48 protein-coding genes and 1 pseudogene (1 of these 49 cut by a window edge) are annotated in these 56716 nt (G+C 68.6%); 15 read left to right on the top strand and 34 right to left on the bottom strand.

Going from position 1 to position 56716, the window contains the following annotated elements; genetic code table 11:
* The first annotated feature begins 487 nt into the window (after positions 1-487).
* From CSC65_RS12885 to CSC65_RS12895, 3 genes are read left to right on the top strand one after another with little or no spacing between them, the layout of a single operon-like run.
* Entirely contained in the window at positions 488-1351 is an 864-nt protein-coding gene (locus tag CSC65_RS12885) for a CheR family methyltransferase (RefSeq protein WP_162410985.1), read from the top strand.
* Complete coding sequence (gene cheD, locus CSC65_RS12890) at positions 1348-1944, top strand: chemoreceptor glutamine deamidase CheD (RefSeq protein ID WP_162410986.1); 597 nt, start codon at positions 1348-1350, stop codon at positions 1942-1944. Before CSC65_RS12885 ends, cheD begins: the two co-directional genes overlap by 4 nt.
* Positions 1944-3023 carry a protein-glutamate methylesterase/protein-glutamine glutaminase gene (locus tag CSC65_RS12895; protein ID WP_162410987.1) on the top strand — a complete coding sequence of 360 codons (1080 nt, stop codon included), beginning with the start codon at positions 1944-1946 and terminating at the stop codon, positions 3021-3023. The genes cheD and CSC65_RS12895 overlap by 1 nt, the downstream gene beginning before the upstream one ends.
* Before the next feature lie 150 nt (positions 3024-3173).
* On the opposite strand, the gene CSC65_RS12900 is transcribed toward CSC65_RS12895, so the two are convergent.
* From CSC65_RS12900 to CSC65_RS12915, 4 genes are all read right to left on the bottom strand, one after another.
* The gene (locus tag CSC65_RS12900; RefSeq protein WP_162410988.1) at positions 3174-4091 is read right to left on the bottom strand and encodes a 5'-nucleotidase; all 918 of its coding nucleotides are present in this window, start codon (positions 4089-4091) and stop codon (positions 3174-3176) included.
* A gap of 48 nt (positions 4092-4139) precedes the next feature.
* Entirely contained in the window at positions 4140-4622 is a 483-nt protein-coding gene (locus CSC65_RS12905) for a hypothetical protein (protein ID WP_162410989.1), read from the bottom strand.
* A 91-nt stretch (positions 4623-4713) separates the two neighbouring features.
* On the bottom strand, positions 4714-5484 hold the full coding sequence (locus tag CSC65_RS12910; RefSeq protein WP_162410990.1) for an NAD kinase: 771 nt from the start codon (positions 5482-5484) through the stop codon (positions 4714-4716).
* Positions 5485-5577: 93 nt separating this feature from the next.
* Positions 5578-10581, bottom strand: a complete 5004-nt coding sequence (locus CSC65_RS12915; RefSeq protein ID WP_162410991.1) for an NAD-glutamate dehydrogenase — start codon at positions 10579-10581, stop codon at positions 5578-5580.
* Between the two features lie 127 nt (positions 10582-10708).
* Here CSC65_RS12915 and CSC65_RS12920 point away from each other — a divergent pair, with 127 nt between their 5' ends.
* The 3 genes from CSC65_RS12920 to CSC65_RS12930 are packed head-to-tail and all read left to right on the top strand — an operon-like array spanning position 10709 to position 15736.
* Entirely contained in the window at positions 10709-11341 is a 633-nt protein-coding gene (locus CSC65_RS12920; protein ID WP_162410992.1) for a TetR/AcrR family transcriptional regulator, read from the top strand.
* 36 nt (positions 11342-11377) lie between these two features.
* Entirely contained in the window at positions 11378-12583 is a 1206-nt protein-coding gene (locus CSC65_RS12925; RefSeq protein ID WP_162410993.1) for an efflux RND transporter periplasmic adaptor subunit, read from the top strand.
* A gap of 12 nt (positions 12584-12595) precedes the next feature.
* The gene (locus CSC65_RS12930) at positions 12596-15736 is read left to right on the top strand and encodes a multidrug efflux RND transporter permease subunit (RefSeq protein ID WP_162410994.1); all 3141 of its coding nucleotides are present in this window, start codon (positions 12596-12598) and stop codon (positions 15734-15736) included.
* A 152-nt stretch (positions 15737-15888) separates the two neighbouring features.
* On the opposite strand, the gene CSC65_RS12935 is transcribed toward CSC65_RS12930, so the two are convergent.
* On the bottom strand, positions 15889-16500 hold the full coding sequence (locus CSC65_RS12935; RefSeq protein ID WP_162410995.1) for a superoxide dismutase: 612 nt from the start codon (positions 16498-16500) through the stop codon (positions 15889-15891).
* A gap of 264 nt (positions 16501-16764) precedes the next feature.
* On the opposite strand from CSC65_RS12935, the gene CSC65_RS12940 reads away from it, so the two are divergent.
* Together CSC65_RS12940 and CSC65_RS12945 are read left to right on the top strand one after the other, a co-directional pair.
* Positions 16765-17205 (top strand): guanyl-specific ribonuclease, encoded by a 441-nt coding sequence (locus CSC65_RS12940; RefSeq protein ID WP_162410996.1) that lies wholly within the window; start codon positions 16765-16767, stop codon positions 17203-17205.
* The gene (locus CSC65_RS12945; RefSeq protein WP_162410997.1) at positions 17202-17636 is read left to right on the top strand and encodes a barstar family protein; all 435 of its coding nucleotides are present in this window, start codon (positions 17202-17204) and stop codon (positions 17634-17636) included. Before CSC65_RS12940 ends, CSC65_RS12945 begins: the two co-directional genes overlap by 4 nt.
* Positions 17637-17652: 16 nt before the next feature.
* Here the strand turns inward: CSC65_RS12945 and CSC65_RS12950 are convergent, their stop codons facing one another.
* On the bottom strand, positions 17653-19563 hold the full coding sequence (locus tag CSC65_RS12950; RefSeq protein ID WP_162410998.1) for an ATP-binding cassette domain-containing protein: 1911 nt from the start codon (positions 19561-19563) through the stop codon (positions 17653-17655).
* A 90-nt stretch (positions 19564-19653) separates the two neighbouring features.
* On the opposite strand from CSC65_RS12950, the gene dbpA reads away from it, so the two are divergent.
* Positions 19654-21030: an ATP-dependent RNA helicase DbpA gene (dbpA, locus tag CSC65_RS12955; RefSeq protein WP_162410999.1), complete on the top strand. Its 1377-nt coding sequence runs from the start codon at positions 19654-19656 to the stop codon at positions 21028-21030.
* Positions 21031-21206: 176 nt separating this feature from the next.
* On the opposite strand, the gene CSC65_RS12960 is transcribed toward dbpA, so the two are convergent.
* The 3 genes from CSC65_RS12960 to CSC65_RS12970 all read right to left on the bottom strand — a co-directional run bounded on the left by CSC65_RS12960 (position 21207) and on the right by CSC65_RS12970 (position 26177).
* The gene (locus tag CSC65_RS12960; RefSeq protein WP_162411000.1) at positions 21207-23636 is read right to left on the bottom strand and encodes a TonB-dependent receptor; all 2430 of its coding nucleotides are present in this window, start codon (positions 23634-23636) and stop codon (positions 21207-21209) included.
* Between the two features lie 68 nt (positions 23637-23704).
* Entirely contained in the window at positions 23705-24910 is a 1206-nt protein-coding gene (locus CSC65_RS12965) for an SO2930 family diheme c-type cytochrome (RefSeq protein ID WP_238390394.1), read from the bottom strand.
* Positions 24903-26177 (bottom strand): parallel beta-helix domain-containing protein, encoded by a 1275-nt coding sequence (locus CSC65_RS12970; RefSeq protein WP_162411002.1) that lies wholly within the window; start codon positions 26175-26177, stop codon positions 24903-24905. The genes CSC65_RS12965 and CSC65_RS12970 overlap by 8 nt, the downstream gene beginning before the upstream one ends.
* Before the next feature lie 119 nt (positions 26178-26296).
* On the opposite strand from CSC65_RS12970, the gene CSC65_RS12975 reads away from it, so the two are divergent.
* Positions 26297-27358 carry an AraC family transcriptional regulator gene (locus CSC65_RS12975; protein ID WP_162411003.1) on the top strand — a complete coding sequence of 354 codons (1062 nt, stop codon included), beginning with the start codon at positions 26297-26299 and terminating at the stop codon, positions 27356-27358.
* Positions 27359-27403: 45 nt separating this feature from the next.
* Here CSC65_RS12975 and CSC65_RS12980 read toward each other — a convergent pair whose 3' ends face one another.
* The 7 genes from CSC65_RS12980 to ppsR form a co-directional block, all read right to left on the bottom strand.
* Complete coding sequence (locus tag CSC65_RS12980) at positions 27404-27937, bottom strand: adenine phosphoribosyltransferase (RefSeq protein ID WP_162411004.1); 534 nt, start codon at positions 27935-27937, stop codon at positions 27404-27406.
* Positions 27938-28003: 66 nt separating this feature from the next.
* Positions 28004-29560 carry a protein adenylyltransferase SelO gene (locus tag CSC65_RS12985; RefSeq protein ID WP_162411005.1) on the bottom strand — a complete coding sequence of 519 codons (1557 nt, stop codon included), beginning with the start codon at positions 29558-29560 and terminating at the stop codon, positions 28004-28006.
* A gap of 50 nt (positions 29561-29610) precedes the next feature.
* Positions 29611-30297: a glutathione S-transferase family protein gene (locus CSC65_RS12990; RefSeq protein WP_162411006.1), complete on the bottom strand. Its 687-nt coding sequence runs from the start codon at positions 30295-30297 to the stop codon at positions 29611-29613.
* A gap of 119 nt (positions 30298-30416) precedes the next feature.
* The gene (locus CSC65_RS12995) at positions 30417-30626 is read right to left on the bottom strand and encodes a cold-shock protein (RefSeq protein WP_162411007.1); all 210 of its coding nucleotides are present in this window, start codon (positions 30624-30626) and stop codon (positions 30417-30419) included.
* Between the two features lie 205 nt (positions 30627-30831).
* Complete coding sequence (locus tag CSC65_RS13000) at positions 30832-31854, bottom strand: LLM class flavin-dependent oxidoreductase (RefSeq protein ID WP_238390395.1); 1023 nt, start codon at positions 31852-31854, stop codon at positions 30832-30834.
* A gap of 27 nt (positions 31855-31881) precedes the next feature.
* Positions 31882-32394 carry a DUF1249 domain-containing protein gene (locus CSC65_RS13005; RefSeq protein WP_162411008.1) on the bottom strand — a complete coding sequence of 171 codons (513 nt, stop codon included), beginning with the start codon at positions 32392-32394 and terminating at the stop codon, positions 31882-31884.
* A gap of 102 nt (positions 32395-32496) precedes the next feature.
* Positions 32497-33318: a posphoenolpyruvate synthetase regulatory kinase/phosphorylase PpsR gene (ppsR, locus tag CSC65_RS13010; RefSeq protein ID WP_162411009.1), complete on the bottom strand. Its 822-nt coding sequence runs from the start codon at positions 33316-33318 to the stop codon at positions 32497-32499.
* Between the two features lie 144 nt (positions 33319-33462).
* Between ppsR and ppsA the strand changes: the two genes are divergently transcribed.
* Positions 33463-35835 (top strand): phosphoenolpyruvate synthase, encoded by a 2373-nt coding sequence (ppsA, locus tag CSC65_RS13015; protein ID WP_162411010.1) that lies wholly within the window; start codon positions 33463-33465, stop codon positions 35833-35835.
* A 100-nt stretch (positions 35836-35935) separates the two neighbouring features.
* Here the strand turns inward: ppsA and orn are convergent, their stop codons facing one another.
* The gene (gene orn / locus CSC65_RS13020) at positions 35936-36496 is read right to left on the bottom strand and encodes an oligoribonuclease (protein WP_162411011.1); all 561 of its coding nucleotides are present in this window, start codon (positions 36494-36496) and stop codon (positions 35936-35938) included.
* An 86-nt stretch (positions 36497-36582) separates the two neighbouring features.
* Between orn and CSC65_RS13025 the strand changes: the two genes are divergently transcribed.
* Entirely contained in the window at positions 36583-37044 is a 462-nt protein-coding gene (locus CSC65_RS13025; protein ID WP_162411012.1) for a DUF2721 domain-containing protein, read from the top strand.
* 89 nt (positions 37045-37133) lie between these two features.
* On the opposite strand, the gene tadA is transcribed toward CSC65_RS13025, so the two are convergent.
* The 6 genes and pseudogenes from tadA to folD all read right to left on the bottom strand — a co-directional run bounded on the left by tadA (position 37134) and on the right by folD (position 43438).
* Positions 37134-37643 (bottom strand): tRNA adenosine(34) deaminase TadA, encoded by a 510-nt coding sequence (gene tadA, locus CSC65_RS16250; RefSeq protein WP_274379415.1) that lies wholly within the window; start codon positions 37641-37643, stop codon positions 37134-37136.
* Positions 37644-37718: 75 nt separating this feature from the next.
* Positions 37719-38159: pseudogene (locus tag CSC65_RS16255) on the bottom strand (GNAT family N-acetyltransferase); the annotation flags it as partial.
* Positions 38159-39145: an aldo/keto reductase gene (locus CSC65_RS13035; protein WP_162411014.1), complete on the bottom strand. Its 987-nt coding sequence runs from the start codon at positions 39143-39145 to the stop codon at positions 38159-38161. The gene CSC65_RS13035 and the pseudogene CSC65_RS16255, both read right to left, overlap by 1 nt.
* Positions 39146-39222: 77 nt before the next feature.
* Positions 39223-40791: a glutamine-hydrolyzing GMP synthase gene (gene guaA, locus CSC65_RS13040; RefSeq protein WP_162411015.1), complete on the bottom strand. Its 1569-nt coding sequence runs from the start codon at positions 40789-40791 to the stop codon at positions 39223-39225.
* 139 nt (positions 40792-40930) lie between these two features.
* Positions 40931-42391 (bottom strand): IMP dehydrogenase, encoded by a 1461-nt coding sequence (guaB, locus tag CSC65_RS13045; protein ID WP_162411016.1) that lies wholly within the window; start codon positions 42389-42391, stop codon positions 40931-40933.
* A 165-nt stretch (positions 42392-42556) separates the two neighbouring features.
* A complete protein-coding gene (gene folD / locus CSC65_RS13050) occupies positions 42557-43438 on the bottom strand; it encodes a bifunctional methylenetetrahydrofolate dehydrogenase/methenyltetrahydrofolate cyclohydrolase FolD (protein WP_162411017.1) in 882 nt (293 codons plus the stop codon).
* 78 nt (positions 43439-43516) lie between these two features.
* Here folD and CSC65_RS13055 point away from each other — a divergent pair, with 78 nt between their 5' ends.
* Together CSC65_RS13055 and CSC65_RS13060 are read left to right on the top strand one after the other, a co-directional pair.
* Positions 43517-43813, top strand: a complete 297-nt coding sequence (locus CSC65_RS13055) for a DUF1244 domain-containing protein (protein ID WP_162411018.1) — start codon at positions 43517-43519, stop codon at positions 43811-43813.
* A complete protein-coding gene (locus tag CSC65_RS13060; protein ID WP_162411019.1) occupies positions 43806-44594 on the top strand; it encodes an alpha/beta hydrolase in 789 nt (262 codons plus the stop codon). Before CSC65_RS13055 ends, CSC65_RS13060 begins: the two co-directional genes overlap by 8 nt.
* Before the next feature lie 27 nt (positions 44595-44621).
* Here the strand turns inward: CSC65_RS13060 and CSC65_RS13065 are convergent, their stop codons facing one another.
* The 11 genes from CSC65_RS13065 to ndk form a co-directional block, all read right to left on the bottom strand.
* A complete protein-coding gene (locus tag CSC65_RS13065; protein WP_162411020.1) occupies positions 44622-46460 on the bottom strand; it encodes a monovalent cation:proton antiporter-2 (CPA2) family protein in 1839 nt (612 codons plus the stop codon).
* Positions 46461-46529: 69 nt separating this feature from the next.
* Positions 46530-47669, bottom strand: a complete 1140-nt coding sequence (gene moeB / locus CSC65_RS13070) for a molybdopterin-synthase adenylyltransferase MoeB (RefSeq protein WP_162411021.1) — start codon at positions 47667-47669, stop codon at positions 46530-46532.
* 138 nt (positions 47670-47807) lie between these two features.
* Entirely contained in the window at positions 47808-49028 is a 1221-nt protein-coding gene (locus CSC65_RS13075) for a molybdopterin molybdotransferase MoeA (RefSeq protein ID WP_162411022.1), read from the bottom strand.
* Positions 49025-49660 (bottom strand): molybdenum cofactor guanylyltransferase, encoded by a 636-nt coding sequence (gene mobA, locus CSC65_RS13080; protein ID WP_162411023.1) that lies wholly within the window; start codon positions 49658-49660, stop codon positions 49025-49027. The genes CSC65_RS13075 and mobA overlap by 4 nt, the downstream gene beginning before the upstream one ends.
* Before the next feature lies 1 nt (position 49661).
* Positions 49662-51065 (bottom strand): ribosome biogenesis GTPase Der, encoded by a 1404-nt coding sequence (gene der / locus CSC65_RS13085; protein ID WP_162411024.1) that lies wholly within the window; start codon positions 51063-51065, stop codon positions 49662-49664.
* Between the two features lie 28 nt (positions 51066-51093).
* The gene (gene bamB, locus CSC65_RS13090; RefSeq protein ID WP_162411025.1) at positions 51094-52290 is read right to left on the bottom strand and encodes an outer membrane protein assembly factor BamB; all 1197 of its coding nucleotides are present in this window, start codon (positions 52288-52290) and stop codon (positions 51094-51096) included.
* A 1-nt stretch (position 52291) separates the two neighbouring features.
* Positions 52292-52918: a YfgM family protein gene (locus CSC65_RS13095; protein ID WP_162411026.1), complete on the bottom strand. Its 627-nt coding sequence runs from the start codon at positions 52916-52918 to the stop codon at positions 52292-52294.
* Between the two features lie 69 nt (positions 52919-52987).
* Positions 52988-53839, bottom strand: a complete 852-nt coding sequence (locus CSC65_RS13100; protein ID WP_162411027.1) for a helix-turn-helix domain-containing protein — start codon at positions 53837-53839, stop codon at positions 52988-52990.
* Complete coding sequence (gene pilW / locus CSC65_RS13105; RefSeq protein WP_162411028.1) at positions 53836-54645, bottom strand: type IV pilus biogenesis/stability protein PilW; 810 nt, start codon at positions 54643-54645, stop codon at positions 53836-53838. The genes CSC65_RS13100 and pilW overlap by 4 nt, the downstream gene beginning before the upstream one ends.
* The gene (rlmN, locus tag CSC65_RS13110; RefSeq protein WP_425501367.1) at positions 54635-55858 is read right to left on the bottom strand and encodes a dual-specificity RNA methyltransferase RlmN; all 1224 of its coding nucleotides are present in this window, start codon (positions 55856-55858) and stop codon (positions 54635-54637) included. Before rlmN ends, pilW begins: the two co-directional genes overlap by 11 nt.
* Before the next feature lie 15 nt (positions 55859-55873).
* Positions 55874-56299: a nucleoside-diphosphate kinase gene (ndk, locus tag CSC65_RS13115; protein ID WP_162411029.1), complete on the bottom strand. Its 426-nt coding sequence runs from the start codon at positions 56297-56299 to the stop codon at positions 55874-55876.
* A gap of 234 nt (positions 56300-56533) precedes the next feature.
* Between ndk and CSC65_RS13120 the strand changes: the two genes are divergently transcribed.
* Positions 56534-56716, top strand: partial view of a TetR/AcrR family transcriptional regulator gene (locus tag CSC65_RS13120; RefSeq protein ID WP_162411030.1) — the 5' portion only. 447 nt of this gene lie beyond the right edge of the window; only the first 183 of its 630 coding nucleotides appear in the window; the start codon lies at positions 56534-56536; its stop codon lies beyond the right edge, outside the window.

The raw sequence follows: 56716 nt of genomic DNA on the forward strand, positions 1-56716 counted from the left end.
CATCGTACTCCATAGGAGCTCTACCCCATCTCTTGATGCAGCCGTGTCAGCTTGGATAAAGCAGACCTGCGTGTGCGCGTGTTCCGCACGCGGGGCGCGGGCGAGGCGCACCCACTCCCCCGCGCCCCCCCCGCTCCCCGCCCCCCCCCCCCCCCCGCCCCGCCGGCAACACCGCACTCAACGAGGCCGACTGGGCCGAGTTCTGAGGCCGGATCGTGCGACACAGGCGAAGCCCCGGTCCAAACCGGGGCTTTGCTCTTTGTAGGAGCGGGCATGACCGCGACACCGACGCCGCTGGCACAGGCGACGACGACGCGGCTCCGATGCCCTCGGTGTCGCGGTCATGCCCGCTCCTACAAAAAGGCAGCGCACTAGTAGCCGTGCTGCAGCCACACCGCACGCCCATCAACTTCGGCGGCCTCGCGCCGATATTCAAGGTGACGGGAATCTTCCCGCCCGGCCGTACCGTCCCCCTACCGGACCTCCCATGAGCGCCACGCATCTGCCGCACCCCCCAACGGACCAGCGCGAGTTTCCGTTCTCCGATCGCGACTTCCGCCGGGTCTGCCAGATGATCCATGCCCGTGCCGGCATCGCCCTGGCACCGGGCAAGCGCGACATGGTCTACGGGCGCCTTTCAAGACGCCTGCGCGCGCTCGGCATGTCCGACTTCGGCCACTACCTGGACCAGCTCGACGCGCATCCGGATGGCGAGGAATGGCAGGCGTTCACCAACGCGCTGACGACCAACCTGACCGCCTTCTTCCGCGAGCCGCACCACTTCGAGCGCCTGCACGCGCAACTGGCCGAATCGGGCGGCGGCCCGCTCAAGCTCTGGTCCTGCGCCGCCTCCACCGGCGAGGAGCCCTACTCGATCGCGATCACCGCCTGCGAGGCGTTCGGCACCCTCACCCCGCCGGTGCGAATCCTGGCCACGGACATCGATACCCAGGTGCTGGCCACCGCTCAGCGCGGCGTGTATCCGCTCGAGCGCATCTCCGGGCTGGACGAAGAAACGCGCAGGCGCTACTTCAAGCGCGGCACCGGCCCCAACGAAGGCCGCTGCCGGGTCCATCCTGCGCTGCAGGCCCTGGTCGACTTCCGCCCGTTGAACCTGCTCGACGCGCGCTACGACGTGGGCGGCCCATTCGCGGCGATCTTCTGCCGCAACGTGATGATCTACTTCGACAAGCCGACCCAGCGCGACATCCTTTCGCGGCTGGTGACGCAGATGGACACCACGAGCCTGCTCTACACCGGGCACTCGGAGAACTACCTGCACGCGGCCGACCTGATCCAGCCTTGCGGTCGCACCCTGTACCGGCGCAATCCGTCCGCGGCGCGCGCATGAGCGGCATCGCGCTTCAGGCCGACACGGTCATGCGCTACAGCGACCCGCAGTTCAAGGTCCCGGCGGCCAAACTGCTGCCGACGCAGTACCTGGTGGTGGACGACGGCACCGCCCTGGTCACCATCCTGGGTTCGTGCGTGGCCGCGTGCATCCGCGACCCGGCGTTGCAACTTGGAGGCATGAACCACTTCCTGCTCCCGGACGGAAATACCGGCGACGGCGCACCGGCGCGCTACGGCAGCTATGCGATGGAAATCCTGATCAACGAACTGCTCAAGCGCGGCGCCAGCCGCAAGCGCCTGGAAGCCAAGGTGTTCGGTGGCGCCAACGTACTCAAGGGCTTCACCAGCAATCCGGTCGGCACCCGCAACGCCGAGTTCGTGCTCGCCTACCTGGACGCCGAGCGCATTCCGGTCGTCGCCGAGGACCTGCGCGGCATCCATCCGCGCAAGGTCTTCTTCTTCCCGCAGACCGGAAAGGTCATGGTCAACCGCCTGCCGCACGCGCACGGCGTCGAAGTCGCGGCCACCGAAACGGCGGTGCGCACGCGCCTTTCGCGCACCCCGGTCAGCGGCGGCGTGGAGCTGTTCTGATGGAGAAGATCAAGGTTCTGGTGGTCGACGATTCGGCGGTCGTCCGGCAGATCCTGACCGAACTGCTCGGCAGCGACCCGGGCATCGAGGTGGTCGGAACCGCCGCCGATCCGCTGCTGGCACGCGAGAAGATCAAGCGCCTCAACCCGGACGTGCTGACCCTGGACGTGGAGATGCCGCGCATGGATGGCCTGGCGTTCCTCGAGAACATCATGCGCCTGCGGCCGATGCCGGTACTGATGGTGTCTTCGCTGACCGAGCGCGGCGCCGAGATCACGCTGCAGGCGCTGGCCCTGGGTGCGGTCGACTTCGTCACCAAGCCGAAACTCGACGTGGCGCGCGGCCTGGGCGAATACGCCAACGAGATGATCGCCAAGGTCAAGGCCGCCGCGCGTGCGCGCGTGCAGGGACTGGCACGGCCCGCGATGCGGCTGGAGCCCGCTGCCACTGCGCGTCCGGCCATTCCGACCGCGGCGCGTTTCCGCACCACCGATCGGTTGATCGCGATCGGCGCCTCCGCCGGCGGCACCGAGGCCATCCGCGTCGTGCTCGAACAGATGCCACCGGATGCGCCGGCGATCGTGCTGACCCAGCACATCCCCGGCGGCTTCAGCCGCGCGTTCGTCGAACGGCTCGACCGCCACTCGCAGATGCTGGTGCGCGAAGCCAGTGATGGCGAAGCGGTCCTGCCCGGCCACGCCTACCTGCCGCCCGGAGACCGCCACCTGCGGGTGATCCGCGACGGTGCCCGCTGGCGCTGCCGGATCGACGATGGTCCACCGGTCAACCGGCACCGGCCAGCGGTCGACGTGCTGTTCCGCTCGGTCGCGCAGAGCGCCGGCGCCAATGCCGTGGGCGCGATCCTCACCGGAATGGGAGACGACGGAGCGCGAGGCCTGCTGGAACTGCGCCAGGCCGGCGCGCCAACCCTGGTCCAGGACGAAGCATCCAGCGTGGTCTGGGGCATGCCCGGCGCGGCCTTCAAGCTCGGTGCGGCGCAGGAAGTGGTGCCGCTCGATCGCATCGCCGGCCGCCTGCTGGAACTGGCCGGTTCGCACGCGCTGGCCGCGACCGGCTGACCGGAACGCACTGCGTTCGGTGCGGCCCGGTTCGGTTCGGTCCGGAATGAACGCGCGGTACGGAACGCGAGCGGCGGTCCCGTGCTGGCCGGCAATGCTGATGTCATACATGGACCCGGCGTCGAACTGCCTGCGCCGGAGGTCGGCGGCTCAGTCCGGGTTGGCCACGCCGTGCGGGACGTGTCCGGCCGCCACGTGCTGGCGGGCGCTGTCGATGTTGTGCGCCGAATCGTCGAAGAAGATGTCCGCACCGAACGCCGCCAGGAACGGGCCCTTGGCCCGTCCGCCGAGGAACAGCGCCTCGTCCAGGCGCACGCCCCACTCGCGCAGCGTGCGGATCACGCGCTCATGCGCCGGTGCCGAACGCGCGGTGACCAGCGCGGTACGGATTGGCGCGTCCTCGCTGGGCGGGAACGCCGCCTGCAGATCGTGCAGGGCCGACAGGAAGCCGCGGAACGGCCCGCCCGGGAGCGCCTCGCGCGCGCGTTCGTGCTCGTGAAGCCCGAATGCCTCCACGCCCTGTTCGCGCGAGATGCGCTCGCTCTCGTCACCGAAGATCACCGCGTCGCCATCGAATGCGATCCGCAACTGGTCGCGCGCCGCATTGGCGGCGCGAGCCGGCAGGATCGTCGCCGCGGCGACCCCGTGCTGCAGCGAGCGCCGCACCGATTCGGGATTGGCCGACAGGAACAGGTCGGTGCCGAACGGCGCCACGTAGGGCCAGGTCGGCTCGCCGGCGGTGAACACCGCGCGCACGATGCCCAGGCCGTGGTGCTGGATCGAGTTGAAGATGCGCAGGCCGGTATCGGCCGAATTGCGCGACAGCAGGATCACCTCGACCTGCGGCGTCCCCGGGGGCAAACGCCGGTTCAGCGCCAGCAACTTGCGCACCACCGGGAATGCCACGCCCGGCTCGAGCACTTCGTCCTCCAGCTCGCGCTGGTAGCCGGCATAGGCATCCACGCCCTCGCGCTCGTACAGCGCGTGGCTTTCCTCCAGGTCGAACAACGCACGCGAGGTCACCGCGATCGTGAGCAGGCGGGGGGCGTTGTCGTCGGGTCTGGCCATGCCGGCATTATCGACCATGCCGACGCCACGTGCATGGCGCGCAGTGCCTCAACCGCCGGGCGAATCGATCCTCACGCGGGCCGGCGCACCGCGCTGGCGATCGCGGGTGACCGCACGCACTTCCAGCTCCAGGTGCACGGGCATCTGCTGGCTGGTAGGCACGTCCTGCCAGGTGAACTGGTGCTCGGCCTTCCGTCCGGAGACAGGAGAGGCCACGGCCACGGCAGGGAGGAGGCCCTCCGGTGCCTGGCCACTGACCAGCCGGTACTCGAACCCGATCTCGTCCAGCGAATAGTCGCTGCCCCGCGGCCACTTCAACTGGACCGACAGGAAGCCCAGTGCGTCGCAGGTCGCGCCGCCGCCGATGCCACGCGTCAGGCTTGCGATCTCGATCTCTGGCGCCGGGATCTGCGCGTTGTCGACCAGCGCCGGAGCATCGGCCTGGAAAGGCGTCACGTTGCTGGTGAACATGCACGCAGCGGCCGCTGGCGCCGGCATGGCGCACAGCAGCATCAGATACAACAACTTCACGGGACCCCTCCCCTGCCGTTGAAGCTCGATGACTTCGAGTGGATTCTGGTTGTGACCGGGAAGGCTTACCCACTTCACCCGGCGCGCTACGTCATACCACGAATTGTTCGCTGAGGATACGTTCCTCGAGGTTGTGCTCGGGATCGAACAGCAGGGTGACCATGCGGTCGGCCGACTCGCGGATCACCACCTCCACCACGTCGCGCGTCTCGTGCGAGTCGGCGGTCACGCTGACCGGCCGCTTGTACGGATCGAGCACCTCGAAGCGGATCTCGGTATCGGCCTTGAGGATGGCGCCGCGCCAGCGTCGTGGCCGGAACGCGGCAATCGGGGTCAGCGCGATGGTGTGCGACCCCAGCGGCAGGATCGGTCCGTGCGCGGAAAAATTGTAGGCCGTGCTGCCGGCCGGCGTGGCGACCATCACGCCGTCGCAGATCAGCTCGTCCAGGCGGGTCTGGCCGTTGAGACCGATGCGGATGTGCGCGGCCTGCCGCGTCTGCCGCAGCAGCGAGACTTCGTTGTAGGCCAGCGAACCGATGCTGGTGCCCGACTCGGTCTGCGCCACCATCTCAAGCGGACGCAGCTTGGCGGGCTCGGCCGCGGCGATCCGCTCGAGCAGGTCGTCGGCGTTGAAATGGTTCATCAGGAAACCAACGGTGCCCAGCTTCATTCCATAGACCGGCTTGCCCAGCCCGCCGTGCCGGTGGAGCGTCTGCAGCATGAAGCCATCGCCGCCGAGCGCGCAGATCACGTCCGCCTCCTCGGGCGGATGCTGCCCATGCCGGGCCACCATCGCCTGCAGCGTCTCCTGCGCGTTGGGCGCCGTACTGGCGAGGAAGGCGATGCGGGGACTGGCACTCATCACGATCTCCGTCGGGAGCCGGCAGGATAACCGCTCGCGACAGATCGATGTCCAGCAGGGGCGCCGGCGTCATGCCGGCGCCCCGATCGCGGCTCAGCCGCGCGAAGCGAGCTGGCCCAGCTTCTGCACGGCCACCGACAGGGTCGGATAGTCCAGCGTCTTCTGCGCCGACAGCTCCGACAGCATGCCCAGGGTGAAGCGCAGTGCGGCATCGTCGCGCGACAGCCAGTGACGGACCTTCGCGTCGGCATCGGCACCGGGCTGGGACATCGCCTGGCCCGCCAGCACGCGGTGGTGGGCGGCCAGCTCGTCGCGCATCACGCCCCGGGCGACCGCATGCCAGCGACCGTCCACGGCGAGTGCGTCGACCTGCTCGAACAGCCACGGCAGCTGCAGGGCGTCGCCCAGGCGGAAGTGCACGCGCGAGACATCGACCGGCTTGAGCTTGCGCGCGCGCGCCAGCTCGATGATGTCGAAGGCAGGCTCCAGGTACGGAAGTTCGGACAGCTGCTGGGCGAGCTTGGGCGGCATGCCCTTGTCACGCCATTCGCGCAGCGCCGCTTCGTACGCAGGCCGCTGGGAATCGGGCAGCACGCCCGACGCTTCGCGGATGTCGTTGAACGGATCGCGGTAGCGATCCACCGCCTCGGTGATGCTCGGCATCGGCCCGGGGCGGTTGAGCAGCCAGCGTACGAACGAGCGCTGCAGGCTCCAGATCACCTGCAGGGCATCGATCTGCGCGGCCTCGGGCAGCTTGCCGTCGAGCGCGTCGATCTGGGTCCAGAGCATCCGCGCATCCAGCGTCTCGCGGCTGATGGTGTAGGCCTTGGCCACCTCGGCCGGGCTGCGGCCGGTGTCTTCCTGCATGCGCAGCAGGAAGGTCGCGCCCATCCGGTTGATGGTCGTGTTGGTGACGGCGGTGGCGATGATCTCGCGCTTGAGGCGGTGCCGCTCCATCTCGTCGGTGTACTTCTTCTGCAAGGGCAGCGGGAAGTAGCGCTGCAGCTCCTTGGACAGGTACGGATCCTCGGGGATGTCCGAATCCAGCAGCTGCTGGAAGGCGACCAGCTTGGAGTAGGACAGCAGGACCGCCAGTTCCGGCCGGGTCATGCCCTGCCCGCGCGCCTTGCGTGCGGAAAGCTCCGCATCCGACGGCAGGAACTCGATCTGCCGGTCGAGCAGGCCCTGCGACTCCAGCGTACGGATGAAGTGCTGCTTGGAACCCAGCCGCTTGACGCTCATCCGCTCCATCAGGCTGATCGCCTGGTTCTGCCGGTAGTTGTCGAACAGCACCAGCCGCGCGACCTCGTCGGTCATGGATGCCAGCAGCTTGTTGCGGGCCGGCATGGTCAGCTTCTTCGCACGGACCACGTCGTTGAGCAGGATCTTGATGTTCACCTCGTGGTCGGAGGTGTCCACGCCGGCGGAGTTGTCGATGAAGTCGGTGTTGAGCAGGACGCCGGCGTGCGCGGCCTCGATCCGGCCCAGCTGGGTCATGCCGAGGTTGCCGCCCTCGCCCACGATCCGGCAGCGCAGCTGTCCGCCGTTGACGCGCAGTGCATTGTTGGCGCGGTCGCCCACGTCCGAATGCTGCTCGGTGGACGCCTTGACGTAGGTGCCGATGCCGCCGTTCCAGAGCAGGTCGACCGGCGCCTGCAGGATCGCCGACATCAGTTCGTTGGGCGACATCGACCTGACGCCTTCGTCCAGGCCCAGCACGGCACGCACCTGCGGGGTGATCTCGATCGACTTGGCACTGCGCGGGTGCACGCCGCCACCCTTGCTGATCAGCTTGGTGTCGTAATCGGCCCAGCTGGAGCGCGGCAGCGCGAACAGGCGTTCGCGTTCGGCGAACGTGCGCGCGGCATCCGGTTCCGGGTCCAGGAAGATGTGGCGGTGGTCGAACGCGGCGACCAGGCGGATGTGCCTGGACAGCAGCATGCCGTTGCCGAACACGTCGCCCGACATGTCGCCGATGCCCACGCAGCTGAAGTCCTCGACCTGGCAGTCGCGGCCCAGGGCGCGGAAATGGCGCTTGACCGACTCCCACGCGCCGCGGGCGGTAATACCCATGCCCTTGTGGTCGTAGCCGACCGAGCCGCCGGAGGCGAAGGCATCGCCCATCCAGAAGCCGTGGGCGATGGCCAGGCCATTGGCGATGTCGGAGAACGTCGCCGTGCCCTTGTCCGCGGCGACCACCAGGTACGGATCGTCCTGGTCGTGGCGGACCACGTCGCGCGGCGGCACGATCCTGCCTTCGACGATGTTGTCGGTGATGTCGAGCAGGCCCTGGATGAACAGCTTGTAGCAGGCGATGCCTTCCGCCATCACCGCATCGCGCTCGCCGGACGCCGGCGGCTGCTTGACGAAGAAGCCACCCTTGGCCCCGACCGGCACGATCACCGTGTTCTTGACCATCTGTGCCTTGACCAGGCCGAGCACTTCGGTACGGAAGTCCTCGCGACGGTCCGACCAGCGCAGGCCGCCACGCGCCACCGGGCCGAAGCGCAGGTGCACGCCTTCCACGCGCGGACCGTAGACGAAGATCTCGCGGTACGGGCGCGGCTTGGGCAGGTCGGGCACCAGCGCCGAGTCGAACTTGAAGCTGATGCAGTGGCCCGGCTTGCCGTCGGCGCCGGTCTGGAAATAGCTGGTGCGCAAGGTCGCGTCGATCGCGCCGATGAAGCCGCGCAGTATGCGGTCGTCGTCCAGGCTGGAGACGCGGTCGAGCAGCTTGAGCAGTGCGGCGCGCGTGACGCGCTCCTGGGTGGTGCGATCGGCGCTGCGCGCGTCGACCACTTCCTGCAGCGCCTTGATCGCCGGTTCGTCGCCGGCGGCAAGGACGCGCAACTGGTCGACCAGGCGCTGCTGGCCGTCGAGGATCTGCGCGGCCGTTTCATTCCCGGTGGCCGGATGGAACCGCGCCTCGAACAGCTCGACCAGCAGGCGGGCCAGCAGCGGGTAGCGGCCGAGCGTCTCTTCGACGTAGTTCTGCGAGAACGGCACGCCGGTCTGCAGCAGGTACTTCCAGTAGCCGCGCAGCAGCGCGACCTGGCGCCAGTCCAGGCCGGCGGCCAGCACCAGGCGGTTGAGTCCGTCGTTCTCGGCGCGGCCGGACCAGATCGCGGCGAAAGCCTGTTCGAAGACCGGTGCAAGTGCAGTGGGGTCACCACCGCCGATGGCGCGCTCGACCTCGAAGTCCTGGATGTAGATCGGCTGGCTGCCGCCATCGTCCAGGCTGGCCTGCAGCCGGTACGGGTGCTCGGAGATGACCTTCAGCCCCATGTTCTCCATCAGCGGCAGCACATCCGACAGCGGGATGTCGTCATGCTGGCGGTACAGCTTCAGGCGAAGCCCGGCGGTGCCCTCGCGCGCGACCGCGTGCAGGCTCAGGCGCAGGTCTTCCGGCCCGGTCAGCGCGGCCAGCTGTTCGACGTCGTTGGCGGCCAGCTCGGGCGTGATGTCCTCGATGTAGCCGGCCGGCAAAGCCCGCCCGTACCCGCTCGCCATGCGCAGGCCGTCGGCCTCGCCGTGGCGTGCGATCAGCAGTTCGCGCAGGTCGTCCTGCCAGTTGCGCAGCAGGTGGGCCAGGCGACGCTCCAGCTCGCTGGTGTTCATGTCGGTAGACGCGCCGGCCCGCGGACGCACGATCAGGTGCAGCTGGGCCAGCGGAGACTCGCCCAGGACCACGCTCGAATCGACCTGTTCGCCCTGCAACGCGTCCTTCAGCAGCGTTTCGATGCGCAGGCGCACGTCGGTGTTGAAGCGCTCGCGCGGGATGTAGACCAGGGCGGAGAAGAAGCGGCCATAGCGGTCGCGGCGCAGGAACAGCCGGCTGCGCACGCGCTCCTGCAGCCCCAGCACGCCGGTCGCGGTGCGGTACAGCTCTTCCTCGCTGGACTGGAACAGCTCCTCGCGCGGCAGCGTCTCCAGGATGTGGCGCAACGCCTTGCCGCTGTGGCTGCTCGGCGACAGCCCGCTGCGGCGCATGACGTGCTCGTAGCGCTCGCGCACCAGCGGGATTTCCCACGGGCGGCGGTTGTAGGCGCTGGAGGTATACAGGCCCAGGAAGCGCTGCTCGCCGGTGATCACGCCGTTGGCGTCGAACTCCAGCACGCCGATGTAATCCATGTAGCCCTTGCGGTGGATCCGCGAGCGCGCATTGGTCTTGGTGAGGATCAGCGCCTCGCTGGTGCCCGAGCGGTTCAGGCCGTGCGCCGCCAGGCCCTTGACCGGCCGCGGCGGAGAGCTGTCCTTGCCGCGCATCAGGCCCAGGCCCGAGCCCTCGACCGGCGCCAGCACCGACTCACCGCCCTGCTTGACCACCTTGTACTCGCGGTAGCCGTACAGGATGAAATGATCGTTGGCCGCCCAGCGCAGGAACTCCTGCGCTTCGCGCCGGCCGGTGTCGTCCACCGGCATGCGCCGCGTCGCCAGGTCGTCGCCCAGTACCTGCATGCGTTCGCGCATCAGGCCCCAGTCGGCGACCACGCCGCGGACTTCGTCCAGCACTGCGGCGATGCGCTGCTCGATCTGGCGCATCGCCGACGGCGCCTGGCGGTCGATCTCCAGCAGCATCAGCGATTCCGGACGACCATCGCCGACCGACTGCAGCTTGCCGTTTCCATCGCGCGCGAAGCGCACCAGCGGATGGCCGAGCACGTGCACGCCCACGCCCATCTCGGCCAGGGCCATGCTGACCGAATCCACGAGGAACGGCATGTCGTCGTTGACGATCTGCAGCACCGTGTAGGCGGACTCCCAGCCGTTGGCGGCCAGGGTCGGGTTGAACACGCGCACGTTGGCCGTTCCTGCCCGGCGCCGACGCGCGAACTCGAGCATGTCCATGCCGATCGCCGCCCAGGTCTTGGGCGGGTGCTGCGGATATTCGTCTTCTTCCAGTCGGCGGTAGAACTCGCCCAGGAACTCCTGCAACTCGGCCTGGCGCGTCGCCGGCGCCTGGCGCCGCGCCGCTGCGTACACAGGCTCCAAGGAGAAGCGCGCCTGTGCGGCAACCGGCGCTGCGGCCTTCTTCGCCGGGCTCGCGGCCTTCGTCGGCTTCGTCGTCCGTTTTTCACCGGAAGAAGTGGATTTCATCGCCTGTAACTCCGCAGCAAAAGTGTGTGCGGACAATTGTAGCCGCGCCCATCGCAACAACCTTGCTGCAGGACGGAAGAAATCACCGCTTCCAAATTAATGAACTGGACGGTATAGTCCAGTCCGCATGCAGACTCCCAGCCCCGCCGCCCCGCGACAGGTCGACGACGCCCGCCACCAGCGGGTGCACGATGCAGTGCGCGCCCTGGTCCGCGAGCAGGGCGTGCAGATCAGCATGGACGCGGTGGCCGCGCGCGCCGGATGCTCGAAGCAGACGCTGTATGCGCGCTACGGCTCCAAGCAGTCGCTGCTGCTGCGGGTCCTGAGCGAGGACAGCCGCAAGGCCGCGGTCCTCACCGGCGTTCCCGATTCCGCGACCTTGCGCCCGCGCCTGGTCGCCTTCGCCCGCGACCACCTGGCCCGCCTGTCCGGACCGGGCACGATCGGGACCGCGCGACTGATCACCGGCCAGGCCTGCCAGTTCCCCGACGAAGTGCGGGCACTCTACGGGATCTGGATCGAGGGCCTGCAGGAGCGCCTCGCCACCTGGTTGCAACAGGCGATGCGCCGGGGCCTGCTCCGGCATGACGATCCGCACTCGGCGGCCGAGCTGTTGCTGGGCATGATCGTCGGCCTGGATTTCGACCGGCAACGCTTCCTGGTTCCTCACCGCGACACAACCAGCCTGCGGACACAGTGGGCGGAATTCGCGGTCGACAGTTTCCTGCGCGCATTCGCCCCGCCCGTTCCACGCACCTGATTCCCAGTCCTGTTCCTACATTTCCCCGGAGTTCCCATGCGCCTCCCCCTCCTCCTGTCCTGCGGCCTGCTTGCCCTGACCGCCTGCGGCGGCGGCAAGGACGAAGCTGCCGCCCCACCGCCCCCTGAAGTGGGCGTGATCGAGGCCCAGCCACAGACCGTGCCGCTGAACCGCGACCTCGTCGGCCGCCTGTCGCCCTACCGCAGCGCCGACGTGCGCGCCCGCGTACCGGGCGTGCTGCTGCGGCGGGTCTACGAAGAAGGCAGCGATGTGCGCGAAGGCCAGGTGCTGTTCGAGATCGACCCCGCGCCACTGCAGGCTTCGCTCGGCGTCGCCCAGGCCCAGCTGGCACAGGCCGAGGCCACCTACGCCAATGCACGCACCGCGGCCGACCGTGCCCGCCAGCTGGCGCCGCAGAAGTTCGTCTCGCAGAGCGACCTGGACAACGCCGTCGCCACCGAACGCAGCGCCTCGGCCGCGGTCGCGGCGGCGCGGGCCAACGTGCGCAACGCGGATATCAACCTGGGCTACGCCAAGGTCACCGCGCCCATCGCCGGCCGCGCCGGCAAGCAGCGCGTGACCGAGGGTGCCCTGGTCGGCCAGGGTGAAGCGACCCTGCTGACTACGGTCGACCAGCTCGACCCGCTGTTCGCCAACTTCTCGATCGGCTCTACCGAACTGGCGCAGCTGCGCGCAGCGACCAACGTTTCGCTGGTCGGCACCGGCAAGGCCACCGTGCAGGTGGTGCTGCCCGGCGACCGCGTGCACGAGCAGCCGGGCACCCTGGACTTTTCCGACACGACGGTCGACCCGGCCACCGGCGCGGTCACGATGCGCGCCCTGGTCCCCAATCCGGGCCAGACGCTGTTCCCGGGCAGCTTCGTCACCCTGAAGGTGAACATGGGCGAGCTGCACGAAGTATTCCTGGTGCCGCAGGAAGCGGTGCTGCGCGATGCCAATGGCGCCTTCACCCGCGTGGTCGGCGCCGACGGCAACGTCGAGCGCAAGAACGTGACCACCAGCGCCGCCCATGAAGGGCGCTGGATCGTCACCTCCGGACTGGCGGCGGGCGACAAGATCATCGTCAGCGGCGTGCAGAAGGCCAAGGAGGGGGCACCGGTGCAGGCGACGCCGTGGCAGCCGGCGGCGGCAGGCCAACCCGGCCAGCCAGGCAAGCCCGCACAGGCACCGAAGGCACCGGTCGAACCGGCCGCCGACAAATCGTCCGAGCCGGCCGCGTAAGGACCGATCCCAATGCCCAAGTTCTTCATCAACCACCCGGTCTTCGCCTGGGTCGTGGCGATCCTGATCTCGCTTTCCGGCGTGATCGCGATCCTTGGCCTCGGCGTGGAATCCTATCCGAACATCGCACCGCCGCAGGTCACCGTCGGCGCCACCTATCCCGGCGCCAGTGCTGACACGGTCGAGAAAGCGGTCACCCAGGTCATCGAGCAGCAGCTCACCGGCATCGACCACCTGCTCTATTTCAGCTCGTCGTCCAGCGCCAGCGGACGCGCCAGCATCACCCTGACCTTCGAGACCGGCACCGACCCGGACATCGCCCAGGTGCAGGTGCAGAACAAGGTCGCCCTGGCGACACCGCGATTGCCGACCGAAGTGATCCAGCAGGGCGTGGTGGTGGCCAAGGCCAACGCGGGCTTCCTGATGGTCGTGGGCCTGGTCTCCGACAACCCGGCGGTCGACCGCAACGCGCTCAATGACCTCAACGGTTCGCGCGTGATCGACCAGATCTCGCGCATCCCCGGCGTGGGCAGCATCCAGCAGTTCGGCGCCGAGTACGCGATGAACATCTGGCTGAACCCGGAAAAGCTGCAGGGCTTCGGCCTGTCGGCCACCCAGGTGCTGGCGGCCATCCGGGGCCAGAACGTGCAGTTCGCCGCCGGTTCGGTCGGCGCGGACCCGGCACCGGAAGGCCAGGCGTTCACCGCCACGGTCTCGGCCGAGGGCCGCTTCAGTTCGCCCGAACAGTTCGAGAACATCATCCTGCGCGCCGACAGCGACGGCACCACCGTGCGCCTGGCCGATGTGGCCCGGGTCAGCTTCGGCCCCGGCTCGTACGGCTTCGACACCAAGTTCAACGGCAAGCCGATGGGCGCCTTCGCGGTGCAGCTGCTGCCCGGCGCCAACGCACTTAACGTGGCCGGCGCCGTGCGCGCCAAGATGGACGAGCTGCAGTCCACGTTCCCGCAGGGCGTGACCTGGATGTCGCCCTACGACAGCACCACGTTTGTCAAGATCTCGATCGAGGAGGTCGTCAAGACCCTGGTCGAGGCGATCGTGCTGGTGTTCCTGGTGATGCTGATCTTCCTGCAGAACATCCGCGCGACGATCATCCCCACGCTCGTGATCCCGGTAGCGCTGCTCGGCACCTTCCTGGGCATGACGCTGATCGGCTTCACGATCAACCAGCTGACCCTGTTCGCGATGGTGCTGTCGATCGGCATCGTGGTCGACGACGCGATCGTGGTGATCGAGAACGTCGAACGCATCATGACCGAGGAAGGCCTGCCGCCGCGCGAGGCCACGCTCAAGGCGATGGAGCAGATCACCGGCGCGGTGGTCGCCATCACCGTCGTGCTGGCGGCCGTGTTCATCCCCAGCGCGCTGCAGGGCGGCGCGGCCGGTGAGATCTACAAGCAGTTCGCGCTGACGATCGCCATCGCGATGGCGTTCTCCGCGTTCCTCGCGCTGGGCTTCACCCCGGCGCTGTGCGCGACCTTCCTCAAGCCCAGCCACCACGCCAATTCCAACTGGGTATTCCGTACCTTCAACAAGTACTACGACAAGGTCAGCCATACCTATGTCGGCCACATCGGCAGCGCCGTCAGGCACGCGCCGCGCTGGATGATCCTGTTCGCGGCGCTGGCGGTCCTGTGCGGCTTCCTGTTCTCGCGCATGCCCGGCAGCTTCCTCCCCGAGGAGGACCAGGGCTACGCCATGGCGATCGTGCAACTGCCGCCGGGCGCCACGCTGCAGCGGACCCAGGGCGTGTTCGACCAGATGCGCGGTTCGCTCGAGCAGCTGGACGGGTTCGAGAGCATGTTGCAGGTAGCCGGCTTCAGTTTCGTCGGCTCGGGCGAAAACGTCGGCATGGCCTTCATCAAGCTCAAGCCGTGGGACGAACGCGACCTCACCGCACCTGAGTTCATCCAGCAGGCCAATGGCGCGCTGTTCGGGATCAAGGAAGCCACGATCTTCGTGGTCAACCTGCCGACCGTGCAGGGCCTGGGCCAGTTCGGCGGCTTCGACATGTGGCTGCAGGACCGTACCGGCCAGGGCCAGGCCGCCTTGACCCAGGCCCGCAACATGCTGCTCGGCCAGGCCGCGCAGAACCCGGGACTGGTCGGTGTGCGCCCGAACGGACTGGAAGACTCCCCGCAGCTGCAGTTGCACGTGGACCGGGTGCAGGCGCAGTCGATGGGACTGGAGGTCAGCGACATCTACAACGCCATCAGCCTGATGCTGGCGCCGGTGTACGCAAACGACTTCTTCTACCAGGGGCGCATCAAGCGCGTGAACCTGCGCGCCGACGCACCGTTCCGCACTGGCGCCGAATCGCTGTCGAGCTTCTACACGCCCAGCCAGGCTGGCGGCATGATCCCGTTGTCCACGGTGGTCGGTTCCGAATGGAACACCAGTGCGCCAGCCCTCAGTCGCTACCAGGGCTATGCCGCGGTCAATATCGTCGGCTCGCCTGCACCGGGACACAGCTCGGGCGAAGCGATGAAGGCGATGGAGGAGATCGTCCAGAACGACCTGCCGGGCGGCTTCGGCTACGACTGGAGCGGCATGTCCTACCAGGAGATCCTGGCCGGAAACGCCGCCACCTTGCTGCTGGTGCTTTCGATCGTGGTCGTGTTCCTGTGCCTGGCCGCGCTCTACGAGAGCTGGTCCATCCCGGTGGCGGTGCTGCTGGTGGTCCCGTTGGGGCTGCTCGGCGCGGTGCTGTTCAGCCTCATGCGCGGCCTGCCGAACGACATCTTCTTCAAGATCGGCCTGATCACGATCATTGGCCTGGCCGCCAAGAACGCGATCCTGATCATCGAGTTCGCGGTGGAGCAGCGCCTGGCGGGCAAGACCCTCCGCGAGGCAACGATCGAAGCCTCACGCCTGCGCTTCCGGCCGATCCTGATGACCTCGTTCGCGTTCATCATGGGCGTGGTCCCGATGGCGATCTCCACCGGCGCCGGCGCCAATGCGCGCCATGCGATCGGTACCGGCGTGATCGGCGGCATGGTCTTCGCCACCTTCCTCGGCCTGCTGCTGATCCCGGTGTTCTTCATCGTGGTCCGGCGCATGCTGGGCGACAAGCTGGACGAGCCGTCGAAGGAATGGCTGGAGAAGCAGCGCGGTAGCGACGCGACGACGGACTGATCCCCGCCACCGCGTGCGACATGCAAGGCCCCGGCAGCGATGCCGGGGCTTTTTTTACGCCTGTGCGGACAGTGCGAAGCGGAGGGCGACGGCGCAAACGAAGACGCCCCGGGATTACCGGGGCGTCGGTGGCGCGTCGCGTGCGGTCCGGCTTACTTCACGGCCGCCTGGTAGCGGCGCTCGACCTCGTCCCAGTCGACCACGTTGAAGAACGCGCCGATGTATTCCGGGCGACGGTTCTGGTACTTGAGGTAGTAGGCATGCTCCCAGACGTCCAGGCCCAGGATCGGGGTATTGCCGTCGCTGAGCGGGGTGTCCTGGTTGGCACTGCTCTCGACCACGACCTTCTTGTCCGGGGTCACGCTCAGCCAGGCCCAGCCGCTGCCGAAGCGGGTCAGCGCGGCCTTGGTGAAGGCTTCCTTGAACTTCTCGAAACCGCCCAGGTCCTTGTCGATCGCCTTGGCCGTGTCGCCCTTGGGCTCGCCGCCACCCTTGGGCGACATCACCGTCCAGAACAGGGTGTGGTTGGCATGGCCGCCACCGTTGTTGCGCACCGGGCCCTGCAGGTTCTCCGGCAGCGTCTTCAGCTTGGCCACCAGCTCTTCGACCGGCAGGTTGGCGTACTCGGTACCTTCGAGCGCGGCGTTGACGTTGTTGATGTAGGTCTGGTGGTGCTTGGTGTGGTGGATCTTCATCGTCTCCGTATCGATGTGCGGTTCCAGCGCATCGTAGGCATACGGCAACTCGGGAAGGGTATAGGCCATGGTGCTCTCCTTGGAATTCGTGGGAATCCGTGTCCGGTCGAACCGGACGCTGCGGGCAACAGTGTAGGGATGCGGGCGCGCGCAACCAAGGTGTCTGCGTTGCCTGGCGGGGAATGCAGCGTCCCGGCGACGTCGGCCCAACCGGGCATCAGCATGCGCGCGGGCGGGTTCCCACGACGTGAAGCGGCGGCGCTGTGCCTGCGTTCAAGCAGCGCCGCAGGCGCGCGCGCATACTCCGGCCACACCCTTTAGCACGTCCCGCGCATGCGCCCCACCCGTTCTGCCAGCCTGCTGCTGGTCGTCGTCGCCCTGGCAGCGCTGGCCTGGCTGTCGCGACCCGTCGCGGACCGATCGGCCACTCCGGGCGCATCGACGCAGGTTGTCGATACCGCTCCGGCCGCCCACGCCGAGGCCCTGCCCGCCTTCCTGCCCGGCGAAGCCGCGGCGGTGATCCGGCGCATCCAGGATGGCGGGTCGTTCCAGCACCGCCAGGACGGCAGCGTGTTCGGCAACCGCGAAGGCCGCCTGCCCCGCCATGCCCACGGCTACTACCGCGAGTACACGGTGCCCACGCCCGGACTGTCCCATCGCGGTGCACGCCGGATCGTCACTGGCGGAGATCCGCCGCGCGACTGGTATTACACCGGCGACCACTACGAAAGCTTCCGCCGCTTCCAGCCACCCGCACGGGAAGGGTTCCCATGAGCGAATCCGGATTCGACCTCGGTTTCGACGATGCCTCGCAGGCGGGCGTGTACCAGGTCGACGCGGCCGACGTGCCTGCGCTGGCCGCCGCCGCGCGCGATGCCGGGCTGCTGGTGCGCCGCATCGACCTGGCCGGCTGCCGCGACAAGCAGACCCTGCTGCTGCGGATCGCCACCATGCTGGACGTGCCCGGCGGGCGCGGCGGCAACTGGGATGCGCTGATGGACGCGCTGCGCGACCTCGAATGGCTGCCCGCTCCCGGGTACATGCTGCTGTTCGAGGCCGCCGGGCAGCTGCAGTCCGCGCGCGCCGACGAACTGCAGACCCTGCTGGGCCTGCTCCAGGAAGCCTCGCACTGGTGGGCCGAGGCGGAGGTGCCGTTCTGGGCGTTCGTGGCGCTGGAAAGCCCTGTCTCCGCGCACGACAGCTGACGCCGTCGCACCGGGATCAGGCATCCAGGTCGGCCCAGCGTGCGTAGGCCGAATCCAGCTCCGACTGGGCCGTGGCCATTCGCTGGGTATGGGCCGCGACCGCACCCGGGTCCTGCTGGTAGAAGCCGGCATCGGACATCGCCGCGGCCAGGGCCGCCAGCTCCGTCTCGAGGGTCTCGATCCGGGCCGGCAACTGCTCCAGCTCACGCGCGTCCTTGTAGCTGAGCTTGCGCTTGGGCGTGGCATCGGCAACGGATGCCGACGCCTGGATCGCTGCCGGTACGGCCGCCGAGGTGGCGTTCGCCGTCGCCGAGGCACGGGCAACCTGCGCGGCGCTGGCCGGCGCCGCGGGACGCTGGCGTACCCAGTCGCTGTAGCCACCGACGTACTCGCCGATCCTGCCCTCGCCTTCCATCACCATGGTCGAGGTGACCACGTTGTCCAGGAAGTCGCGGTCGTGGCTGACCAGAAGCAGCGTGCCGCTGTAATCGCCGAGCAGTTCTTCCAGCAGTTCCAGCGTTTCCACGTCCAGGTCGTTGGTCGGTTCGTCCATCACCAGCAGGTTCGAGGGCTGGGCGAACAGGCGCGCCAGCAAAAGGCGGTTGCGCTCGCCGCCGGACAGTCGCGTGATCGGCGCGCGGGCGCGTTCCGGGGTGAACAGGAAATCCTGCAGGTAGGCATGCACGTGCTTGCGCTTGCCGTTGATGTCGATGAAGTCCGCGCCTTCGGCGACGTTCTCGATCGCGCTCCAGTCCTCGCGCAAGGTCGCGCGGTACTGGTCGAAATAGGCGATCTTCAGGTTCGTGCCCTGGCGCACCTCGCCCGCCTGCGGCTGCAGCTCGCCCAGCAGCAGCTTCAGCAGCGTGGTCTTGCCGCTGCCATTGGGGCCGACCAGGCCGATGCGGTCGCCGCGCAGGATCACGCTGGAGAAATCACGCACCATGGTCCTGGCGCCGAAGGCGAACGAGACGTCCTTGGCCTCGATGACCTTCTTGCCGGAATTCTCGCCCTGCGCGGCCTCCATGCGCACGTTGCCGCCGAGGTCGCGGCGCTGGGTGCGTTCGGTGCGCATCGCCTTCAAGCGACGCACGCGGCCTTCGTCGCGGGTGCGACGGGCCTTGATGCCCTGCCGGATCCACACCTCTTCCTGCGCCAGCAGCTTGTCGAAGCGCTGGTTTTCCTGCGCCTCGGAGTTCAGCCGTTCCTCGCGCCGGCGCTCGTAGTTGGCCCAGTCGCCGGGCCAGCTGGTGACCCGGCCACGGTCGATCTCGACGATGCGGGTGGCCAGCGCTCGCAGGAAGCGGCGGTCGTGGGTGACGAACAGGACGCTGCCCGCCCACGCCTTGAGGAATCCCTCCAGCCAGTCGATGGCCTCGATGTCCAGATGGTTGGTCGGCTCGTCCAGCAGCAGCAGGTCCGGCGAGGACACCAGCGCACGCGCCAGCAGCACGCGTCGCTTCATGCCGCCGGACAGGCGCGCGAACTCGGCATCGCCGTCCAATTCCAGCTTGGTCAGCGTCTCGACCACGCGCTGGTCCAGCGCCCAGCCATCGGCGGCATCGATCTTGGCCTGTACCTTGCCCATCGCATCGGCGTCGAACTCGTCGGCATGGCTCAGGTGGTGGAACTGGGCCAGCCACTTGCCCAGGTCGCCCAGGCCATCGGCGACGACGTCGAACACGCTGCCGGCCGCGCCCAGCGGCACCTCCTGCTCGAGCCGGGCGATGCGAACGCCCTGCTGGACGCGCACTTCGCCGTCGTCGGGCTTCAGTTCGCCGGCGATCAGCTTCATCAGGGTGGACTTGCCGGCGCCGTTGCGGCCGATCAGGGCGATGCGTTCGCCCGGTTCGATCGACAGGTCGGTCTTTTCCAGCAACAAGGGGCCGCCGACGCTGTAGTCGAGGTTCTGCAGGGTGATCAAAGGCATCCGCACATTGTACCGGGCGCCGCGAGGCGTCAGACCCCGTGACATGTGTGATCGGCGCCCTTTCGCGGCCGCGACCTGCGAAAATGGCGCATGAACGACTTCGCTTCCATGCCCCTGTCCCCGGCCCTGCGTCCCGGCCTGGACGCGCTGGGCTACACCACCCCCACCCCGATCCAGGCCCTGGCGCTGCCGCCGATCCTGGACGGCCTGGACCTCATCGCCCAGGCGCCGACCGGTAGCGGCAAGACCGCCGCGTTCGGCCTGGGCCTTCTGCAGCGGCTCGATCCGGGCGTGTCCCGCGCGCAGGCGCTGGTGCTGTGCCCGACCCGCGAACTGGCCGACCAGGTCGGCAAGCAGCTGCGCAGGCTGGCCACCGGCATCCCCAATCTCAAGCTGAGCATCCTTACCGGCGGCATGGCGCTGGAACCCCAGATCGCATCGTTGCAGGCGCACGACCCGCAGGTGGTGGTCGGCACCCCGGGCCGGATCCAGGAGCTCGCCCGCAAGCGCGTGCTCCACCTGGGCGGGGTGCGCACGCTGGTGCTCGACGAGGGCGACCGCATGCTGGACATGGGCTTCGAGGAAGCCGTCCGCGAGATCGCCAGCCGCTGCGACAAGCACCGGCAGACGCTGCTGTTCTCGGCGACCTTTCCCGACGAGATCCGCGAACTGGCCCGGCAGCTGCTGCGCGAGCCGGTGGAAGTGTCGGCCGAAGGCAGCGACAGCGCGCCGGCGATCGAGCAGCGCTTCTTCGACGTCGATGCCGCCTACCGGCAGAAGGCCGTGGCCGGGCTGCTTTTGCGCTACCGGCCCGAGTCGGCGGTGGTGTTCTGCAATACCCGCAAGGACGTGGACGAAGTGGCCGGCTCGCTGCGCCAGTTCGGGTTCTCCGCGCTGGCCCTGCATGGCGACATGGAGCAGCGCGACCGCGACGAAGTACTGCTGCAGCTCGCCAACCGCAGCTGCAATGTGCTGGTCGCCAGCGACGTGGCCGCGCGCGGCCTCGACGTGGAGGACCTGGCGGCGGTGCTGAACTACGAGCTGCCGACCGACGTGGATGCCTATCGCCACCGGATCGGCCGCACCGGGCGTGCCGGCCGCAAGGGCCTGGCGTTGAGCCTGGTCGCCCCGCGCGAGAACGCGCGCGCGGAGATGATCGCCGCCGCGCAGGACACGCCGCCCCCGCGCGAATCCTCGCCGCTGGCCACCGGCCGTCCCGCGCAGCCGGCGCAGGCCCCGATGACCACGCTGCGCATCGACGGCGGCAAGACCGACAAGCTGCGCGCCGGCGACATCCTCGGTGCGCTCACCGGCGAAGCGGGCGTGCCGGCGAAGGCGATCGGCAAGATCGCCATCCATGCCACCCGCTCCTACGTGGCCATCGCCCACGAACAGGCCGCACGCGCGCTCAGGCAGCTCGAAGCGGGCAAGATCAAGGGGCGGCGCTTCCGGGTTCGGCCTCTCTGAAGCAAGAAGGCCGCGCCCGGCAGGGCGCCGCAACGCCGGTTCAAGGCCAAGACAATCCCTGTTGCCTCCGCGCGCGTGGAGCATCTGCTTGCCTGCCGCACGACGCGCAAAAAAAAGAGCTGACGGACCGCTCCCCGCGGCCCGCCAGCCCCCTCCCCGCCAGCACGGGAATCCGATCAGAAGCCTGCGGTGAACTCCACGCCCCAGACGCGCGGCGGCGTCACGCGTGCGCCGACCGTCCCCAGCACGGTCTTGCCGTAGGTGGCCAGGCCGTTCACGTACTGGTTGTCGAGCAGGTTCTCGCCGTACACGGCCACGCCGTACCGGCCGCTACCCGAAGTCCAGCCCACGCGGAGGTTGGCCAGTTCCTGCGACTCGCCCAGGCGCAATGCCGGGCTCACGCCACAGGTGCCCTGGCTCTGCGATTCGTCGCTGCAGCGCGTCTTGCCCCGATAGCCGTAGCGCACCGACGCACGCACGCTGCCGTTCTCGTCCAGGTCCCAGAGGTAGGCCGCACCGGCGGCGAACGACCACTTCGGGATGCCGGTCGCCTGGCCGCTGACGTCGATGCCCTCCGGCGTCACGTAGTTCCTGTAGGTCGAATCGATGTAGGCCGCGTTGAAGTCCAGCGAGAGCGCGCGGGTCGCCTGCCAGATCGCGTTGAAGTCCACGCCCCACGCTTCCAGGTCCGAGGTGTCGACCACGTAGCGCGGGATCGCCGGCGTCGTGTCCAGGCGGATCGCCTGGCGGTTGTCGTAGGTGTAGTAGTACGCGGATGCGTCGTAGCGGAAGCCGTATTCGGGCAGGACCTGCTTGATGCCCGTCTCGAAGTTCCACACGTCTTCGTTCTCGAACTGGCTGTCGATCTGCAGCGCGTTGAAGCCGCCGGCCTTGTAGCCCTTGGCCACCGACGCGAAGCCCATGAGGTCGTCGGTGAAGTGGTAGTCGGCCACGAAGCGCGGGCTGATGTCGTCCCAGCTGTTCGAATCGCGGGTCTTGACGCCCTTGTTCATCATCGCCGGCGGATCGATGAAGGCGATGTCGAAGATGTAGGCCTCCTTCGGGATCCCCAGCATGGCGAAGATGCCCAGCGCCTCCATCTGGTCCAGCGTCGCATCCAGGCCCGGCGCATGGCGCTGGTCGTTGAACCAGCTGAAATCCTTCTCGTCGCGCGTGTAGCGCAGGCCGAAGGTCAGGTTGAGGCGGTCGTTGGCGCGCCAGATCACGTCGCCGTAGAGCGCATAGGCGGTGGTCTCGAGCGTGTTGACGAACTGCTCGTTCCAGGGCTCGCCCATCAGCGTCAACGGGATGCCGTACATCTGCATGACCTGGCTGGTGAAGCCGTACAGCGTCCCGTCCGGGGTCGGCGCCAGGCCCATGTTGCGCACGATCGTATCGACCGAGTCGGTATAGGCGTTGACCTGGCTGGTCTGGTCGGCCTTCTCGCGGAAGTAGCTCGCGCCGGCCACCCAGTCGAAGCGCTCGCCGCTGCCGGCGAACTTGAATTCCTGGTAGAAATTCGTGTTGCTCTCGGTGTTGACCGAATCCACGTACAGGTCGCGGCGGTCGGTACCGTCCTCCTCGACCCGGTTCAGCGAATCGTAGTCATGCCACGCCGTGGTCGAGGTCAGGCTGCCCCACGACAGGGCGTGGTCCACGATCAGGGTCACGCCGTCGAAGCGCCGCGACTCCTCGTTGCCGTCCACGTCGACCGCGGCCGGCGTCCTGCGCGGATCCAGGTAGGCGGTTTCGTCGACCGGCAACGATGGCGTGGCGGGCGCTGCGGGCAGCGGCACGATGCCGATCGTGGCCTGGCCCAGCTGGTCCAGGTTTTCGTGGTCCCAGGTGATCCAGGCGGTGGTGTTGTCGCCGAAGCGGGTGCTGAAGGCCGCACGGGTCGCCCAGTTGTCCTCCGGCGCCAGGTCCTCGCCGGTATTGGCGTCCTGGATCCAGCCGTCGGCCTGGTTGAACACGCCGTTGAGGCGGAACGCGGAGTCCTCGCCGACCGGGATGTTGGCCATCGCATCGACGTACTGCTTGCCATGTTCGGCCAGGCGCAGGCGCGAGCGACCCTCGGCATCCGGCCCGGGCCGGTGGGTGACGATCGAGATGGCGCCGGCCGCGGTATTGCGCCCGAACAGGGTGCCCTGCGGCCCCTTCAGCACTTCGATCCGCTCCACGTCGGTGAACGGCAGCAGCACGCCGCCGCCGCGCCCGGCGTAGACGCCGTCGACATACACGCCGACGGCCGGATCGGTACCGATCCCGAAGTCGTCGGTGCTGATGCCGCGCAGCTGGAAACTGGGCTGGGTCGGCTGCTGGCCATTGACGACCAGGCCGGGGACGAACATGTCGATGCCGCTCAGGTCCTCGGCGACGACGTCGTCGAGCATCTGCGCATTGACGACCTGCAACGCGATCGGAACGTCCTGCAGTTCCTGCTCGCGGCTCTGCGCGGTGACCGTGATCTTGTCGAGCGTGACCGCGTCGGGCGCGACCTGGCTCTCCTGCGGTGCGGCGAAGGCCAGCGATGCGGCGCCCGCCGCGATGCTGCCGAACAATGCCTGGCGCACGCGCAGGCTCAAAGGATTCTTGCGAACCATCATGGAGTACTCCCCTACTCGCTATGTCGCTGGTTGATTTTGTTTTGGTTGTTGCTGGAAACGCGGTCGACTTACCCTGTATTGCCGCACTCGCCGTGCTGGGCCGCGATCCACTCGCGGATCAGCTCGACCCCCTCCGCGTGCGTCACGCTGCGGCCCAGTTCCGGCATCATCACCCCTGGATCGGTGCTGATCATCCGGTAGGTCAGGATCGACTCGTCCGGCTTGCCGGGAACGATGTCGAAACGCCGGTCGCCCGTGCCATGGCCCGCGGCGATCGGCAGCTTGCAGCGCCCCAGGCGCAGTGGCTCGCTGACATCGCTGGCCAGCCACAACCCCGAGGTGTTGCCTGGCCCGGCTGCGCTGTGGCAGTGCGAACAGTTGATGTCCAGGTAGGCCCGGGCCCGCGCATCGACGCTCTCCGCCGCATCCTGCCAGTTGGCGACGCGAGGCACCGCCGAGGCTTCGGGAAGGCCGTCCAGGTAGCCCATGCGCTGCCATTGCGCCAGCTGGTTGGCGACCACCGCCTCGCCATCGACGCCGGGATAGGCGAGATCGCGGTTGAGGTGGCGGGCCTTGGGGCCGATCGGCTGGAACTCACGGGTACTCAGGTCGCTGACGTGGCACCCGGCGCACTGGTTCTGGTCGGGCACCTGGTAGGCGGCTTCCTCACGCGAGCCGCTGGCGTCCACCAGGGTCAGCGGCACCAGGTCGCCGGCGCGCATGAGCCTGGCCTCGGTCTGCTCGGCGTTCCAGACGTAGGGCAAGGCGACCCAGCCCGACTCGCGCCGCACCAGCAACCGCGTCTCGAGCAGCCGCACCTTGTCCAGTTCCAGCTGCCCGCCGGGCAGCTGGCCCTCGTGCCCCTGGCTGCGCAGCACGGCCTGGCTGTCGCGCGGCTCGCCTTCGATGCGCGGGTAATAGAAGGTCTTGCTGATGATCGTGCCGACCGGGAAATCGAACGCTTCGTTCGCGTCGTAGTGCGCGGACGTTCCCTCGGGCATCCAGACCGTGCGCAGCTTGTGCGCGTAGTCGGTGAACAGGGCGGAATTGAGGTCGTAGGGCAGGACCCGTTCGTTCAATTCCAGCCGCCCATCGGCCATGTCGAAGAGATGCCATTCGGAAAGCGATTCCGGCTGGCCTTCGGCATGGAACGCGACCGGCGGCGGGTGCGCAGGACGACAGCCGGAAACCAGCCCCGCGGCAAGCGCCACCGCGCCTGCCAGGGCCACCAGTCTGGACAGCGGGCCACGCCCGCGGGACGGCCGATCAACCACGCTTGAGGTCCACCTGCGGCAGCGGCGGCAGCGTGCAGCCGAACGGCGTCGCGTCGCTGGTCGGGTTCTTGTAGCCATTCGGGCCATCGGCATTGACCACGCCGGACACGTCATGCAGGCAGATCTGCGGCCCTTCGACCAGCTCCGCGTTCGCGTAACCGTCCCAGAGCACGTCGGGCAGGCGCCCGTTGAGCCCGAACAGCGCGACCTTCAGCGCCTTCAGGTCGAAGCCGTCGGGCGCGTCGCCGCCGCCCGAGAGCCGGTTGCCGTGGACCGAAATCCGCTCCGGGTACGGATCGAAGCTCTCCGAACGGCTGTCGGCGCTGTAGCCCGTCGAGTAGACGCTGGAGACGATGATGTTGGCGGTCTTGTTGTCCTTGATGTCGTTGTCGAAGATCTCGACATCGTCATTGGAATTGATCACCACGCCGGTACCCGCCGGAACGCTCGCCACCGGCGTGCCCTTGGCGCCGAAGTTGCCGGTGTTGTTGGCGAACACCTGGTTCTTGAACACGCGCACGTTGCCGCCAGGCTGCTTGAGCGCCGGCATGTTGAACACCAGGATGCCGCCGGTATTGTTGGTGGCCACGTTGCCGTAGACGTCGGCGTTGATCGTGTTCTCGATCTCGATGCCGGCGACGTTGTACTCGGCGCGGCTGTTGCGCACGATCACGTCCCGCGACTGGCCCACGTAGATGCCCGCATCCGAAGCGCCGATCGCGATCGAATCCTCGATCAGCACGTTGCGGGTGCGGACCGGATAAAGGCCGTAGCCGCCGTTGGAGGTCTTCGGCCCACCGGTCCACTCCACGCGCACGCCGCGGATGGTGATGTGTTCGGCCTCGTTGATCTTCAGGCCATCGCCCTTGGCGTCCTCGATCGCGATGTTCTCGATCGTGAAATGGTCGGCGTTGACCAGCAGGCCCTCGGCGCCGGCCTTCTGCCCCTTGAAGCTGAGCACCGACTTGTCCTGGCCCGCGCCGCGCAGGGTCACGTTGTCCACGCGCAGGCTCAGGCTGCGGTCGAACGTGAAGCGACCGGCCGGCACTTCGATGACATCGCCGGGCTTGGCGTCGAGCAGCTTCTGGCGCAGGACGTCGGCGAAGGCGGCATCGCCCTCGGCCACGGTCGCGCTCGGGACGTGCCCGGGACCGCCGTCGCCGCAGCCGGCCAGCACCGCGGCCAACGCGGCCACCAGCAGCGCCGGAGCGCCCTGCTTCCATCCCCGCGCGCCTGCTGCGCCCCTGCCCTTGCCCCGCTTCGCCATGGTCCCTCCCCGTCGATGCCACGATCATGTGGCCGTCCCCCAGTCTCCGCTGCATCCGGGGGCGTACGCGAGGGCAAAGCCGGCATAATGAGGGGGGTAAAGCGGACAGGTTGTGATCGATGACGCCAAAAGCCCCCCTGGACGCCCTGCCCCTCCACGGCGCCAACATCAAGTGCGGGATCGTCGCCGGCCTGGTCGCCATGGCCGACCGGATGGACGTGCCCTGTGATGGCTGGTTCGAGGGCCTGCGGCTCGAGCGCGCGCAGTTCGTTACCGAAACCCCCGTCTACCTCTCCTACCGCCAGGCCTGCGAGATCGTCGGGCGCGCCCTGCGCACGCTCCCGGGGGATGGACACGGCCTCGCGCTGGGCACGGCCCAGGACGTGGGCCATTTCGGCCTGCTCGGGCTTGCGATGATGACCGCCGGGAGTTTCGGCGAGGCGCTGCGCCTGGGCGTGCAGTTCGCGCCCATCACCGGGGCGATGATGGAGCTGCAGCTGCAGCTGGAAGCGCAGGTGCCGGAGGGCGGGGGCCCGGGCGTGGCGATGACCGCGCGCATGGGCACGCCCGAACCCGATATCGAACCGTTCCTGTGCGAGGAGCTGTTCGCCAGCAGCCTGATGCTCTGCCGCGGCCTGCTCGGACCGCGCTTTGTCCCGGCCCTGGTCGAACTGGCCTACCCGGCCCCGGCGTATGCCGGCGAGTACGAACGCCTGTTTGGTTGCGAGGTGCGCTTCGAGGCGGCCAGCAACCGGGTCGTCATCGACGCAAGCTGGCTCGGCGCGCCGATGCCGGCCAACAACCCGTCCACGGCCCGCCAGGTGCTGGAACTGTGCCAGCAGCAGATGCCGGCCGTGCGGCCCTCCAGCGAAATCGTGGCCGCGGTCGAGCAGCTGGTGCGACTGCAGCTGGCCGACGCACCGCGACTGCTCGACATCGCCGCCGAGCTGCACGTGAACGAACGCACCCTGCGTCGTTACCTGCACGATGCCGGGACCAGCTACAAGGAAATCCATGACCGGTTGCGACGCGATACCGCGCAAAGCCTGCTGACCGGTCCCGGCTCCAATGTCGCCGCGGTCGGCGCGGCCATCGGATTCCACGATCCGCGCGAGTTCCGGCGTGCGTTCAAGCGCTGGACCGGCCTGGCGCCGCGCGCGATGCGCAGCCGCACTTCCTGACGCGCCCCGGCGGATAACGCAGCGCCTGGCCGCAGGCGTTCGGGTTCAGGCCCGCAGCAGCGCACGCAGGGGCGCCGCTGCGGTCCAGCGTTCGCGACCGCGCAGTTCCATGAGCTCGACGAGCACTGCCGCGCCCACCAGCTGTGCACCCTGGCGCTGCAGCAGCCGCGCGGCCGCGGCCAGCGTGCCGCCGGTGGCCAGCACGTCGTCGACCAGCAGCACCCGCGTACCGCTCGCGAGCGCATCGGCCTGGATCTGCAGGCGATCGCTGCCGTACTCCAGTGCGTAGGCTTCTTCCAGCAGCGCGCCCGGCAGCTTGCCCGGTTTGCGCAGCGGCACGAAACCGGCCTCCAGTTCCCGTGCCAGCGCCGCGCCGAGGATGAAGCCGCGCGACTCCGCCCCCGCCACGGCCTGGATTCCGGCATCGCGCCACGGCGCACCCAGCGCCGACACCATCGCAGCCAGCCCATGCGCATCGGCCAGCAGCGGCACGATGTCCTTGAACATGATTCCCGGCGAAGGGAAATCCGGCACGTCCCGGATCAGCGCCGCCCATTCCGGCGTCTTCGGATCATCCATCGCAAAGTCTCCTCGTCCTGTCGGCCGATTCCGGTCCATTCCCCTGGATGCTGACGCAACCGTGGGTCATGAACTGCATGAAAGCATCGAACAGCCCGCGCGGTGCCGCGCCCACTCCGGTCGTGCGCCGGCGTAGTGCCCGCGACCAGGCTGTTCCTCGTATGGCCGCCGCATCACGTCCAGTAATTCGGTGATCCCGGCGGAGTCACCCTGCTCGGCACGGTCGATCGCCTCCTGCGCCAGCCAGTTGCGCAGGACGTAGCGCGGATTGGCCAGGCGCATCGTTTCGCGCCGCTGCTCCGCATCGAGCGGGTCGTCCAGCTGCCTGGCCCGGTGGCGTTTCAGCCATCCGAGCAGTGACGCCTCGATCCCGGCGCGCGCGTCCGCGTCATAGAAAGCCTCCGCGAACGGCGCCCGGTCCGCGCCGGCCGCTTCGTGCTCGCCGAGCGCGCGGAAGAACAGCGTCATGTCGACCTGCCCCTCCTGCAACAACTGCTGCAGCTCTGCGAACAGGCGCAGGTCCTCGTCGCGACAATGGGCCAGCCCCAGCTTGCGCGCGACCAGGTCGCGGTGGGCCAGGTCCCAGGCCCGCCCGAAGCGCGCCAGGCCGGCCTCCAGTGGTGCGACCTCCTTGAACAGCGGGGCCAGCGACTGCGCCAGCCGGGTCAGGTTCCAGTACGCGACCTGCGGCTGGGTGCCGAAGCGGTAGCGCCGACCCTGTGCGTCGGTGGTGTTGGGGGTCCAGTCCGGATCGTAGTCCTCGACCCAGCCGTAGGGACCGTAGTCGATGGTGAGGCCGAGGATGGACATGTTGTCGGTGTTCATCACGCCGTGGACGAAGCCGACCCGCATCCAGCCGGCGACCATCCATGCGGTGCGCTCGCACACCTGCGCGAACCATTCCGCATCGCCTGCTTCGCCCTGGCCGGCCAGCTCCGGGAAGTGATACCGCTGCGTGTAGTCGGTCAGGCGCCGCAGCAGCGCGACGTCGCCGCGCGCAGCCGGCAACTGCCAGCTGCCGAAGCGCAGGAAGGTCGGCGCCATGCGGCACACGATCGCGCCCGGCTCCGGTCGCGGATGGCCGTCGTAGAACATGTCGCGGACTACGCCTTCGCCGGTGCCCACCAGCGACAGCGCACGCGTGGTCGGCACGCCCAGGTGGTGCATCGCCTCGCTGCACAGGAACTCGCGCACCGACGAGCGCAGCACGGCCCGGCCATCGGCGAAACGCGAGTAAGGCGTCCGGCCAGCGCCCTTGAGCTGGAGTTCCCAGCGCGCCCCCTGCGCACCGAGGGCTTCGCCCAGCGAGATCGCGCGGCCGTCGCCCAGCTGCCCGGCCCAGCTGCCGAACTGGTGGCCGCCGTAGTTGCCTGCCCACGGCTGCATGCCCGGCAGCTGGGCATTGCCGCCGAACACGCGGGCGAAGTCCGGCGCGGCGACATCGGCCGCATCCAGGCCGACCAGCGCCGCGGCCTCCGGCGACCAGGCCAGCAGGTGCGGAGCGGAAACCGGCGCCGGATCCACCCGCGACCAGGCCGCCGCCTCTACTTCGCGTATGCGCGGCCCCGATTCCGGATCGCCGGGCAGCTCGCGCAGGAAGGCGTTGTCGAATTGGATCTGCATGCTGACCAGATGGGGGCGTCGCGCGGTTTCCGTAGGCCACGCCCGCCGCTTCAGCCCGCCGAAAGCGCGAACGGCCCACCCTGTGCCAGCGCACGCTGGTGGGCCGGTCGCTCATGGATGCGCCGCAGGAAACCCGCCAGCGCCGGATGCCGCTCGAGCCCGCCGCGCACCGCGGCCGCTTCGACCGGGAAACTCATCTGGATGTCGGCCGCGGTGAACCGTTCGCCGCCGAACCAGCCACCGGAGCGGGCCAGCGAGCTTTCCATCCAGTCCAGGTGCAGCTTCAGTTGCGGCCCGACGAAGCCGGACATCGCCTTGCCGACGATCCGCTCGGCGACCGGGCGGGCGAAGAACGGCATCTTCGCGGCGCGGATCCGCGCAAGCACCAGGCTCAGCAGCAGCGGCGGCATCGCCGAACCTTCGGCGTAATGCATCCAGTAGCGATACTGCAGCCGTTCGGACGAATCCACCGGCAGCGGAGTCGGCGAGAACGCGTGGGTGGTGTCGTAGCGTTCGACCAGGTATTCGAGGATCGCGCCTGATTCGGCGAGCGTGTGGCCGTCGTCGACCAGCACCGGCGACTTGCCGAGCGGATGCACCGCACGCAGCGCCGGCGGCGCCAGCATCGTGACCGGGTCGCGTGCGTAGCGCACCAGCTGATACGGCAAGGCCAGCTCCTCCAACAGCCACAGCACGCGCTGGGAGCGGGAGCTTTCCAGATGGTGGACGGTGATCATGGCGGCGCCGGATGCGGGGGAATGCCCCATCCTCGCATTTCACTGCCCGCAACGAAAAACGCCGGAGGCTTGCGCCCCCGGCGTTTCGTGGTGACCGGCCTTGCGGCAGGTCGACGCAATTACAGCGGCTGAACCTGGTCGGCCTGCAGGCCCTTCTGGCCCTGCACGACGATGAAGGAGACCTTCTGGCCTTCCTGCAGCGACTTGAAGCCCGAACCCTGGATCGAACGGAAATGCACGAACAGGTCGGCACCGCTCTCCGGGGTGATGAAGCCGAAGCCCTTGGCGTCGTTGAACCACTTGACGGTACCAGTCTGACGATCGGACATGATTTGCTAACTCCTATCAACTTTTAAATGGAAAACCGAGCGCGGCACATCCGCGACGGTACTGGGTTGCAGGCGTTGGCAAAGCGGAACGATGTAGCGGATCGTCAGATCGACTGCACCAGGCCACGATTCACGGTGACCCATGCAAACACAGTGCGCGCACCATACCCGGATTTCCGCTGAATAGCGAGTCCGGGCTGCCCGCCTATTCAGGAGGAGGCGCGACGGGCCCGGGCGGCAGCCCCCAAGCCCGGGCAGCGAGCTGGTACGACAGCACCCTGGCGGCATGATCGTGGATGTTGGCCACCACCATCAATTCATCCGGGCGGTGCCGGGCGGCAAACGCCGCCAGCCCCCGGGCCACGGTCTCCGGACCACCGACGACGCTGCAGGCCAGCGCCCGCTCGACTCCGGCCTTCTCCTCCGGCGTCCAATAGGCCTCGATGTCGTCGATCGGCGCGGGAATCAGGCCGGTGCGGCCGCGCCGCAGGTTCACGAACGCCTGCTGGGCGGTAGTGAACAGGCGCCGGGCTTCCTCGTCGCTGCCGGCGGCGATCACGTTCACCGCCAGCATCGCGTGCGGCTGGCGCAGCTGCGCCGATGGCCGGAAGTCGCGGTGGTAGAGCATCAATGCCTGCTCCATCGCGTCGGGCGCGAAATGCGAGGCGAAGGCAAAAGGCAGGCCCAGGGCCGCGGCCAGCTGCGCCCCGAACAGGCTGGAGCCCAGGATCCAGACCGGTACCTCCAGTCCCGCCCCCGGCACGGCGCGTACCGCCTGTCCGGGCTGGGCTGGCTGGAAGTAGCCCAGCAGTTCCTGCACGTCCTGCGGAAAACGCTCGGCACTGTCGAAGTAGCGGCGCAGGGCCTTCGCGGTGGCCTGGTCGGTCCCCGGCGCGCGGCCCACGCCCAGGTCGACCCGGCCCGGATGCAGGGCGGCCAGGGTGCCGAACTGCTCGGCCACCTGCAGCGGTGAATGGTTGGGCAGCATGATTCCACCGGCGCCCACCCGGATCGCGCGCGTACCGGCGGCGATGTGCGCGATCAGCACCGCCGTCGCCGCGGAGGCGATCCCGGGCATGTTGTGGTGTTCGGCCAGCCAGAAGCGCCGGTAGCCCAGCGCCTCGGCATGGCGCGCCAGGTCCAGGCTGTTGCCCAGCGCGGTGGCCACGTCGCTGCCTTCGCACACCGGTGCGAGGTCCAGGACCGAGAGTGGAATGGTCTGCGTCACGCGGGCTGCCAGGCGTTCACTACGTCGCTATCGCCGCGCCGCCTCGCGCACCGGCGTGGCTGGCCCGGCCAGGCGCGCGGTGGCGGGCGCCAGCGTGGCCACACCATGGCCCCGCTCGGCCAGGTACTCGAGCCATTTGCCCAGGAACGTGTTCATGCGCAGGCGATGGCCAACCAGTTCGGCCGGCGGCGGATACAGGCCGATCACGTCCTGCCAGCGACGACCCACGTAGCAGTGGGTGGTTTCCACCTGTCGCGCGTCGCTGTACAGGCGCAGGTAGGCCGAAGGATCCGGTTCGCCGGTCAGCGGATCGCGCAGGTCGTAGGTCAGGCGAAGTTCGAGCGTGTACGGATGGCGCTCGAGTACGTCCAGGCGCACGTCCAGGCCGTCGCCCACGCTGGAAAGGTAGCTGCCCTCGCCCAGGCGTGCCGGCGCGAACAGGCGTTGCAACCGCGCGTGGTTTTCCGCGTACAGCGCCATCAGCCAGCCGAAGCGGCTCAATCTCGGGATGCGCGTGCCGTGTGGGGTGACCTGCTGCATGCGACCGATGCTACACGCTGTGCAACGGGCGCGGCAGCATTGACCGTGAACGCACACAGGCCTACCTTGGGGAAGCCACTGGGGGTGTGATCCCCTGTCGGCTCAGAACATTTCCCTCTGCAACCCCAGCGTCGACAGGACCTTGCCCGAGATTTCCTCGATCGAGGTATGGGTCGTGCTCAGCGTCGGGATCCGCTCAAGGCTGAACATCGCTTCGGCCGCCTGCACTTCGCGCCGGCATGTATCCAGCCGCGCGTAACGCGAATCCGGCCGCCGCTCCTGGCGGATCTGCTGCAGCCGCTCCGGATCGATCGTCAGGCCGAACAGCTTGCGCCGGTACGGCTTGAGCCGCGGCGGCAGACGATCGCTCTCCAGGTCGCCATCGGTCAGCGGATAGTTCGCCGCCTTGATCCCGTAGTGCAGCGCCAGGTAGACGCAAGTCGGCGTCTTGCCCGCGCGCGACACGCCGACCAGGACCACGTCGGCCTCGTCATAGTCCAGCGCCACGCCGTCGTCATGGCTCAGCGAATAGTTCATCGCGTTGATGCGGCGGTGATAGGTCTCGAAATCGACCATGCCATGCGCCTGCCCCACCCGCGACTGCCGCGGCTGCTCGAGCTCGCGCTCCAGGGGCTCGATGAAGGGCGCGAACACGTCCAGCATCAGCGCGCCGCTCTCGGCCAGGGTCAGGCTCAGCTGCGGATCGACGCAGGAGTTGACCACGATCGGCCGCACCCCGTGGAGGACGCCCGCCGCGTGGATGCGCCCGGCCGCCTCGCGCGCCTTGTCGACGTCATCGACGAAGGCCAGCCGGTCGGTGAGGAACTGGAAGCCACTGAACTGGGTAAGCAGGCTGTGGCCGATGGTCTCGGCGGTGATACCGGTGCCATCGGAGACGTAGAACACCGGGCGGATGCTGGTCATGGAATCGTTTTCTCCGTCTCACACCAAAACGGCCGCATTTACAAGATTGATATGCCTGGATGCTGGGGCGCATCATAACGGTTCCACATATCTCGGGACGGCGGCCACTGCCCGGCCGGGCGGTGGCTCTACGGAGCATCGCACTTGAACCAGAACATCCTGTGGTTGCACGAGCTGCGCTTGGCCGACCTGGCCCGCGTCGGCGGCAAGAATTCCTCGCTCGGCGAAATGATCGGCAACCTGGCCGGCCTGGGCGTGTCCGTTCCCGGGGGCTACGCCACCACCTCCGAGGCGTTCAAGGCGTTCATCGCCCACAACGACCTCTCCAAGCGGATCTTCGACAAGCTGGCCACGCTGGACGTCGAGGACGTGCCGGCGCTGACTGCGGCAGGCCGCGAGATCCGCGGCTGGGTGATCGATGCCCCGCTGCAGCCGGAGCTGGATCGCGACATCCGCACCGCGTACGCGCAGCTGTGTGCCGACAACGGCGGCGGCGACGTGGCCGTGGCCGTGCGCTCCTCGGCCACTGCCGAGGACCTGCCGGACGCATCGTTCGCCGGCCAGCAGGAAACCTTCCTCAATGTCACCGGTGCCGACGATGTCGTGCACAAGGTCAAGGAAGTGTTCGCCAGTCTCTACAACGACCGTGCGATCGCCTATCGCGTGCACCACGGCTTCAAGCACGAGGACGTGTTCCTTTCGGCCGGCGTGCAGCTGATGGTGCGCTCGGACGTGGGCGCGTCCGGCGTGCTGTTCACCCTGGACACCGAGTCGGGTTTCCGGGACGTGGTCTTCGTCACCTCCAGCTACGGGCTGGGCGAAATGGTCGTGCAGGGCGCGGTCAATCCGGACGAGTTCTACGTCTACAAGCCCACTTTGCGCCAGGGCAAGCCGGCGATCCTGCGCCGCGCGCTGGGCAGCAAGGCGTTGCGCATGGTCTATTCGGACCAGCCCGGCGAGCGCGTGCGCACCGAGGACGCCCCGGTTGAGCTGCGTACAAAGTTCTCGATCTCCGATGCCGACGTCGAGGAGCTGTCCCGGCAGGCGCTGGTGATCGAGCAGCACTACGGCCGGCCGATGGACGTGGAGTGGGCCAAGGACGGGGTCAGCGGCAAGCTGTTCATCGTCCAGGCCCGCCCTGAAACGGTGAAGTCGCGCGCCAAGGCCACCCAGATCGAGCGCTACACGCTGTCGCAGCGTGGCGAGGTGATCGCCGAGGGTCGCGCGATCGGCCAGAAGATCGGCAGCGGCGTGGCCCGCGTGGTCCGTTCGCTGGACGACATGAGCCGGGTCCAGCCCGGTGACGTGCTCGTCGCCGACATGACCGATCCGGACTGGGAACCGGTGATGAAGCGCGCCAGCGCGATCGTCACCAACCGCGGCGGCCGCACCTGCCACGCGGCGATCATCGCCCGTGAACTGGGCGTGCCCGCGGTGGTGGGCACCGGCAACGGCCTGGAGAAGATCGCCGACGGCCAGGAGGTCACGATCAGCTGCGCCGAGGGCGACACCGGCTTCATCTACGCCGGTGCCCTGCCCTTCGAGCGCACCACCACCGACCTGGGCAATATGCCGCCGGCGCCGCTCAAGATCATGATGAACGTCGCCAACCCGGAGCGCGCGTTCGACTTCGGCCAGCTGCCCAACGCCGGCATCGGCCTGGCCCGGCTCGAGATGATCATCGCCAGCCACATCGGCGTGCATCCCAAGGCCTTGCTGGAATACGGCAAGCAGGACGCGGAAACGAAGAAGAAGATCGACGCCAAGATCGCCGGCTATTCCGATCCGGTCGGGTTCTACGTGGATCGCCTGGTCGAGGGCATCGCCACCCTCACCGCCTCGGTCGCGCCACACCCGGTGATCGTGCGCCTGTCGGACTTCAAGTCCAACGAGTACGCGAACCTGATCGGTGGCCACCGCTACGAGCCGGAGGAAGAGAACCCGATGATCGGCTTCCGCGGCGCCAGCCGCTATGTCGATCCCTCCTTCGCCGACGCCTTCGCGCTGGAATGCAAGGCGGTGCTCAAGGTCCGCAACGAGATGGGCCTGGACAACCTGTGGGTGATGATCCCGTTCGTGCGCACGCTCGAGGAAGGCCGCAAGGTCATCGAGGTGCTGGCCGCCAACGGCCTGCGCCAGGGCGAGCGCGGCCTGAAGATCATCATGATGTGCGAGGTGCCGTCCAACGCGTTGCTGGCCGACGAGTTCCTGGACATCTTCGACGGCTTCTCGATCGGCTCCAACGACCTGACCCAGCTGACCCTGGGCCTGGACCGCGATTCGGCGATCGTGGCCCACCTGTTCGACGAGCGGAACCCTGCGGTGAAGAAGCTGCTGTCGATGGCGATCAAGGCCGCGCGGGCCAGGGGCAAGTATGTCGGCATCTGCGGCCAGGGGCCGTCCGATCACCCCGACCTGGCCGAATGGCTGATGGCCGAAGGCATCGAATCGGTGTCGCTGAATCCCGATACCGTGGTCGATACCTGGCTGCGGCTGGCCAAGACCAAAGCGGGCTGATCCGCCGCGCCCTGCAAGCAGAAGGCCCGCCGGAAGGCGGGCCTTTTTTTGAGCCACCGCGGCAGCTGCGAAGCCGTGCCGTGTCCGCTATGCCGCGTCGTCAGCCGCCGGCCAGCTGCGCCAGGTGCCTGCGGTAGTGGCGCAGCTCGTCGATCGAATCATGCACGTCGCTCAGGGCAGTGTGTGCGGATTGCTTGCGCACGCCCGCCAGCACGTCCGGCGCCCAGCGCCGCGCGAGCTCCTTGAGCGTGCTCACGTCGAGGTTGCGGTAGTGGAAGTACTGCTCCAGCCGCGGCATCAGGCGGTGAAGGAAGCGGCGGTCCTGGCAGATGGAGTTGCCGCACATCGGCGATGCCTTCGCCGGCACCCATTGGTTGAGGAAGGCGACGGTGCGCGCCTCGGCCTGGGCGATACCGACGTCGCTGTCGAGCACGCGCTGCCACAGGCCGGACTTCCGGTGCTGGTTGCGGTTCCACTCGTCCATCGCCTCCAGCGCAGCCAGTGGATGGGCGATCGCCAGTTCCGGCCCCTCGGCCAGCACGTTGAGCTGGGAGTCGGTGACCACGGTGGCGATCTCGAGGATCGAATCTCCGCCGGTATCCAGCCCGGTCATCTCCAGGTCGATCCAGATCAGGCGGTCCTGTCCTGCGGCTATGCCCATGTGCGTCCATTCCGGTGGTCGTGTCGCGTCCTTGCGGGCCGCGCTTGGGCTGGCATGATAGCGCAGACCCCATTACCGGCCGTTCCATGGACTCCGCGAACATCCATGCCGTGCTCGCCGCGATGCTGGCGCCGGCGTTCTTCCTGACCGCCACCGCCTCCCTGCTGCTGTCGGCCAACAACCGCCTGGCACGCATCATCGACCGCGCCCGCACCCTGTTGCGCGAGCTGGCCTTGATCGAAGACGAGATCGAGCGCGCCCTGTACGAACGGCGCATCGCCCTGCAGCGCAGGCGCAGCCTGAACATCCTGCGCGCCGGACAGCTGTTGTACGGGGCGATCAGCTGCTTCGTCGGTACCAGCCTGGCGGTGTCGGTCGACACGTTCACCGGGCACCGCCTGGGAGCGCTGCCGATCTGGCTGGCGTCGGCCGGGGTGCTTTCGATGTTCGCGGCCAGCATCCTGCTGGCACGCGAATCGACCTTGGCCGTCACCGCGATCAACGAGGAGATGGATCACCGGCCGGTCGCACCCAAACCGATTCCGTAGAGCGGGCCCTGCCCCACGCCCGGCGCATCGACAGCGAGGGCGTGGCTGGCCAGGATTCCGGACGCAGCTCGCCATCGCACATGGCCGCGCTACAGCGGCGGCTTGCCGCGCTTGCTGCGGAAATAATTGGTCAGGCGCCGCCCCGACTCCTCGCCCAGTACCCCACCCTGCACCTGCACGCGGTGGTTGTGGCGCGGATCGGACACCAGGTCCGAGACACTGCCGCACGCCCCGGTCTTGGAGTCGCCCGCGCCGTAGACCAGGCGCGCGACCCGCGCGTGCACGAGGGCCATGGCGCACATCGCGCACGGCTCCAGGGTCACGTACAGGGTGCAGCCCACCAGCCGGTGGTTGCCCAGGCGCTTGCCGCCCTGGCGCATGGCCATGATCTCGGCATGGGCGGTGGGATCGTGCTCGGTGATGTTGCGGTTCCAGCCCTCGCCGATAACCTCGCCCGCCGGCGATACCAGCACCGCGCCGACCGGGATCTCGTCGTCCTCGTTCTCCGCGCGTTCGGCCAGGGACAGCGCGTGGCGCATGAAGCGCTCGTCCACCGCCGGGTCGACCACGGCCGTCGCGACCGGCTCGCGCGCGTCCAGGAGCTTCCAGAGCACCCGCGTCGCGCCCAGTCCGCCCAGCGGTTTGTGCGCGTACTCGGGAATGTCCCCGGCGACGCTGTAGCCCAGGCGCCGGTAGAACGCAGTCGCGCCCTCGACCAGGGACACATCCAGGGTGATCAGGCGGCGGCCCCGCTCGCGCGCAGCCTGCTCAAGCGCTCGCACCAACTGCGCGCCGATGCCCGATCCACGCGCCGCAGTGGTCGTCATCACCTTAGTCAGCTCGGCACGGTGCGGCTGGCTGGGCGCGGATACCAGTGCCAGCGAGCCGGTGGCCAGCAGCTCGCCGTCGCGCCAGGCGCACAGGACGATGCGTTCGCCGCGCACCACCGCTTCCAGCGCGTCGTCCCAGAAAGCCCGGGCCTCGCCCAGGCCCAGCGGATGCATGAAACCCACCGAGCCGTTGCCGGCCACGGTTTCCACGAGCAGGTCGGCCAGCGCGTCGCGGTCGGCCCCTTCGGCGGGAGCGATGCGGAGGGTGGGATCGTCGATATCCATTACCAGCGCTGGTGGACGTACGGCTTGATGTCCTGTTCGTAGATGCGGGCCACCGCGTCCATCGTCTCCGGTGGCAGCGCGTCCAGGCTGGCGGCGGCGATGTTCGCCCGCGCCTGCTGCGGATTGCGCGCACCGGGGATGACCACCGTCACTGCCTCGTCCATCAGGATCCAGCGCAGCGCCAGCTGGGCCAAGGTGGCGCTTTCGGGCACCAGCGGCCGCAGCTTCTCCACTGCGGCCAGGCCGACCTCGTACGGCACGCCGGCGAAGGTCTCGCCCACGTCGAAGGCTTCGCCGTGGCGGTTGAACTGGCGGTGGTCATCGGCCTCGAACCGGGTGTCGGCGCTGAACTTGCCGCTGAGCAGGCCACTGGCCAGCGGCACCCGGACGATCACGGCCACGTTGCGCTGCCGCGCCTGGCGGAAGAACAGCCCGGCCGGCCGATGGCGGAACATGTTGTAGATGATCTGCACGCTGGCCACGCCCGGGTACTCGATCGCCTTGAGGCCCTCTTCCACCCGCTCGACGCTGACGCCGTAGTGGCGCAGCTTGCCGCGCTCGACCAGCCGCTCCATCCGCTCGAACACCTCCGGGTGGTAGTACGCATCGGTCGGCGGGCAGTGCAGCTGGACCAGGTCGAGCACCTCGACCTCCAGGTTGCGCAGGCTGCGGTCGATCCACGCCTCCAGGTTGTCGGCGCTGTAGCCTTCCACGGTCTGCTGCGGCAGGCGCCGGCCGGCCTTGGTCGCCACGAACGGGCGCTCGCCGCCGCGTTCCTTCAGCACCCGCGCGATCAGCCGCTCGGAGTGGCCGTCGCCGTAGACGTCGGCGGTGTCGATGAAGTCCAGCCCCGCATCCAGCGCCGCATGCAGTGCGGCCACCGACTCGGCGTCGTCGACCTTGCCCCACGCCGCGCCGATGGCCCAGGCGCCGAAGCCGATCTCGCCGACGTTGCGGCCGGTACGGCCGAAGGCTCTGGAACGCATGGACGACTCCTGTCAGTGGGTTGCCGGTGCCGTCCGCAAGGCGCGGCGTCCGGCAGCATGGGGCGGCTGCGCGCAGCTCACTCCCACTCGATCGTGGCCGGCGGCTTGCCGCTGATGTCGTAGACCACGCGCGAGACGCCGCGCAGCTCGTTGATGATCCGGTTGGACACTTTGCCGAGAAACTCGTACGGCAGGTGCGCCCAATGCGCAGTCATGAAGTCGATGGTCTCCACCGCGCGCAGCGCGATCACCCACTCGTAGGCGCGCGCGTCGCCGACCACGCCGACCGACTTCACCGGCAGAAACACGGCGAACGCCTGCGAGGTCTTGTCGTACAGGTCGGCCTTGCGCAGCTCGTCGATGAAGATCGCGTCGGCCTTGGCCAGCAGCTCGGCATACTCGGGCTTGACCTCGCCGAGGATGCGCACGCCCAGGCCCGGGCCCGGGAACGGATGGCGATAGACCATCGCGCGCGGCAGGCCCAGCTCCACGCCCAGGCGCCGCACCTCGTCCTTGAACAGTTCGCGCAACGGCTCGACCAGGCCCAGCTTCATGTGCTCGGGCAGCCCACCGACATTGTGGTGGCTCTTGATCACGTGCGCCTTGCCGGTCTTGCTGCCGGCAGACTCGATCACGTCCGGGTAGATCGTGCCCTGCGCCAGCCACCGTGCGTTCTTCAGCTTGTTCGATTCTTCCTCGAAGATCTCGACGAACAGGTTGCCGATGATCTTGCGCTTGGCTTCGGGGTCAGCCACGCCCTGCAGCGCGGTGAAGTAGCGCTCCGCCGCGTTGACCCGGATCACCTTGAGGCCCATGTGTTCGGCGAACATCGCCATCACCTGGTCGCCTTCCTGCCAGCGCAGCAGGCCGGTATCGACGAACACGCAGGTCAGCTGGTCGCCGATGGCCCTGTGCAGCAGCGCGGCCACCACGGAGGAGTCGACGCCACCGGACAGGCCAAGGATCACCTCGTCCGTGCCGACCTGCGCACGCACCCGCGCGATCTGGTCCTCGATGATGTGCTCGGCCGTCCACAACGTCTGGCAGCCGCAGATGTCGACCACGAAGCGGCGCAGCAGCGCCTGGCCCTGCTTGGTATGGGTGACTTCCGGGTGGAACTGCACGCCGTACCAGCCGCGGCGGTCGTTGGCGAAGGCGGCGACCGGGATGCGGTCGGTCTTCGCGGTGACCGTGAAGCCCGGTGGCGCGACGGAGACGTGGTCGCCGTGGCTCATCCACACATCAAGACGCGGCGGCGATCCCGGATGGTCCTTCAATCCCTCGAACAGGCGGTCGGCCGCCACCAGCGAAACTTCCGCATGCCCGAACTCGCGCTGGTCGGCCGCTTCGGTCTCGCCGCCGAGCTGCTTGGCCATGGTCTGCATGCCGTAGCAGATGCCCAGCACCGGCAGGCCGGCATCGAACACCTGCTGCGGCGCGCGTGGCGAACCGTCCTCGGTCGTCGACTCCGGGCCGCCGGACAGGATGATGCCCTTCGGCGCGAACTCGGCGATCTGCGCCGGGTCGTGGTCCCAGGCCCATATCTCGCAGTAGACGCCGAGCTCGCGGATGCGCCGGGCGATCAGCTGGGTGTACTGCGCGCCGAAGTCGAGGATGAGGATCTTGTCGCTGTGGATGTCGGTCATCGGCGGGCGGAGCGCTTCTTCGTTTTGGGTTGTGGTGGCCATCCCTGGCGGGACATGGCGGACTTCGGATCGCCCTGCCCGGCCATTCGTGGCCGGGCGTTCGGCAGACCGCGCGGCAGTGCCGCGCAAGCGGCCTGCCTCACCCCATCCGGTAGTTCGGCGGTTCCTTGGTGATCTGCACGTCGTGGACGTGGCTTTCGCGCTGGCCGGCGCCGGTGATCACCACGAACTTGGGCTTGCTGCGCATCTGCGCGATGTCCGCGCAACCGACATAGCCCATGGTGGCGCGCAGACCGCCGACCAGCTGGTGGATCACGCCCGACAGCGGGCCACGCACCGGCACGCGCCCTTCGATGCCCTCCGGAACCAGCTTGTCGGCGTCGGAGGCATCCTGGAAGTAACGGTCCTTGGAACCCTTCTCCATCGCGCCCAGCGAGCCCATGCCGCGATAGCTCTTGTAGCTGCGACCCTGGAACAGTTCGATCTCGCCCGGCGATTCCTCGGTGCCGGCGAACAGGCCACCGATCATCACGGTCGAGGCACCGGCCGCGATGGCCTTGCCGATATCGCCCGAATAGCGGATGCCGCCGTCGGCGATCAGCGGGATGCGGTCCTGCAGCGCCTCGGCCACCAGGTCCACCGCGGTGATCTGCGGCACGCCCACGCCGGCGACCACGCGCGTGGTGCAGATCGAACCGGGACCCACGCCGACCTTGACCGCGTCCGCACCGACGTCGTACAGCGCCAGCGCGGCCTCGCCGGTGACGATATTCCCGCCAATCACCTGCACCTGCGGGAAGTTCTTCTTGACCCAGGCCACGCGGTCGACCACCGCCTGCGCATGGCCATGGGCGGTATCGACCACGATCACGTCCACGCCGGCGGCGACCAGCGCTTCGACGCGCTGTTCGGTGTCGCCACCCACGCCCACCGCCGCGCCGACCAGCAGTCGCGAGGACGCGTCCTTGGCCGCATTGGGGTTGTCGGTCTTCTTCTGGATGTCCTTGACCGTGATCAGGCCGCGCAGCGCGTAATCGCCATTGACCACCAGCACCTTCTCGATCCGGTTGCGGTGCAGCAGCTTGAGCACTTCCTCGTCGCTGGCGCCCTCGCTGACCGTGATCAGGCGGTCCTTCTTGGTCATGATGTGGCGGACCGGATCGTCCAGCTCGGTCTCGAAGCGCATGTCCCGGCGAGTGACAATACCGGTGAGCTGGCCCGCGTCGTCCACCACCGGCACACCGGAAATGTTGCGCGCGCGGGTCAGCGCAAGTACTTCGCGGATCGTGGTGTCGGGCCGCACGGTGATCGGGTCGCGGATCACGCCGGACTCGAACTTCTTCACCTTGGCCACTTCGGCCGCCTGCTGCTCGGCGGTCATGTTCTTGTGCAGGATGCCGATGCCACCCAGCTGCGCCATGGCCACGGCCAGGCGGGCCTCGGTGACGGTGTCCATCGCCGCCGAGACGATCGGCAGGTTGATGCGCAGGTCGCGGGTCAGCCGCGTACCGAGGTCGACATCCTTCGGCAGCACGGTGGAGTGGGCGGGGACGAGCGAAACGTCGTCGTAGGTCAGTGCTTCGGCCTGGATGCGGAGCATCGGCATACCCGGATGTGGGGAAGCGCGCCATTATACCTGCGAATGGGGCGCCCCCGCCTGCCTGCCAGGCGACACGCTGCATTCTCCGGATGGCGCCTGCACGGCCCGGTCGCGCGGACCGGCCCCGGCACGGGCTCCCGGTCTCCGGAGTTACCCGGCCCGGGGTCAGGCGCCCTGCTCGAGTGCCTCGACCGCCTCGATCGTGTTCTGCATCAGCGTGGCGACGGTCATCGGGCCGACCCCGCCGGGCACCGGCGTGATCCAGCTGGCACGCACCGCGGCGGCGGCATAGCCGACGTCACCGACCAGGCGGCCGTCGTCCAGGCGGTTGATGCCGACGTCGATGACCACCGCACCCGGCTTGACCCATTCGCCCGGCACGATGCCCGGACGGCCGACCGCGACCACCAGGATGTCGGCGTCGCGGACCCGTGCCTCCAGCACCTCGGCCGGGGTGAACTTGTGGCAGCTGGTCACCGTGCAGCCGGCGATCAGCAGCTCCAGCGCCATCGGCCGCCCCACATGGTTGCTGACACCCACGATCGTCGCGTTGCGCCCACGCACCGGCCGGTCGGTGTGCGCCAGCAGGGTCATGATCCCGCGCGGCGTGCACGGCCGCAGCCCGAACTGGCGCAGGGCCAGGTGGCCGACGTTCTCCGGATGGAAACCGTCCACGTCCTTGCGCGGATCGATCCGCCGAATCAGGCCGGTGGCATCGGGAATGCCCGGCAGCGGCAGCTGGACCAGAATGCCGTGGATCTCCGGGTCGGCGTTGAGCCGGTCGATCAGGGCCAGGATGTCGGCCTCCGAGGTACCCGCCGGCAGGTCGTAGTCGAACGCCTCGATGCCCACCTTCTCGGCGGCGCGGCGCTTGTTGCGCACGTACACGGCCGACGCCGGGTCCGACCCCACCAGCACCACGGCCAGGCCCGGCCGCGAACGGCCCGCGGCCACGCGGGCGTCGACCCGCACCTTGAGCCCGTCGAGCAGGTCTTCGGAAACCCGGCGGCCATCGAGGATGCGGGCGGTGATCGGCGCTGCTGTCATCGGGCAATGCTTGCGGCTGGGGGCGTGGAATCGGCACATTGTCCCCGATTCGGCTACGGCCAGATAGGGAGGACGACCATGGTCGACACCGTGGAACTGGAGGCGGCCGCATTCCGCCGGCTGCTGCGCCATCTCAACGAGGCGCGCACCGACGTGCAGAACATCGACCTGATGATCCTCGCCGGGTTCTGCCGCAACTGCCTGGCCGACTGGTACCGCGAAGCCGCGCAGGCCGCCGGCGAACCGATGGACAAGGAGCAGGCGCGCGAGGCGATCTACGGGATGCCGTTCGCCGAATGGAAGCAGCGCCACCAGGCAGAAGCCACGCCCGAGCAGCTCGCCGCCTTCGAGGCGGCACGCCAGCGCCATGGCTGAGCGGCTGCGCCCGGGCCGGGTCCTGCTCGCGGCCGGACTGCTGGTGCTGGTCGGATACGCGGCCATCAGCGCGCTGATGTACGCGCGCCAGCGCGACCTGGTCTACCATCCCGGCCATACCCGGGTCGGCACCGAAGCGACCGACTTCGAACTGCATTCCGATGGCATCCGCCTGCGCGGCTGGCGGGTGAACCCGGGGCGCAACGATGCCCTGGTCTACTTCGGCGGCAACGCCGAGCGGATCGAAGCCTGGCGCGAACCGTTCGCGCAGTGGTTCGGACACCGCACGGTCTACCTGGTCGCCTACCGCGGCTATGGCGCCAGCGAGGGGGAGCCGGGGGAGGAAGCCCAGCGGGCTGACGCCCTGGCGCTCTACGACGAGGTCCGGCGCCGCCACCCCGATGGCGACATTGGCGTGGTCGGACGCAGCCTGGGCAGCGGCGTGGCGGCCTGGGTGGCCTCGCGGCGTCCGGTCGATCGCCTCGCCCTGGTCACCCCGTTCGACGGGCTGGCCGAGGTCGGGCAGGCGCACTACCCTTGGCTGCCCGTTCGCCTGCTGATGGACGAGCGCTATCCATCCGCCGAATACCTGCGTGGGTACCAGGGCCGCGTACTGGTCCTGCGCGCCGGTCGCGACCAGGTCGTCCCGCCGGGCAATACCGACCGCCTGCTGGCCGCGCTGCCGCGGCCGCCACGGGTGGTGGACTTCCCGGACAGCGGCCACAACGACCTTTCCGACGATCCTCGCTATGGCGAGGCGCTGGCCGGATTCATGCGCTGATCCACCGCAGCATCCCGGCGCTGGCGGTCAGGTGCCGCCCTCTCCCGCGGCGTCGCCGCCAGTGCTGGCGTCCAGCCGCTGCGACTCGCGCCGCGGCGTGGTGAACGGCGTCGGCGTGGCCGGCGCGGTGTTGCCGATGATCAGCGGACGCCCGGCGCGGATGTCGCCGGCGGCCACTTCCAGGCTGAAGCGCTCCGCATCCAGGCGCCGCATCTCCTCGCTCACGCGAGCGGCCTCGTCGGCGTCCACGCCGAGGGCTTCGAGCGCGGCCTGGCCGAAGCGCACGGCCGACTCGAAGGTCTCGCGGATCTGGTAATCCACGTCGAGCGCGACCAGTTCCAGCGCGTGCTCGCGGTCGAAGGCCCGCACCAGCACCTTGGCCTGCGGGAAATGACCGTGGCACAGCTCGGCGATCTGGTTGGCCGCGGCGCGGTCGTCGATGCACACCGCCAGCGCACGCGCGGTGCCGGCACCGGACGCGTGCAGCACGTCCAGCCGCCGACCATCACCGTAATAGACCTTGAAGCCGAACTCGCCGGCGCTGCGGATCATCTCGATGTCGGTGTCGATGATGGTCACGTCGACGTCGCGCGCGAGCAGCGCCTGGCTCATGACCTGGCCGAAACGTCCGAAGCCGATGATCAGCACGCTGCCGCCCAGGCCTTCGGCGGCGTCGATGCCGTCCATCGACAACTTCGCCTCGGTCCGCACGAAACGGCGCACCAGCAGCACCACCAGCGGGGTCAAGGCCATCGAGAGGACCACGATCGCGGTCAGATTGGCGTTGGCCGGCGAATCGATCACGCCGGCCATCTGCGCGGCGGCGAACAGGACGAAAGCGAATTCGCCGCCCTGCGCCATCAGCACGGCGCGATCCAGCGCCTCGCCACGCCCGCTGCGCGTGATCCGCGCGACCGCGTAGATGCACACCCCCTTGGCCACCATCATCGCGACCACGCCCGACGCGATCAGCGGCCAGTTCGCGGCGACCACGGCCAGATCCAGCGCCATGCCCACCGCGAGGAAGAACAGGCCCAGCAGCAGGCCGCGGAACGGCTCGATATCGGCTTCGAGCTGGTGCCGGAAGGTGGATTCGGACAGCAGCACGCCGGCCAGGAACGCGCCCATCGCCATCGACAGCCCGCCGATCTCCATGAGCAGTGCCGCGCCCAGCACCACCAGCAAGGCCGCGGCGGTCATCACTTCGCGCGCCTTCGCCGCCGCCAGCAGGCGGAACAGCGGGTTGAGCAGCCAGATCCCCGCCGCGACCAGTCCGGCAAGCGCCGCCACGGCGATCGCCACCCCGACCCAGCGGCCGCCGCCATCGTCGTGGGGCAGCGGCGACAGGAATGCGACCAGTGCCAGCAACGGCACGATCAGCAGGTCTTCGAACAGCAGGATCGAGACGATCTTCTGCCCGCGCGGCAAGGCGATGTCGCCGCGCTCGCTGAGCAGCTGCATCACGATCGCGGTCGAGGTCAGGACGAAACCGGCCGCACCGATGAACGCCGTCCGGGGCGGCAGCCCCAGCAACATCGCAACGCCGGTCAGCACCGCGGTACACACGCCGATCTGCAGCGTTCCAAGGCCGAAGATCTCCCGGCGCAGTCCCCACAGGTGCGATGGGCGCATCTCCAGCCCGATCACGAACAGGAACATGACCACGCCAAGCTCGGCCACGTGGAGGATCGCCTGCGGGTCGGTGAACCAGCGCAGGCCGAACGGCCCGATCAGCAGCCCGGCGCACAGGTAACCCAGTACCGAGCCGAGCCCCAGTCGCCTGAAGATCGGGACCATGACCACCGCTGCGCCCAGCAGCGCGACGATACTGACCAGCTCGCTTCCGGTGGTGCCTTCGACCGCCATCCCGATCCTTTCCTTTTCAGGCCGGCGTTCGCGCCGGCGCGATTTCCATGCGACACGCGCCGCCGCGTGTCAGCCGCCGGTCGCGCAGAAGCGAGCGTAGTCGATGTAGCCCGGGAACGACCGGCCCGGCGCGCAGACCGCGCAATCGGGATCGGGTGCCAGGCGGAGTTCGCGGAACCGCATCGCCAGTGCGTCGAACTGCAGCAGGCGTCCAGCCAGCGACTCGCCGATGCCCAGCAGCAGCTTGATCGCCTCGTTGGCCTGCAGCAGGCCCACGATGCCGGGCAGCACGCCCAGTACGCCGGCTTCGGCGCAGCTGGGCGCGAACTCCGGCGGGGGCGGTTCCGGGAACAGGCAACGGTAGCAGGGGCACAGTCCGCGGTGGCGACCGGCGTCGAACACGCTGGCCTGCCCTTCGAAACGTTGCACCGCGCCATACACCAGCGGCTTGCCCAGCTTCACGCAGGCATCGTTGAGCAGGTAGCGCAACGGGAAGTTGTCCGAACCATCCACCACCACGTCGATACCGTCGAGCAACGCCTCGACGTTCGCCGCGGTCACCCGGGCGGCGACCGGCTCGATGCGCACGCGCGGATTGAGCGCGGCCAGGCGCTCGCTCGCCGATTCGACCTTGGCGGTACCGATCGCGGCCTCCACATGCAGGATCTGGCGCTGCAGGTTGCTGCGGTCGACCACGTCGTCGTCCACCAGGCGCAGGTGGCCCACGCCTGCCGCGGCCAGGTAGAAGGCCGCGGGGGAACCCAGCCCGCCGGCACCCACCAGCAGCACGTGCGAGTCCTGCAACCGGCGCTGGCCTTCGATTCCCACTTCCGCCAGGCGCAGGTGCCGTGAATAGCGCTCCAGGAAATCGGCTTCGTCGGCATCCAGCCGCGGGCGCACGACCGGCAGCCCCTCGGCGATCCAGGCGGTCGTGCCGCCCGCGATCGAGTGCACGTCGGTGTAACCGGCGTCCTGCAGCACCGCCGCGGTGGCGGCAGAACGCCGCCCTGACTGGCAGATCAGCAGGACGGGGCGCTCCACCCCCGGCAGGTGGCTTGCATGGGCGCCCTCAAGTTCGGACTTGGCGATCGCGATCGCCCCCTCCGCCTGGCCGGCCAAGCGCTCATGTGCGTCGCGGATGTCCACCAGCACGGCACCGTGATGCTGGCGTTCGCGCGCCTGCGACGGCGTGATCTCGGAAATGGCCATGGCCCGATTATCGACCGCGCGGATGACGGGCGGAAGCACCACGCGTCGCGGGGCTGTGTTTCTCGAGTGGCGTGCACCGCTGCGGCGCGCCAGGCGATCCCGGTTCGCAGCGATGCACCGCCGCGCCGGCCATGGGCGTCAGAGCGTCACGACCTCAACCAGGTCGCCCGCCGCATAGTCGCGCGCGCCCTCCTCCAGCACGATCAACGCGTCGCTGCCGGCGGCGGCACGCAGGCGATGCGAACCGTCGGCCGGATTGGGATGGACCTGCAGCGCGGCGTCCCCACCCTGCACGAGCTGGCCGCGCAGGAGTTCAAGCCGCTCGTGCCGCTTGCGCCAGGACGAGGCCAGCCGCGCGCGCCAGCGCGGACGCGGTTCGCTGCGGCCCTGCAGCGTATCGAGCAGCTCTCGGCCGAGCATGGTGAAGGTCGCCAGCACCGAGACCGGATTGCCAGGCAGGCCGAGCACCATGGCCTTTCCTGCCTCGCCGAACAGGACCGGCATGCCCGGTCGCATCCGCACCTTCCAGAACAGGATGCGACCGTGGGCCTGCAGCCAGCGCGGCAGGTGGTCCTTCTCCCCGGCCGAGACGCCGCCGCAGGTGAGGACGACATCGAAGCTGGCGACCGTGTCGGCCAGCATCGCTTCGATCCGCGCCGGATCGTCCGGCAGCGTCGGCCAGGCCACCGGCTCGAGCCCCAGCGCGCGCAACTGGGCCATGAGCTGTTCGCGGTTGCTGTTGTAGACCTGCCCGGCTTCCAGCGGCAGACCGGGCTCGACGAGCTCGTCGCCGCTGGTGAACACCGCCACCGTCGGACGCGCGGCCACCGTCAAGCGGTCGATGCCCAGCGAAGCGGCCAGGCCGATCCGTGCCGGCGTCAGCACCTGCCCGGTGCAGAGGACGACATCGCCTACCTCCACGTCTTCGGCGCGCAGGCGCACGTGGGCACCGCGCGCCAGCCCGGCGGGTACCGTCACCCGGTCACCCGCAATGACCGCGTTCTCCTTGATCAGCACCGTGTCGGCGCCCCTCGGCAAGGGCGCCCCGGTGGTGATGCGCGCGCATTCGCCGGCCGCAAGCTGCAGGCCCAGGTCGCGCCCCGCGAACTGTTCGCCCGCCAGTCGCAACGTCGTGCCGTCCTGCGCGGCCAGGTCGGCATGGCGAAGCGCGAAGCCATCCATCGCGCTGTTGTCGAAGGCTGGCAGCGCGACGGGCGCGACCACGTCATCCGCCAGCACCCGGCCGTCGGCGCGCGATGTGGCGACGCGTTCGGCTTCCAGGCGCCGCGCGCCGGCGGCCGTGCGTACGATCTGCAGCGCTTCGGCCAGGGAAATGCGGGTCGGGAACGTTTCGCTCATTCAGGGCCTGTCGGATCGCCGGATGGCCTGGGCAGCTCCATGCATGCCGTCGCCAGGTCCCGTGGCGTGTTGAGGTTGCCGAAGCGTACGCCCGTCAGGCGCACGCGCGAGAGGCCCAGGCGCCGCGCCAGGTTGCGCGGTGCCAGGTCGCCCTCGGCGATCATCGCGGGCAGCTCGCGGCGCAGGGCTTCGCAGCGGTACAGGGCTACCAGGGGCTGCAGGCCGTCGTCGTCCTCGGCCAAGGCACCGTTCCCGGTCGCACCACTGGCGAGGGTACGCAGCAGGCAGTCGTTCACGTCGAACAGGTCCACCGGCAGGATCAACAGCCACTCGGTGCTGCAGGCGGCGGCCAACGCGTCGATTCCCGCCAGCGGCCCACTGCCCGGATCCAGCCGGTCGACAACCGCCTGCAATCCCGCCTCGGCGTAGCGCTGCAGGTCACCGTTGGCGCTGACCAGCACCGGACCGGTTTCCCCGGGGAAACGCCGAGCGAACCGCAGTACCTGGGGAAGCCCGTCGCGCACGAGCCAGGCCTTGTCGACGCCACCGAGCCGCGTGCCGCGACCGCCGGCCAGCAGGCCCAGGGTCGGCAGCCCGTTAACCGGTGTCTGGGCGGCCCGCACCGCCGTCATCTCACTTGCCGCGCTTCTTGACGTGGCGGATCAGCCGACGCTTGCGCGCGACCTGGCGATCGGTCAGCTCGTTCTTCTTGCCTTCGTAGGGGTTCGCGCCTTCACGGAACAGCATCCGCACCGGCGTACCGACCAGCTTGAAGCGCTTGCGGAAGAAGTTCTCGAGGTAGCGCTTGTACGACTCTGGAAGGTCCTTGAGGCGCGTGCCGTGGACCACGAAGGTCGGCGGGTTCTCCCCGCCCGGATGCACGTACCTGAGCTTGGAGACGTGGCCGCGGATGGCCGGCGGCGGATTGGTCTCGTAGGCGATTTCCAGCGCCTTGTTCACTTCGCTGGTGCTGAAGGTCCGGATCGCCGACGCGTGGGCGCGATGGACCGCGCGGAACAGTTCGCGCAGGCCCGAGCCGTGCTTGGCCGAGATCCGTACCGCTTCGGCCCAGGGCACGAAGGACAGCTTCCGCGACAGCAGCGCTTCGGCCTGCTCGCGCTGGTAGGTCGTCAGTCCATCCCACTTGTTGACCGCCACCACGAGGGCGCGGCCGGCGTCGAGCACCGCGCCGAGCACGGTCGCGTCCTGGTCGGTGACGCCTTCGGTGGCGTCGAGCATGAGCACCGCGACCTGGCAGCGCTCGATCGCCTGCAGGGTCTTGACCACGCTGAACTTCTCGACGGCTTCCTCGACCTTGCCCTTGCGGCGGATGCCGGCGGTGTCGACCAGCCGGTACAGGCGGCCCTCGCGTTCAAGGTCGGCGGCGATCGAGTCGCGCGTCGTGCCCGGCACCTCCGAAGCGATCATCCGCTCCTCGCCCAGCAGGCGATTGACCAGGGTCGACTTGCCCACGTTGGGGCGGCCGACGAACGCCACGCGCAGGCGCGTCGGGTCGTTGTCGAACTCCTCCACGCTGCCTTCTTCCGGCAGGCGTTCGAGGACTTCCAGGTGCAGGTCGTCCAGTCCCTGCCGGTGCGCGGCGGACACCGCCAGCACGTCGGCGAAACCATAGCGCGCGAACTCGGCGCGGACCGATTCCTCGTTGGTGCCATCGATCTTGTTGATCACCAGCAAGGTCGGGCGTGCCAGCTTGCGCAGCCAGGACAGGATCTCGTCGTCGAGCGACGAAGTCCCTTCGCGTCCATCGACGATGAACAACACCAGGTCGGCCTCGCCGGCCGCGGCCCGTGCCTGGCGGGCGGTAGCGCCGGCCAGGCCTTCCTCGTCGCCGGCGATGCCGCCGGTGTCGACCAGCAGGAACGGACGCTCCGGCTCCAGCCGGCACACGCCGTAATTGCGGTCGCGGGTAACGCCGGGTTCGTCGTGGACCAGCGCGTCGCGGCTGCGGGTCAGCGCATTGAAAAGGGTCGACTTGCCGACATTCGGCCGTCCAACCAGTGCAACCAGCGGCAACATGCTGCGATCCCTGCCTGCATCCGTCCGCTCAGTCCAGACGGAAGGCGGTGAGACCGCCCTCGACGTTCTGGACCAGCAGGATGCCGTCGGCCACGACCGGCTGGGCCTTGATCGCCTTGCCGCCCACGCGTTCGCGCGCGGCCAGCTCGCCGTTGTCCAGGCGCAGCCAGTGCAGGTAGCCGTCGAAATCGCCGACCACCGCGTAGTCGCCCTGGACCACCGGGCCGGTCAGCGAGCGGCGCGCAAGCACCGGCTGCGACCACAGCGCGGCGCCGCTGTTCTTGTCGAGCAGGTACACGGTGCCGGTGGGGCTCGAGACCAGCAGCCCTGAAGGTCCCACGCCCATGCCGCCAATGCCGCCGTACTCGCTCTGCCACATCGGCCGACCCGTCGGGCCGTCGATGGCCACGGTGCGGTTCTTGAAGCTGCTGACGAACAGCAAGGTGCCGTCGATCAGCGGCCCGCTGTCGACATCGGCCATGCGCTCCAGTTCGGTGCGTCCGTCGGGGGTGCCGATCGCCTGCTGCCAAAGCACGCGGCCGTCCTGCAGCGCCAGCGCGCTGAGCGTACCGTCGTCGTTGCCGGAGAACAGCACGCCCGGTGCCCATGCCAGCGGCGCGTTGCCTCGCACGGTGAGTGCCGGCAACTCATGCTCGCTGAACCAGCGGCGTTCGCCATTGGCGGCATCGAAAGCACTGATGCGGCCATCGTTGCTGCGCACGTAAACGGTGCCCTGCGTCACCAGCGGCGCGGCGATGACCTCGCTGGTCACCTTCGCACGCCAGCGCTCGCTGCCGCTCGAGGCGTCCAGGGCGATCACATCGCCAGCCAGGCTGCCGACGACGACCAGGCCTTCACCCACGCCGGGGCCGCCGGACAGGCGCAGCGCGTCGTCCTTGGCGCCACGGAACTGCCAGATTTCCCGGCCCGTCTGCAGGTCCAGCGCAGTGACCCGGCCTTCCGCCGCCGCGGCGAACACCCGTCCTTCCGAGACGACCGGACCTTGCCTGGCGCCGATCTTGCGCTCGCCATCGCCCAGGCCCGTCGACCAGATCTTCGACGGCTTGGCCGTGGCCTGGAAATCGACCAGTTCAGCCGGTGCGGCGGCCTTCTTGGCCTCCGCATCCTTGCCCGCGAACCAGCCCTTGACCGTGCTGCAACCGGACAGTGCGAACACCAGCAGGACGCCGGCCGCAGCCGGGCGAAGCATGTGCATGCGTGTCATGTCAGATCGCCTCCGCCGGCTCGGGGACCTTGCCGCCGGCTTCCTGCAGTTTCAGTTCGAGGCGGCGACGGGCCGGCGAGGCCACGTCGGTTCCTGCGAGCGCCCTGGCGTAGGTATCGCGCGCTTCATCGCGCTTGCCGGAGGCAAACAGCGCATCGCCGCGCAACTCCAGGCCCGCGCTGCCGTCATCGTCCGCAAGCAGCTTCAACGCCTCGTCGTGCTTGCCGCCGGCATTGAGAAGCTGTGCCAGCCGCTCGTTGACTAGCGACTGCAGGGAGGGTTCGGCCTGGATGCCACGCAGGGTCGCGATCGCCTCGTCCACCTTGCCTGCCTCGACCTGCGACTTGGCAACGCGCAGGGCGGCCAGCGTCGCATAGGTGCCCTTCTGCCCGGCCAGCAGTGCGCCAGCCTTGTCCACCGCGCCCGCTTCGAGCTGCTTCACCGCTTCGGCGTAGGTCGAATGCGCCTGCTGTTGCTGTTGTGCCTGGTGGGCGACCCACCAGCGCCAGCCATAGATGGCGGCAATGCCCAGGGCAAGTCCGCCCAGGATTCCAAGTGCGTTGTTGCGCAACCACGAGCGGACGCGTTCGCCCTGCTCGTGCTCGTCCAGAAGGTCGTCGATTGCCATGCAGTTCCCTGCCCCGCGCGGGATCCGGCGAGGTCTTATTGTCCCAGTGGAGTACCCGGCCGGCGCCGGTTATTCGGCAGCGGTGACGGAACCGTCAGAGGATACCGCAAAGCGGGCGACGTTAGCCCGCTGATACGGCGTGGTATCCACGATACTGCCTGCTTGCTGAACGCGTACCACCGAGGCATTGCCCAGTACCACGCGCCCCACCGAGGCGGTGTCGAAGCTGCGCGCATCGCCGGCGCGCATCAGGCCTTGCTCGAGCGTGCTGCCATCAGGCGCAGTCACCTGCATCCAGCTCTCGCCGCTGAAATCGAAAAGGAGTTTTCCGGAGGACGCCTGGGGAGCCCGGTTCACGGGCGCCAACGAGGCCATGTAGGGGGCCCCGGAATCAGCCTCGACGGCCGCCGTGCCCGTCGCGGGCACCGCCACCGACTGGGCGACCCGCAACGGCGGCGCTGGCTGGGCGACCTCGGCCGGTACCGCGTCGAGCGACGCGGTGGTCGGGGCGACGTCGTTGAAATGCGAACGCGTCGCCAGCCAGACCGGCACGGCGATCGCAGCGGTGATCACCACGTACACGGCGCGGCGCCCGGCGCTCTCCATCACCCGCTGGTAGCGCGGCGTGTACGCATGGCTCACCAGGTCGACCGGCACGGCCGGCGCGATGTGCGTCTCCAGGAGCGGCTCGACATCCACGCCCAGCAGCCGGGCGTAGCTGCGCAGCTGGCCGCGGACGAAGACGTTGGCTCCGATTACCTGCCAGCGCCCTTCCTCCAGCGCCTCGACCACGTGTACCGGCATGCGCAGCCGCGATGCGACTTCCTGCACGCTCAGGCCTGCAGCGGCCCTCGCTTCGCGCAGGCGCTCGCCGCACCCCCGCGCATCGCCCTGGATGTTCGCGCTGGACTCGTGGATCACTGTGACCCTTCCCCGGTACTGGAAAGCACGGCCTGCGGGAACTCCGTCCTCAGCCGCTGCTGATATCGACTGGCGGCCGCCTTGTCGCCAAGCCTGTCTTCGATCCTGGCCGCGAGTTGTAACACGGATGCATCGGCCGGCGCAGCCGCCAGCCTGCGTTCCGAGAACGCCCGTGCCTCAAAGTATCGCCCCTGGCCATATTGATACTCGGCCATGCTGGCCAATGCATAGGCATTTTTCGGCTCAAGCTCCAGAGCGCGACGCAAATCACGCTCGGCGCGTTCGCCCTGCCCGCTTTTGAGGGCACAGCCACCCGAATTGGCCAGGGCTGACCCGGGGCTGCGGTAGTTCGGCGCCGCCAGGGCACGATCGAACCAGACCAGTGCTTCGGCCGGATAACCGTTGCTGCACAGCCATGCGCCGTAGTTGTTGAGGACCTCGCCCTGGCGCGGCGCCAGCTCGGCCGCACGGCGGTAGTGTTCGCCCGCCTGGGCAGCCTGGCCACGGCGTGCGGCGACGGCGCCGAGCAGGGTGTAGGCGTCGGCGGCAGTGGGATCCTGCTTGAGGACCTTGTGCGCCTGCTTCTCGGCTTCGGCCAGGTCGCCCGAGGCGAACCGCTGCGCAGCCAGGCCCAAGGTCTCGCGGACCTGCACCCGCTTCTTGGTGGCCTCGCTGTCCGAGTAGCTGTACTCGGGCGCGATCTGCTCGCTGCCCTTGATCTTGGGCGCCTTTACAACCGGCGACTTCGAGCACGCTGCCAGCAGCAGCACGCCCGCCAGCAGGACCAGTCGCGGGTCAGGCCGCATGCCCGTCGACCTGTCCCTTCGTGTCCAGGTCGCGACCCAGGCTGCGGTTGAACTCCGCCTGGCGCCGGGTGCGATCCATCACCTGCCCCTTGAGCTGGCCGCAGGCCGCGTCAATGTCATCGCCGCGCGTGCGCCTGACCATCGTCAATACCTGCGAATCGAGCAGGATCTTCTGGAAGGCGCGGATCTGCACCTCGTCCGAGCGCTCGTAGCGCGTGCCAGGGAACGGGTTGAACGGGATCAGGTTGACCTTGCCCGAATCGCGCGCCTGCACGGAGTTGTCGAACTGGCGCATCAGCTTGGCAAGCTGACGGGCATGCTCGGGCTGGTCGTTGACCCCCTTCATCAGGGTGTACTCGAAAGTCACCGAGTCGCGCTTCTTGTTCGCACGCAGGTAGCGGGCGCAGGACGCCATCAACTCGGCGATCGGATATTTCCTGTTGAGCGGGACCAGGGTCTCTCGCAGCGCATCCGTGGGCGCATGCAGGGACACGGCCAGCGAAACATCGCTCTCGGTGGAGAGCCGGTCGATCATCGGCACCAGGCCGGACGTCGACAGGGTCACCCGCTTGTTGGCCAGGCCGTAGCCCAGGTCGTCGCGCATCACGCTCATCGCGCGCACGACGTTGTCGAAATTCATCAGCGGCTCGCCCATGCCCATCATCACCACGTTGGTGAGTCGGCGCTGCTGGTGCGGGACGTTGCCCAGGTGGCGGGCGGCGACCCAGACCTGGCCGATGATCTCGGCGGTGGTCAGGTTACGGTTGAAGCCTTGGGTGGCGGTCGAACAGAAGGTGCAGTTGAGGCCGCAACCGACCTGCGAGGACACGCACAAGGTCCCGCGCCCCTTGTCGGGGATGTACACCGTCTCGATCGCGTTCTTGCCGTCGGTGCCCATCGCCAGCAGCCACTTGTGGGTGCCGTCGGTGGAGGGCTTGTCGAACACGACGTTGGGGACGACGACCTCGGCATGCGCATGCAGCTTGGCGCGCAGCGCCTTGCCGAGGTCGGTCATCTGGTCGAAATCGGTGACGTAGCGGTGGTGGATCCACTTCATCACCTGGTGGGCGCGATACCGCTGCTCACCCAGGGTCTCGGCGAAGAAACGCTCGAGACCCTCGCGGTCCAGCTCCAGCAGGTTCTGGCGCACCACCCCGCCGGCGAGCGGCTCGCCGGTGAGGGTGACACTGGGAATCTGCTGAAGTTCGGCCACGTCTTTACATCCGGATCAGCGCGAAACCACTTCCGTGGCAGCGAAGAAGTAAGCGATCTCGATCGCGGCGTTCTCGACCGAATCGGAGCCGTGTGCCGCGTTGGCGTCGATCGACTCGGCGAAGTCGGCGCGGATCGTGCCCGGCGCGGCTTCCTTCGGGTTGGTAGCGCCCAGCAACTCGCGGTGTGCGATCACGGCGTTCTCGCCTTCCAGCGCCTGGATCATCACCGGGCCGGAGATCATGAATTCGACCAGCGCGTTGAAGAACGGGCGCTCGCGGTGCACTGCATAGAAGCCTTCCGCCTCGCGGCGCGACAGCTGCTTGTACTTGGCAGCCACGACCTTCAGGCCGGCTTTCTCGAAGCGGGAGTAGATTTCGCCGATGACGTTCTTGGCAACGGCATCGGGCTTGACGATCGAAAGGGTGCGCTCCAGCGCCATGGACTTCTCTCTAGTGACGGACGGACGTTCCGGACCAGGATGGACCGGAAGTTAACACGGAAAACCCGCGCCGAAACGGGGGCTTAGCCTCAAATGCGTAGCGCAATTCTAACATTGTGGCCGCAGGTTTGCCGACCGGCAGGCAAACACCCGATTGCTGCAGCGCAAAATGACCGGGTCAGGAACCGGGCCTAGAATTAAACAATCGTTTGATTAAGATCCGGAACCGAAGGCATGGGCAAGCCAGCACATTTCTCCACCAAGGACCGGATCCTGGGCGCGGCCGAGGAGCTGTTCGCCCAGCACGGCTTTGCCGGGACCTCGTTGCGCCAGGTCACCGGCCTGGCGGCGGTCAACATCGCCGCGGTCAACTACCACTTCGGCTCGAAGGAAAACCTGGTCAACGAAGTCTTCCGT

Origin of the sequence: Pseudoxanthomonas daejeonensis, assembly GCF_010093205.1 — a bacterium.
Taxonomy (GTDB): Bacteria; Pseudomonadota; Gammaproteobacteria; order Xanthomonadales; family Xanthomonadaceae; genus Pseudoxanthomonas; species Pseudoxanthomonas daejeonensis.

What these genes read in the sequence shown, in the direction of transcription:
- bamB (WP_162411025.1), bottom strand. Translation starts at nt 52,290, where the DNA reads ATGACACGCATGCACATGCTTCGCCCGGCTGCGGCCGGCGTCCTGCTG.
- CSC65_RS13035 (WP_162411014.1), bottom strand. Translation starts at nt 39,145, where the DNA reads ATGCGTTCCAGAGCCTTCGGCCGTACCGGCCGCAACGTCGGCGAGATC.
- cheD (WP_162410986.1), top strand. Translation starts at nt 1,348, where the DNA reads ATGAGCGGCATCGCGCTTCAGGCCGACACGGTCATGCGCTACAGCGAC.
- CSC65_RS13005 (WP_162411008.1), bottom strand. Translation starts at nt 32,394, where the DNA reads ATGCAGCAGGTCACCCCACACGGCACGCGCATCCCGAGATTGAGCCGC.
- orn (WP_162411011.1), bottom strand. Translation starts at nt 36,496, where the DNA reads ATGGGCATAGCCGCAGGACAGGACCGCCTGATCTGGATCGACCTGGAG.
- CSC65_RS12945 (WP_162410997.1), top strand. Translation starts at nt 17,202, where the DNA reads ATGAGCGAATCCGGATTCGACCTCGGTTTCGACGATGCCTCGCAGGCG.
- CSC65_RS12990 (WP_162411006.1), bottom strand. Translation starts at nt 30,297, where the DNA reads ATGATCACCGTCCACCATCTGGAAAGCTCCCGCTCCCAGCGCGTGCTG.
- CSC65_RS12950 (WP_162410998.1), bottom strand. Translation starts at nt 19,563, where the DNA reads ATGCCTTTGATCACCCTGCAGAACCTCGACTACAGCGTCGGCGGCCCC.
- guaB (WP_162411016.1), bottom strand. Translation starts at nt 42,391, where the DNA reads ATGCTCCGCATCCAGGCCGAAGCACTGACCTACGACGACGTTTCGCTC.
- CSC65_RS12920 (WP_162410992.1), top strand. Translation starts at nt 10,709, where the DNA reads ATGCAGACTCCCAGCCCCGCCGCCCCGCGACAGGTCGACGACGCCCGC.
- CSC65_RS12980 (WP_162411004.1), bottom strand. Translation starts at nt 27,937, where the DNA reads ATGGATGATCCGAAGACGCCGGAATGGGCGGCGCTGATCCGGGACGTG.
- folD (WP_162411017.1), bottom strand. Translation starts at nt 43,438, where the DNA reads ATGACAGCAGCGCCGATCACCGCCCGCATCCTCGATGGCCGCCGGGTT.
- CSC65_RS12885 (WP_162410985.1), top strand. Translation starts at nt 488, where the DNA reads ATGAGCGCCACGCATCTGCCGCACCCCCCAACGGACCAGCGCGAGTTT.
- CSC65_RS13095 (WP_162411026.1), bottom strand. Translation starts at nt 52,918, where the DNA reads ATGGCAATCGACGACCTTCTGGACGAGCACGAGCAGGGCGAACGCGTC.
- CSC65_RS13060 (WP_162411019.1), top strand. Translation starts at nt 43,806, where the DNA reads ATGGCTGAGCGGCTGCGCCCGGGCCGGGTCCTGCTCGCGGCCGGACTG.
- CSC65_RS13065 (WP_162411020.1), bottom strand. Translation starts at nt 46,460, where the DNA reads ATGGCGGTCGAAGGCACCACCGGAAGCGAGCTGGTCAGTATCGTCGCG.
- CSC65_RS12970 (WP_162411002.1), bottom strand. Translation starts at nt 26,177, where the DNA reads ATGGCGAAGCGGGGCAAGGGCAGGGGCGCAGCAGGCGCGCGGGGATGG.
- mobA (WP_162411023.1), bottom strand. Translation starts at nt 49,660, where the DNA reads ATGACGGCGGTGCGGGCCGCCCAGACACCGGTTAACGGGCTGCCGACC.
- CSC65_RS12895 (WP_162410987.1), top strand. Translation starts at nt 1,944, where the DNA reads ATGGAGAAGATCAAGGTTCTGGTGGTCGACGATTCGGCGGTCGTCCGG.
- CSC65_RS12975 (WP_162411003.1), top strand. Translation starts at nt 26,297, where the DNA reads ATGACGCCAAAAGCCCCCCTGGACGCCCTGCCCCTCCACGGCGCCAAC.
- dbpA (WP_162410999.1), top strand. Translation starts at nt 19,654, where the DNA reads ATGAACGACTTCGCTTCCATGCCCCTGTCCCCGGCCCTGCGTCCCGGC.
- pilW (WP_162411028.1), bottom strand. Translation starts at nt 54,645, where the DNA reads ATGCGGCCTGACCCGCGACTGGTCCTGCTGGCGGGCGTGCTGCTGCTG.
- CSC65_RS12940 (WP_162410996.1), top strand. Translation starts at nt 16,765, where the DNA reads ATGCGCCCCACCCGTTCTGCCAGCCTGCTGCTGGTCGTCGTCGCCCTG.
- CSC65_RS12960 (WP_162411000.1), bottom strand. Translation starts at nt 23,636, where the DNA reads ATGATGGTTCGCAAGAATCCTTTGAGCCTGCGCGTGCGCCAGGCATTG.
- CSC65_RS12935 (WP_162410995.1), bottom strand. Translation starts at nt 16,500, where the DNA reads ATGGCCTATACCCTTCCCGAGTTGCCGTATGCCTACGATGCGCTGGAA.
- CSC65_RS12915 (WP_162410991.1), bottom strand. Translation starts at nt 10,581, where the DNA reads ATGAAATCCACTTCTTCCGGTGAAAAACGGACGACGAAGCCGACGAAG.
- CSC65_RS12930 (WP_162410994.1), top strand. Translation starts at nt 12,596, where the DNA reads ATGCCCAAGTTCTTCATCAACCACCCGGTCTTCGCCTGGGTCGTGGCG.
- CSC65_RS12910 (WP_162410990.1), bottom strand. Translation starts at nt 5,484, where the DNA reads ATGAGTGCCAGTCCCCGCATCGCCTTCCTCGCCAGTACGGCGCCCAAC.
- CSC65_RS13025 (WP_162411012.1), top strand. Translation starts at nt 36,583, where the DNA reads ATGGACTCCGCGAACATCCATGCCGTGCTCGCCGCGATGCTGGCGCCG.
- moeB (WP_162411021.1), bottom strand. Translation starts at nt 47,669, where the DNA reads ATGGCCATTTCCGAGATCACGCCGTCGCAGGCGCGCGAACGCCAGCAT.
- CSC65_RS13075 (WP_162411022.1), bottom strand. Translation starts at nt 49,028, where the DNA reads ATGAGCGAAACGTTCCCGACCCGCATTTCCCTGGCCGAAGCGCTGCAG.
- CSC65_RS12985 (WP_162411005.1), bottom strand. Translation starts at nt 29,560, where the DNA reads ATGCAGATCCAATTCGACAACGCCTTCCTGCGCGAGCTGCCCGGCGAT.
- guaA (WP_162411015.1), bottom strand. Translation starts at nt 40,791, where the DNA reads ATGACCGACATCCACAGCGACAAGATCCTCATCCTCGACTTCGGCGCG.
- CSC65_RS13055 (WP_162411018.1), top strand. Translation starts at nt 43,517, where the DNA reads ATGGTCGACACCGTGGAACTGGAGGCGGCCGCATTCCGCCGGCTGCTG.
- ndk (WP_162411029.1), bottom strand. Translation starts at nt 56,299, where the DNA reads ATGGCGCTGGAGCGCACCCTTTCGATCGTCAAGCCCGATGCCGTTGCC.
- CSC65_RS12995 (WP_162411007.1), bottom strand. Translation starts at nt 30,626, where the DNA reads ATGTCCGATCGTCAGACTGGTACCGTCAAGTGGTTCAACGACGCCAAG.
- CSC65_RS12925 (WP_162410993.1), top strand. Translation starts at nt 11,378, where the DNA reads ATGCGCCTCCCCCTCCTCCTGTCCTGCGGCCTGCTTGCCCTGACCGCC.
- ppsR (WP_162411009.1), bottom strand. Translation starts at nt 33,318, where the DNA reads ATGACCAGCATCCGCCCGGTGTTCTACGTCTCCGATGGCACCGGTATC.
- der (WP_162411024.1), bottom strand. Translation starts at nt 51,065, where the DNA reads ATGTTGCCGCTGGTTGCACTGGTTGGACGGCCGAATGTCGGCAAGTCG.
- CSC65_RS12900 (WP_162410988.1), bottom strand. Translation starts at nt 4,091, where the DNA reads ATGGCCAGACCCGACGACAACGCCCCCCGCCTGCTCACGATCGCGGTG.